Below are 55,161 nucleotides of genomic sequence, written 5' to 3'. Positions count from 1 at the left end.
AATGGGTGAAGCATCAACTGGAACTTCGCCAAGAAACAGACGTAGCCGATGCTGCGCGTGCGCTGGGAATACGCCCCTCCGAGCTCGGTCGGTGGCTGTCCGCGAAACGCCCTCCCACGCAGGACACGATCAGAACTGCTTGCCGCGTCTTCGACGTCCACGTACAGGAAATTCTTGTCGCGGCGGGCTACATGACACCCGACGAGTCGGGTCTGGACGACAAGCCGATTTCACTGTCGTCACTCAGCACCCGAGATCTCCTCGATGAACTGGCGAGACGCTCCGCGTCGCATAGCCTCGCAAGTCAGTAGGTCAGCTGCGGATCCGGCTGATCCAGTCGTTCCTTGAGCCAGACTCTCAATTCCGGTCCGTACTCGGTGCGACTGAGCGCATGGTCGAGAGAGGCCCGCAAAAATCCGCCCGGGTTTCCCAGATCGTGACGCGTTCCGTGATGGACGACGACGTGAACCGGATGCCCCTCTGCAATCAGCAGCGCTATCGCATCCGTCAGTTGCAGCTCGCCACCCTGCCCTGGCGAGATTCGTCTGAGCGCGTCGAACACGGCGCGATCGAGAAGGTAGCGTCCGGCCGCAGCGAGAGTGGATGGAGCATCCGCTGGTGCGGGCTTCTCGACCATGCCGACGACGGCAAGCACATCGGGATCACCGCCCTCCACAGGCGCTTGGACGTCGAATACTCCGTAAGCACCAACACGATCCGGCGCGACGTCGAACGCGCACAACACGGAACCGCCTCGCTCGGCACGTACCTTCGCCATCGCGTCGAGAACACCGCAGGGGTGGACCAGATCGTCCGGAAGCAGCACCGCGAACGAGTCCTCGTCCGCATCCAGCACCGATTCGACAAGACCCACAGCGTGTCCCAATCCCAGCGGAGACTCCTGCACAACCGGCTCCACCGAGATCAGGCCTGGAGCCCGGCGCACACGCTCGAGTAGATGATGCTTCCCGCTGGCGGCGAGCTTGCCCTCGAGCACCAGATCCTCGACGAAATGCCCGACGACCGATGCCTTGCCCGGCGCAGTGACGATCACCAGACGTTCCGCGCCTGCTTGCGCCGCTTCGCTTGCGACCAGCTCGATCCCGGGTGTATCGACCACGGGGAGCAACTCTTTCGGAACCGTCTTGGTGGCCGGGAGGAAGCGAGTCCCCATCCCGGCAGCCGGCACCACAGCAGTCTTGAAAGCCCGTTCAGCGCACCCAGTCATCGTTCACCTCTCCGCTCACGCGATGTTTCACACAATTACCGTTACGCGCATGCAGCGATCGTCCCCTCATTTCGACGACCGAAGCTCACACCGCATGTACAGCCTGCGCACAAGGTTTACCGGGCGACCGATGCCGTCGCAAGTTGACCCGAACTCGGAATTCGTTGCGCGCGAGAGCTACACAGCACCCCCCGATGTCACTTCCACGAAGGGCACACGGCACTCCGCGCACTACCCGTTACCGCAGCGAACGGTTGAGATCCTTTTTCGACGTTGACCACGGCGGGACGTAGCAACTGGCCAAAGAGACAGGTACGACACAACTTCCGAACTCAGCACCTCAACCGGACCGTCCCCAGCCGACCCGGACGTAGGTCCTGGAGGCGTCGCATCGATGGTCCCGAGCGACTCCACAAGCCTTCAAGTTCGGTTATCCGCAGGTGAATGCCACTGAATACCATTGGATGCAAACGAAATACGGTCATCACGTCACAACACCAGGTTCAGGTTGTTATCAGATCGTGACCATACTCCCACTGGGCGGAACTCCTAGTGGACTACCAGCAGTGTCCTAACTTGCCAGTGAAGCGATCACGTCGAAGAGTGGATCGTCGGGCCCGATGTCCATTGTGCACTCGTTCGGCCGCGGATCCGGTACGAAGGCCCACAGGAGAGCTCCGGCCGTACCGGCTGCCTTCTGCCCCGTCAGCTTCGTCTCGATGTTCGTGGCTCGGGTCGCCAGTGATTCACAACTGCCCGCCAATTCGCCTGTCTCAGCGACCAACAACGGCTTCGAGACGTTCGTGGCCTGTTCGATGCGACGCGCCAGTCCGTTCCACTGGTCGCCCGGAAGCGGAACCCCGTCTGCTCCGTAGTCGTGATACTGCAGAATGTCGACGAAGTCGGACTCGCTCACGTATTGGTAGTCGTCACCAGCAGTGCCGCACTGACCGCCCCCGACGTATCCGGCCGTGATCAGGGTGTTCGGATCGATCGCCCGAAGTTCGGCGCCTGCCGTGTCGAAGAACTCCCGCAACACCTGCGCGGAATCAGACGGGCACGTTCTTGTCCACCAATTGCAGGCGGCGTCGGTACACAGGCTCGGTTCCGGCTCCCCCACCAATTCCCACGCCGCGACGGAAGGCTCGTTCTTCCAACGGTCGACGGCGGTGTGCATCCAGTCCTGAAAGCTCATGGTGGCTCGACCTGGGATCAGGTTCGCAACCTTCCAGTCGTCGGTGTACCAGTCCCTGGATTTGAACAGCCCGTCATCACACCCGCTGTCCTGTGGTGAGAGCACCGGAATCGTGAACTGGTTGTGTCGCGCCGCAGCGTCGAACACCGCGTCCATCGGTCCAAAATCCATCTCCCCGGACACCTTGTTCACCGCGAGCGCTTGGAAGGCGTTGAAACGCGTGACGGAATTCGGTGGCAGAGAACCGAAGTAGGCATCGAGATCGACCATCGCGCCACAGCCGAAGTTCACCGACCAATCAGTGGCCAGTTGATAAGCATTGAGCCCGGTAGGCCACCACGGCTGTCCGTCGAGTGTCATTCCGCTCGACGACGCTCCGACCCGAACCGTCTTGGGCGAATCGGCAACCACCGGCGTCGTGAACATTCCTGTCACGACCGCGACGGTTGCAAAGCTGACTACAGCGGCAGCGATACGGCGACGCACTGTGCCACGCACACGCGGACGCGCTTCTTCAGAAGACATCTACAACCATCCACGTCATACGGACAATCCTCCCACACGAATTCCCTCATCGACCCGTTTGACGTTCACCGGTCACGCGATACAAACGCCAGGCCGAAGGGTCCATGCCGCCGTCGTTGGGCACCTCGAGCACCAGTGCTCCCACACCGCCGGCACCAGTGTCGTACATCGTCGGATAACGCCGATTGACCGCGTCCGACACACCGCGACCGGTGTTCGGAACCGACAGGATGTACTCGACGTGATGTTCGGCCGGGTTGTTCAGTACGCGCACGAAGTCCGCATCGGAAGGCACGACGAATTGCCGAGGGTTGTTCGACGACGCCACGACGGCATAGCTCTGCACGGTGTCGAGCAGAACCGACCCCTCCGGCAAAGCCAAGTCGTCCAGGTACCTGGCGATGCGACGCTCGGCCGCAAACGTGCGTAGATTCGTCTGCTCCTCCAGGTTCTGGCGGCCCGGAATGATCGCGCTGGCAATGGAATGCTCGAGCACTGCGATCCGCGCACTACCCATCGCGACAAACGTGACCAGCGTCGAACCGACCAGCAAGCACAGGGAGATCACAAGAGGTAGAGACGGTCCCGCCTGCTCGGGGTACGTCGACACCGAGCGCGACGCAGCAGCCCCTGGTCGACGCGTGATGACCGGCGCTCCGCGAGGAGCGATCAGGACGACCAATACGAAACACAGCGGAATGATCGAAATGTAGAAGCGCAGAAGAGGAAACGTCGATCCCATCAGGTAGAGCAACGTCTGCGCTCCGAGGATGGCGCCGAACAGCACAAGAGGCACCACCACTTCGGTGTCGCGCCGCCGAAGTGCGTAGATGACTGCCAGGACCACGAACACCGGGAGCGCCGGCCCGAGTACCGCCATTTCGGTGATCGAGAACGCAAGGCGGGCAACCGGTGAGTCGGTTCCGGCACCAGCCTGTTCCAGGATGGAACTGTTCCCGTACACCGACGAGAACTGTTGGAACGCTTGACCCGTGATGAGCCAACTGGCAAACGACCACAAGGCGAAGGCCAGGAAACCCGGCATCAGCACGACGGCGCCGTCGAGCGCTGCTGCCCAGAGCCGCAAGCCAGGTCCTGCGCCCTCGCCCCGCTCCTCCGCTGTCGGTTGAAAACGAAGCCAACTCACCACGGTCACCAGCACCACCGCGACAAACAGGGGTGCCAATGCGTCGTATCGAGTGAGGTACGCCAGAGCGAACGCGAGGCCCGCACCGATGAGGTCGTGTACGTCGTCGCTGCGCATCCACCGAATCAGTCGACGTGTCGCCCACAGAACGAAGAAGAGGAACGGAGCTTCGCTCATTCCGCTCGCCGCGTACATGACGATCATCGGATTGACAGCGAACAGCACGGTAAGGACGACGGTGACCCATCGCGGACACCCACGGTCGCGGCTGATCCCGCGTATCTGAATCACCGCGCCAGCCATGAAGGCCGCGGACATCACGACCGCAGTGATGTTCCACCGCAGCAGATCCGGCCACCAATGACCCATCAGGCCCATCGGAATCTGGACTGCCGCCGTCAACGGGGTGAACACGAATCCGATCGCCGCGAAGTGCGGATCACGGCTGAGCAGCATCGCCGACACCGCGGCGACACGACTGAGCGAATCGGTGAAGATGAACCCGATACCCGCGTTCATCCATACGCCCAACGCGGTGTAGATCGCGAAGAGCACGACGAACATCCGCCATGGCTTCCGGCCCGGTAGGTCGTGGACCGCGACGGACAGGGCCGGGCGATCGGTGACGGTCACTGTCCGCGACGCCGAGCCACGAGCACACCACCGACGGCAACAGCGATCAGAACCACGGTCCCGAATCCGATCCAGCCGATCGTGACCGCGCTCAGTCCGGTCTCTTCTTCGGCCGAGGTCGCAGTGCCCAACGGGGCGACGTTGACCCCGACGTCGAACGGCTCACCTCCGCGAGGTGCGACCAGTAGATCGCCGGTCAGTTCTGCGAACCGGTCTTTCCCACCTTCCAACCAGTTGAGCAGACCGTCGGCATCGGCCGCATCACCCTCAGACGTCAGCGCCACTACTTCGTTGTGCGAACCCGAAACCACCTGCAAGGCACCGTATTGTCCACCGAATTCCAGACCCTGCAAGCGCAGGAGTCCTTGATCTGCCGTGTCCATGGGTAGAGCCACCGGAGTGGGCAGCGTCCCGTCCGCCGCGATCAACAACGCAGGCAGCGAACTGGTCGCCGCGTCGCCGAACGGGAGCACACGCGGTTGCAGCGGCAGATAGCTCAACCGCTGCATCGCGACAACGAGGCGCTGGGCTCGAACGAGATCTGCAAGATCACCGTGACTCAAACCGACATCGAGTGTGGGCAGCATCGACTGAGGCAATGACTGGAATCCTCCAGGCGTCGGCGGGAATCCGGTAGTGGACGTGATGGTGCTGGCCGGATCGACAGTGAGCGAAGAAGGGCTACTGGTGCCGCACTGGAAGTCGCCGGTCACATCCATCGAGACCTCGAACGTCAAGTCGCGACGCAGGAGTTCGTTCGGAACATCGACGCCGATGTCGAAGCGCCCTGTCTCGTTAACCGTCTGCGAGGCGAGTCGTCTATCCCCGAGTGAGATCGACAGTTCTCCATTACGCGAATTCGGTAGCGGGACATAGGAACCAATCATTCGCACCGAGACATCCTTCATCGGACGCCCCAGTTGCGACTGACTGAACGGGACGTCGACCTCGATGTGATTGAGACCGGAAGTCGTCAGCGTTCCGAGCTTCAGCTCACCGACGGTGATGGCGTCCTGGGAAATCTGGGCAACCGTGTTGTCCGGTGACGCCAGCGCTCTGCTCGCCGCCCAGTAGCCGTCGAAGTTCGCCGCCAAGAGACTGACCTGAGGAACGAGCGTCTTGTCATCCCCTGAAATTCGCAGCACGGGTGAACCATTCGGCGCCGTCGCGAGATCGATGCCGGCGTCCCCACTGTTACCGAGCACTACAGCTCTCTCGAACAGTCCCGGCTCAGCGGAGGGCAGACTCTGGCCGTTCGGCAGCTGCTCCACCACCACGGCACCAGGCTGACTTCCGTACTTGTTGACAATCGCTGCACTCAGTTGCAAAGCCGCACTCTGCTGCGCCCCTGACGAACCATCCGTGACGTAGATGGTTGCCTTCCTCAAAATCGGTGGGAAGAAGGTTGCAACAGTTGTGGGCTGTCGCTCTGCGCCGTCGTAGGCGACAAAGGCATCCCGGAGCGCGAGGGGCTGGTATCTCGTTCGGTCGTAGCAGCGGTCGTCGACGGGAACTAGGTGAGCGATCATCGACACGGTCACACTACGGTCGACCACTTCGAGACCTTGCAAGGGAACCGAAATCGGTAACCCGGCCCCGGCCTGCCCGGCGTCGAAGTCGACGCGGCTCACCAATCTGCCGTCCGAAGTCACTTCGAGCCAGCCCCTACTGAAGTCGGTCGGGGCGGTCAGGATTCCGGTCACGGCTGTTGCGGTGAGTCCGTCCGGCACCGGCACGGTCACCAACACTGGTGCGTCATCGGAAGAGAACACGATGTCCGTTCCTCGGCCGAGTTCGGTGAAGGAGATCGAAGTTGTGGCTGCGGCGACCACCGAAGTATCTGCGTCGTCCTCGAAATCCTGGGCCGAGGCGACACTGCCGAGAGGAAGCAACAAAGTCACCGCGACAGCCACCGGCATTGCCAGCGCGCGCGTCAGCCAGGTTCGAGAGTTGCCCATCAGCGTGTCTCCTCGACATTTCTTGTTTCCGCGCAATCACCAAACACAAATCACGAGTAGCAATCTCGCCAGTTCGCGACGGTCGCAGGTCCGATCGCACCGTTACGGACAAACGAACCATAACGACCAATTTGTGCGTTTGGCTAATTATCCCGACCGGAGAGACTTTTGTTACGGCGCGTCACATGATTAGCAATCGCTGCCGCTGGGAAGCCGAAAGAAACCGTCCGCAAGCCCGTCAACACGCCTGAACGTCCGTCCAGTCTGGGCGCTTCGGGGGGCGGAGATTTCTCAGACAAGGAAGCTGTGACGCTCAATTCGATCATCCCCGCCGGCAAGAGCGCGATCGGAAAGCTGGTCGGCGCACCGTTCCACTTCGCATCATCGCTGCGCATGGCCAGGGTTTTTCACCCGCACGGGATCGAACTGAAGGGAACATTGAAGCCGGCCACCCCATGGTGGCCGGTAACGGAGTCGTCGACGATTACCGTCACCGCTCGAATGTCGAAAGCACTCGGAATTCCGGGAGACCTACCCGACATACTTGGCCTGGCGCTTCGGTTGCACGATGTCGGCGCAGATGAAAACCCGTGGGACATTCTTCTCGCAACATCAGGACTTTCTACCTTCTCGAAAATGTTTCCAGCTCCGGCTTTCTCGTGGAACGGCGCGAGATACAGCACACTGGTCCCTTACTCACGCGCGGGCGGGGCCGCGGCGTGGCTGATCGTGACACCGCGCGGCGTCCACCCGACCGGCACTTCTTTGTCGGCATTGAAAACGGCGGTCGATCATTCCCCTCTGCACTTCTCCGTGTACCTCGCGAGAATTCAACTTCAGTTGATACCGATCGGGCATCTCTGTCTCGACGAGGTCGAGGACCACCCGGATTGCCTCCAGCCGTCCTTCGATCCGGTTCTGAACAGGCCGGCCCACATGCGCATGCTTCCGGAGTGGCTCGCAGAAACGCGCAAGTTCGCGTATCGCGGTAGCCGCAACGGCCGAGGAGACACACAAAAGCGCGGTTGACCGGACATGCCGGTCAACCGCGCCGAAACTCATTCAGCTTGTGAACTTGTCCTTGATATCCGAGACCTTGTCACTGACAGTGTCTCCGGCCTTCTTGACCTTTGCCTCGCCCTGATCGGCAACACCTTCGGCAGCCAGATCGTCATTGCCCGTGGCATTTCCGATCTTTTCCTTGGCTTCGCCGATGAGATCCTCAGCGCGGTGCTTTGCCTTGTCGATGAAGTCAGACATATGTTTCTCCTTCTTGAATTCGGTGTGGATTCGGTCGTGCGTTCGGCCGTGGGATTCGGCCGTGGGATTCAGTCGAACTCGAACTGCGTGGACAAATGTGTCAGCGTTTTCCGGTGACTGCCTTGACCAGGAACAGCAAGATGACGGCGCCGAGGAGGCAAGTGAGGAAGCTGAAGATCCAGCCTGCACCCTCGACATCGACGCCGAAAACTCGAAGCAGGAAACCACCGATCAGGCCGCCGATCACACCGACAACGATGTTGAGGAAGATCCCCTGCTGCGCATCGGTTTTCATGATCTTGCTGCCGATCCAACCCGCTAGTCCACCGATGATGATCCAGGCGATGATTCCGAGTGAGAGCATTGTGACTCCTTGAGGTAAGGGACGGCGCAATGAGAGACTGCCGGTGAAGGGAGAGTTCCGAGCGATCGGCCCGCGCAACTAGACCGTGATCACGGGTTGTGTTTGCACACAACCGGACTCTCCGCCGCACGACGCGGGGGATCGTGCACTCAGTAGCAGCCACATTGTCTGCTTACCTTTCTATCAGGTGTTCACGACAGAACCAAAATGACTGGCGATTCACCACATACGAGAAACGACACTCACCGACGCGCACATGATCAGCGTCACTACGATCGCGATCGCCATCGAAGTGACGGCCGCAAGGAGCACCGTGACACACAGTGCCACAGCAACATCCATGACTCTGTGCACGATCGGGAGGTCTACCAATACCCGGTCACCGGGAGGCTCAAACCTCGATTGATCAGAGAGTTCTCGGCTCATCGCGTTTCGCGCTTTCCACGGCGATATGAGTTCTGGTCGCGACGGATAAATCACCGACCATCGACTCGACTTGATCCCCCGTGTCAGTGACGCGAGAAATCAACTCGGACAACGTTTCCGATCCGGATACGACGCTACGTCTCAATGTCACTCGCAAATCGATCGTGCGAACTCCACGATCGAGCAACGCTTTTCCTCGGACACGCGACACTTCGTCGAAGTCCTCCAGTGATGCGCTCGCCCCTTCCGCCACCGCACCCAGATCCGCGGTGATGGAATTGTGTGAGTTCGACCCAGGGACCGTGATCTCCTTCACCCGACGCAGCGGCACATGCGCGATCAACCACCGCAACGCGAGGAGGACTAGCAATACTCCCCCAGCTCCGACAGCCCATGGCCACCACGAGTGATCGACAAGATCTTCAGCCCACGGGATCTCGATACGCGCCGGGAAATCCTTGATCGCGTCGAGATTCCACAGGATCGCTGCAACTCCCAGCGCTACCGCGAGCATCCCCACCACGCATGTCGCCACGCGATCCATCGCCGTCGCCGTCCGAGTCATGACATCGATCCCGTCTGGATACGAACCTTGATTCGCGGCGATGGTGACAGCGACCCGGCCAAGTCCCCCAGCACCGCACGGATTTCCGATTCAGCGGTCGCGGCTCCATCGGGCGTGACCGAGGCCTTCACTTCCAGCTTGCGCCGGGTCGCGTGTGACGAAGCGGATCGAACCTGGGCCAGTGACTCGACGCGAACAGACGCTATCGCCGCTACATCGGCGGGATCGATCCATGTATTCGCGACTCCGACCAAGGCATTGGCAGTCTTTCGTCGCGGTTTGAGTCCGAGGATGACGAACCACAGGCCGAGAACGACGGCTGCGATCCCCGCCGGCAACATCCAACCCTGGTACGCGAGCCCGTCCACATATGCGGCAGCACTTGGTATCCACTGCGACCCGGTGATCACGCCGGTATCCACCAGCGCGTCGCGGACGCCGACCACGCCGAGCGCGAGTAGCGCCGCGGCGATGAGGAATCCCGTGACGGCCGATCCGGGCGCCGCAAGGGGAACAGGAGCAGCAGCCCTCGAGGCAGTGGGTGGTGCGACCTTGTCGGCGGTCATCGCACTTTCCTTCCCGCGTCACGCTTGGTCGATGCCGGGAGAACGCTCACGATCGCCACGTCCACGCCGTCTACGTCCAGGCCCGATACAGACTGCAACTGGGTTGTCACGTTCTCTCGCACCGCGGTACCGATGACCGACAAGGATCCGGGCCACTCGATCGCGATGTCCACCTTGGCCCGTACCCGCTTGCCGGATACCAGCACTCGCGCCCTCGGCAATTCGCGCCCGGTCAGTTTGTCCATGCCGGCGGCGTGATGGCGCACCCCCGGGGTTCCGCGCGTCGCCTCGAGAACCAACTTCTGCGCGACTCTGTCTCGAATCGTCAGCGTTCCGCGATCGCCCGGCTCACCATGCACAGACGACTCCGGTCGAGCTGTCTCAGCCACGTCCGCGACCCTTCAGCATCACACCGAGATCGAACTCGCCGTCACGCTGACCACCGACGAGGTATCCGATCACACCGAGAACCAGAGCGATGAGGAATCCGGTGAAACCGCCTGCAGCAGCTGCGACTCCGAGAAGTAGTCCTGCCAGTAGGCCGACAGTCGAGGTGGTCATGTGAATCCTCCGTTGTGGATGATGTTCGATGGTGCCTGTCAGATCTCGGTGTAGGTCTTTGCACCCGGAAACCGAGCGCGCACCCGCGTGTACTGGGCCCGAACGGGTTTGGCTATCTGTCGCATCGTGCCGCGCAGCGACGTGCGCACAACCACACCGATCGGGGATGCGAAGTCCCGGTCGACGCGTTCGAGTGCTCGATTGAGCGCGTCGGCAGATCCGCCCACGTCGGGGTGGTAGTTCCTGATCGCCTCTCGGCGTGCGGATCGTCGATCAGGACCTGAACCCCGCGAGTGCTCAGGCATCGCGTCCACGACCGACTACGTCTTCCACTGTCACGTTCACGGGGCCTGTAACGAGTCCTGAAACCGCTTGGCGGATACGTAAAGCCGTGTCTCGAACGGCGGCGTCGGCGAAGATGCACACATGGATGTCTGTCGACGACTCCGTCACCCGCACGCCGACGACGCGGCGACCGGGGAGGTACGTGCCAACCTCGCCGAACATTCCGGCATGAAGCGAGGCGACCCCAGGTACCCCCGTCACAGCCGCCGCGATGGTGTCAGCGATTTCGGAACTCACTGCACCCGTGCAGTCTTGGGCTCGCCGGTTTCGTCGTCGCTGCCCTCGTCGAGGTGGACGTCGTGAACTGTGATGTTCACCTCGGTCACTTCGAGACCCGTCATCCGTTCGAGCGCCGCAATGACGTTGCGGCGAATGCCGGTGGCCAGATCGGCGAGCGATACGCCGTACTCGGCCACGATGTCGATGTCGACCGCTGCCTGCTTTTCGCCGACCTCGACCGATACTCCCTGGGAGTGGTTGACACTCGCGCCGGGGATCCGCTCGCGCAGTGCCCCGACAACCCGGGACGCTCCGCCGCCGACGTCGTACACACCGCTCACCTCTCGCGTGGCGATGCCGGCAATCTTCGAGACAACGGTGTCGGCGATCGACGTCTTTCCTTGAGAGCTCACGAGAGCCGAGTCGTTCGATGATGCAACATCCTTCGTAGATGCTGTCGCAACCTGTGTGCTGACCATTGTCATCTCCTCCTGTTGATCGATCTACCTGTGTAGTCGTCACTCGAAGGCAAAACCGAATGCCCCAGTCAGGTGACGTGCATCACTGACACTTGTTAGTTACTGTCCGTAACATTCAACGCCCCGGCCGGGCGAACAATCTTCGAACGCAGCCGAGTTTTCCGCATTTCCGCGAGAGGAGCGACTGTGGCGTTACCGCACACACAGGGGCTCACCGAAGCACCTGACGGCTTGGACACCGCAACGGTGGACGCTGCGATACTCGGCGACCGAGAAGCATTCGAGTCACTGGTGCACTACTACGGACCTGCACTTCACCGCTATGCGCGTCGAATGCTCGCAGATGAAGGCGACATTCTCGAGGTAGTCCAGGACACCTTCGTGGCCGCGTGGCGCCGACTCGATTCATTTCGTGGCGAATCGTCGATGCGAACATGGCTTTTCGCGATCTGTTCCCGAAAGATCGTGGACAGCTATCGAATCAAGAGAGCGCAACCGATCGACGACAAGCTGCTGGATCCTCTCGTGCCGTCTCCCGAGGCCGGCCCGTTCGACACGACCTCGAACGCCGCGTTCCTGGAGGCACTGGAAGAAGCGTTGGGTGAATTGCCTTATCGCCAGCGTGCGGCCTGGACGCTGCGAGAGGTGGAGATGCTCACGTTCGTTCAAATCGGCAAGATTCTGAGACTCACTCCGGATGCAGTGCGAGGGCATCACCATCGTGCACGGGCTAACCTGAGTGAACGAATGACGAGGTGGCGATGACTGAATCACGAACCGACGCATTGATGGCGCACGCATCCGACGTCCTGCGGAACGCTCCCGAGCCAGGCTGGGATCGAATCAGCGACAAGGTGATCCGGGCGCTACGGTCGACCTCGGCGTCCGGTTGGCCGCTCGACGCACACGCGTCCGAAGGTCCACGTCTAGGCACGGTGTCGGTGAGCGATCACGTACTCCGCACCCATTTGGCCGCCGAGATACGTTCTCGACACCACTGCTCGCCGAGCAGTATCGAGTTCTTCGTCGACGGCCACGAAATACGTTCACTACGTATCGAACTGGCAGCGCCATACGGAGTGGATCTGGCCGAACTGTCGGACCGGGTTCGATTCACCGTCGTCGATGTCGTTCACCTGATCCTCGGCGACATGGACCCACCCGTCTCTGCAGAGAACGTCCACATCGCCGTAGTCGACATCGTGGATGATCTACCTGCCGAGGAGAACACCAAAAACCACTCCGAGCACTAGGTGTTTGTTCGGCAAGTGTTTGGGAACCCGGCACTCATGACCACTCCCCCACCACCGGATCCGGGCCCCGTCCCCGACCCGGGGTCGCCGACACCACCCGCGCCGGCACCACCCGATCCGCTGAATCCCCCGCCCGTGCCACCGACTCCGACGCCACCGAACCCGTATCCCCCGGATCCGATCCCGCAGATCTGAAGTCAGCTGCCCCGAACTTCAGACTTCAGCCGCCGAGTTCGGCGATCATCTCGCTCAACGATTCTGCGGCGATACGTAGTTCACCTTCGTCGGGGTTGTCGGGCGAGGACGGTAGGCGTTCGGCCAACTGTTCGCGAGTGACAAGCGAGATACCCTCGAGACCGAACCCTTCTTCATCGGGGACGTAGATCTCGATCTCGCCCCCAACCGCTACCAATTCCGAATGGGGCCCGCTGCCCAGCAGTGCACGCAGGTGTTCGGTCGTCACGGTCATATGGTTCACGTGAAATCTCCTGCTTCGGTGACAGCTGACTTTGCCGGTATGGCTCGACGTGACGTACTGACTCGACGTGACGTACTACCCCTATTGAGTACCCCTCGCGGGTGAGCAAGAAACGACAAGTACATGAACACCAACCTTCAGAGAGACGCAGCCACCATGAGTGAACGAAATTCCACCGACCGCACTGATCAGACGGACGAGCCGCAGACCACCGGCACCGACCACGGTCCCGGAACCGGGGCCGATGCCGCACACAAGGACGTTCAGACCGATCCGTCGGGCGAGCGTACGTGGGCCGACGAGGGTGGAGCCTCGAGTACCGGCCCGGCAACCGACACCGACTGATCGCGCAAGAGCTCAGTCATCGGGACCAAGGTCCCGTGGGCCGACGCTCACGGGTCCTTGAAATCCTTACGGATCTAACGCTTTTCACCTGGGTTTTCGCGATGCGGTAAGGTAGGCACTCAGCACGGTTGAGTACCCAGCCGTTGAAGACGAGCACGGTTCGTGCGTTGCTTCCCGTGCCGTTTCCCGGTTTCGAACGAAACCGTTTCGAACCAGACCGTTCGAACGAACCGTTTCGAGCAATCCGTCAGGAGTTTCGATGAACGAGTTTTCGAGAACTACAGATGAGCGTACGGACAGTCCCCCCACATTCACCACGACGTGTGCGGAAAACATTCAATCACTCGTGGTCAGCGGCGAGATCGACGTCCGGTCCCGAGCTGATTTCGCTGCCTGCGTCGACGACCTGATCGGTGAGCGTCACCCGTTCGTACTCGACTGCTCGGACGTCCAGTTCATCTCCGTCGGAGGTCTTTCCATCATCGAGACTCTGTCGGCCAAGGCACGAAGGCTCGGCGTTCCTTGGACGCTCGTCGCAGCGCACCCCGTCAGGCGCCCGCTGTCTCTTCTGAAGATGGACGCAGACATCGTGTTCACCGACTCGACAGCCGAGGCGGTCACATACCTGTCCTCGACCACCGTGCTGGACGAGACCCTGGCGGAGCCGATGTCGGCGTGAGTACCGATCTCGAAAAGCTCTCCGAATTCGTCGTCGTCGCAAACCGACTACCCGTCGATCTCGAAACCGACGAGGACGGTGGCAAGAACTGGAAGCGAAGTCCGGGTGGACTCGTCACTGCTCTCGAACCCATCCTGCGACAGCGAGACGGCGCTTGGGTCGGCTGGCCGGGCGTCGCGGACGAGAAGGTAGATCCCATAGTGGTTGACGGCCTTCGTCTGTTTCCCGTCGAGCTGACCTCTCAGGACCTCGCCGAGTACTACGAGGGGTTCTCCAACGACACGCTGTGGCCGCTCTACCACGACGTCCTGGTGGCACCGACGTTCGAACGGTCGTGGTGGCACACGTACGTCGCGGTCAACCAGCGGTTCGCCGAGGAAACCGCCCGTTGCGCCGCGGACGGAGCCACCGTCTGGGTGCAGGACTATCAATTGCAACTCGTGCCGGCAATGCTGCGCGAACTGCGCCCGGACCTGACGATCGGGTTCTTCCTTCACATTCCGTTTCCTCCGGTCGAGCTCTTCATGCAGCTTCCGTGGCGCAAGGAGATCGTCAAGGGAATGCTGGGCGCCGATCTGATCGGCTTCCACTTGCCTGGTGGCGCAAACAATTTCCTGTTTCTGGCCCGAAAACTACTCGGACTCAAGACAACGACCGCGGGCGTCGGTGTTCGAAGTGCGCTCGGGCATGTGGATTTCGACTCTCGCGTCGTCAAGGTGGGGGCATTTCCCATCTCCGTCGATTCGGCCGAGCTGGAGCGCCAGTCGAAGAGCGAATCGGTCCTGCGCCGCGCACGCGAATTGAAAGAAGAGCTCGGAAATCCCGAAAAAATCCTGCTGGGAGTCGACCGCCTGGACTACACCAAGGGCATCGACCTGCGACTGCAAGCCCTCAAGGAACTCCTCGACGAGGGCCGCTTGGATCCGGAGAAGTACACGATGGTGCAGCTCGCCACGCCCAGTCGTGAACGCGTGCAACACTATATCGACCTTCGCAGTGTCATCGAGGAACAGGTGGGCCGCATCAACGGCGACCACAGTCAGATCGGCCGCCCCGTAGTTCACTACCTGTATCAGCCGGTCGACCGCGAAGAACTGATCGCACTGTTCGTCGCTGCCGACGTCATGCTCGTGACGCCGATGCGTGACGGGATGAATCTGGTGGCCAAGGAGTACGTGGCCTGCCGAGGCGACCTCGGAGGCGCTCTCGTTCTCAGCGAGTTCACCGGTGCTGCAATGGAATTACGACAGTCATACCTGGTCAACCCGCACGATTTGGACGGCGTGAAAAATACAATCCTGACCGCAGTTCATCAGGATCCGAAAGAGGGCCGTCGCCGTATGGCTGCGCTGCATCGCCAGGTCATGACGCATGATGTGCATCAGTGGGCCGAGTCGTTCCTGACTGCACTTTCGCCGCCCGAACCGCGCCCGGACAATCAGTTCGTCACGGAGCGCGAGTCTGACTTTGCACGCAACAACTGCCCCCGTGGGCTTGCGTCAAGGGTGAGCGGAGACTCGAGCTAGGATTGGTTTCAGTTCATCGTCAAGCAGCGGCTGCGAACTGATCTCCTCAACATAGCCGTGCAATGCTGCATCGGCCCAGAAAGACAGGCCGACCATGCCCCTCACGGTGAAGTACTCCGAAACCTACAACGACGCTCTCATCGCGCTCGCTGCTGCTACTCATCGGCCGGCCAATGTGGTGAACCTGTTCGGCGAGTACGCCATTCGTGTCGATCTCGAATACAACCGTTATCTTCTGGCGACCAATACCGCGGCCGGACTCTCCGATCGACCCGACAACGGAGAATCGTGGCTGGTGCGGTTCTTCCAATCCGAAAACACCGACACACCGGATCGCCTCCTCGCGGAAGCGTCGCATCAATGGTTGGTCGATGCTTTGGACGCCGCGCTCGAACAGATCGAAGCGGCAGGCAACAAGATCTCCGCCGACGCGGACTTCGGCGACCCTACCCGCACCGAAACTCCATCCTGAACGGCATCGTATGGAGCAACGCTACTAGTCACCCTCGGCGGTCAACTGGCTGATTCGAGCCGCTAAGACTGCATTTTCGGCCTCCAGGGACAGAATCAGACGGATACCGACCAGATTGACTCCGTCGTCGATCAGCGCGGTGATTCGTCCGAGCGTATCCAGGTCGGCCTCGCTGTAACGGCGTGTACCGCCATCCGTGCGGGTTGGTGTGAGCAGGCCCCTTCGCTCGTAAAGGCGCAGCGTCTGAGGTCCTACCCCGGACAGTTCTGACATCACTGAGATCCCGTATACGCCGCGCAGCGCCCGGGTCTGGGATTCCGACGTCACTGGAACCTCCTAGTTCGGTGTCGGCTGTCTCAATCGGCGTCATCCGACCTTAGCATCATCACGCAGTGAATCTGACGCCCAGGACATAGATTCAAGCGTGTCCAGGGCCACTCATGACAAAAATCGTCGAGCCGAGAAGGCATGTAATGGCAGATCAAAGCCGATTTCGGCAAGATCGCACAGGGAGCTTCCCTTAGCCGTCGAATCGAAGTAGCCTTGCCAATTATCTACATCGGCTGATATAGATTTTGTAGCACTTGAAAGCGCCATAACCGGCACTCGAAGGTGTAGAACACCCAGACGTCGGAGTCGGTGGTTCAGCCGACTCCCTCACGGCACACTCTTCACCGGGAGCAAGATGACGACGATCGACATCCCGCCCACACAGGGCGAGAGCACCACCGGCATCGGAATCACTGTTGCAAGCGCGACATTGACAACCGAAGAGGTCAAGCGCCGAATCGCGATGATGTACGGCGACCCGGTGACAGAGGAGCCAGTAGCACTCGCGCACTGAACCTGACCGACACGCGATCCGATTGACGATGGCGCGAGACCGCCCCGTTCGCGGGCGATCCCCATCAAGACGAGAGGAAAACATATGTCCGAGTTCACCGTACCGGGACTGAGCAGCGCAGACGGTTCGTCCGTCGCCGATATTCTGCAGGAACGCCTCAGCGCCTACAACGACCTTCATCTGACGCTCAAGCACGTCCACTGGAACGTCGTCGGACCCAACTTCATTGGCGTGCACGAGATGATCGACCCACAGGTGGAGCTGGTTCGCGGCTACGCCGATGATGTGGCGGAACGTATCGCGGCACTGGGCAACTCCCCCAAGGGCACAGCGGGAGCGATCGAGCGCGATCGGACTTGGGACGACTACTCCGTCGGCCGCGACGACGCTCGCGCCCATCTGGCTGCGCTCGACCTCGTCTACACCGGGGTCATCACCGACAGCCGCACTGCAATCGACAACGTCGGCAAGATCGATCCGATCACAGAAGACATGCTGATCGGCCAAACGGCACAGTTGGAGAAGTTCCAGTGGTTCGTTCGTGCGCACCTCGAGAACTCCGGCGGCAGCCTCGTACACGAAGGCGCGTCCACCGAGCAGGATGCCGCAAACGAGGCGCGTCAGAACTGACGCTCCGTCCGCGATTTCGGCCGATCGGGGGTCGGCCGAAATCGCGATCCCCACAACAGGAAAGGGCAAGAGCATGTCTGCGGACTCGCGCGGCACGTCGGCACAAACGCGTCGCGAGTATCAGATGTTCGTGTTGCAACAGCGTTTGTTGTTCGGATCGATCGTGGCAGGCACCGCCCTTGGAGTTCTCGCGATCAATTACTTCTGAAATATCAGGGGCCGCAGCCGTCGAAGACAGGACAGAAACGACACAATCATGAGTTCGAGCACTCTCCGCTCGATCGTTCGAAGCGATCGATTTGCGGCAAGCACTTCTTCTCTTCTGCTCGTGGACAGCGATTTCCGTATCCAGGGCGCAAACGACGAATACCTTGCCGTGTCCGGCCGCAGCCTCGATCAGTTGCACGGAGTGGAAGTGTTCGAAGCCTTCCCCGACAATCCCGACGACTCGTTTGCCGACGGAATCTTCTCGTTGACAGCGTCATTCGAGCGCACGATGCACTCCAGAACTCGGGACGCACTGCCGACTCAGCGTTACGACGTGCGCGATGAGCGAGGTAGTGGGCTGTTTGTCACGCGCTATTGGAATACGGTCAATTCCGCCGTCACCGATGATGACGGCAGGGTGATCGGAGTGCTTCATCGTGTGTACGAGGTTCAACGACCCCAGGCTCAGCAGTCCAGTTCAGCGTCAGACGTCCTCACCCGCCTTCGCGCGGAAAACGACGAACTGAGAAGAGCTTTGGATTCTCGGCCCGTGATCGAGCAGGCCAAGGGATTGCTGATGGCCGAGCGCGAGTGCTCGGCCGACCAAGCCTTCGACCTTCTGGTCGAGATGTCGCAGGAATGGAACGTCAAGTTGCGCGACATCGCCGGTGGTCTTGTCGCCGCAGCAGAGAGACGTGCCGTCGATCAAAAGAATTCCTGACGACCGGGATTCAAAGGTTGTACGGCTGGGTAATGACCGACCAGAGGTACCCCCGAAATCTTCCCCTCGAGGGAGGAGCCTCGAAGGTCCCGCCGGTTCAGGCCGGCGGGACCGAGCTTTGCCTTAACACCCGACCCGGATCCCCGATCCGAGTCGAGTTCGTCACGCAGCGAAGGGAACGTCCATGTTCATGCGCTCCTACACATCTCCCAGGCCCCTTGCCGACGAGTGGGATTGGCAGCTGTCCGGCACCTGCCGCGACACCGACCCCGCCCTGTTCTACGACGACACGAACGAGCGCGGCTCCAGGCGAGCGAAACGCGAGAGTTCGGCGAAGCTGGTGTGCGCCAGGTGTCCTGTCGTGCAGAGATGCCTCGTGCACGCCATCCAGACCGGGGAACCCCACGGTATCTGGGGCGGCATGACCGCGACCGAACGAGAATCGTTGCGTAAAGGTCGAACTGAACCACTGATCAGTGCCGCTGCGAACTCACCGGAGTAGGTGGCAACCTCAAGGCCTGGCCTCGTGATGCCGTAAACCGTGCGTGCGGCGTCGCTCCTTCATCTCGGCTTCGAAGAGGTGCGGCACTCCGCCGGCCAGCTTGTCACGCACCACCTGTTCGCATTCGCGAAAGAAGGACCAGTAGTTCTCGTCGAACTCCTCGACCAGCTGGAAGGTCCAGCGCCCTTCGACCACGTTCCGGCCCATCAACTCTTTCTCGACCTGATCGGCCAGCTCGTCGTTACCGCTGGTTCGCAGTAGCTCGACGACCTCGTCGAGCATCAGATCTGCATGTCCGATCAGCTGATGGAAGTCGTACAGAGCGCCTCGCGCCCGCTCCACAGTTTCGAGGGCGTTCGACAACACCCCCGCTGCCTTCACCTCGTCGTCCGTGACGCCTTCCGGTCGTGCGTGTACGGGGATCTGCCTGTCCGCCTGAGTGCCCATGAAACGGACGTACCCGAACGGGTCACAAATGAAAGATGGGATTCGGTACGAGCGCACCACAGGTGATGTGTCTCACAATTCATCCTCTAGTTCGGGTAAAGAGGATTACTTCGCCGGGCGAAGGGTAATCGAAGGCCATGAATACTTCCGGGGTAGAGATGGCTGGCACGCATGGCCGGTACCGTTCCTTGCCTCGGTCCGCCGGAATTACGCCACATCTACCTACAGGAAGCCCCTTGATTCCTCTGTCGAGTCCGACCGAAGCCGAACTTACTCACGACTCCATTGCCTCGCTCCGCGTCCGAGCGTCGTACTCCCAACTGCCGACTCTGCGCGGAATCACCCGCACGGTTGCCAACAACACCGGATTGGACGTCGACGGGACAGCCGACCTTGCTCTGGCAATGGACGAAGTCGCGAGCATCCTCATCGGCCATGCGATACCGTCCAGCGACTTGACCTGCCGATTCGAGACCTACGGTCGCACTCTTCGGATCGTCGTGTCGGTGATCGCACACTCCGAAATACCCGACAAGTCCCACAGCTTCGGATGGTTCGTTCTCGAAGCACTGGTCGACTCGGTCCGTTTGGAGCAATCGGAAATCGACGCGGACGGTCACATCACCCTGACGATGACGCTTGAAAAGGGCTTGCTCCAGGAGCGTGCGTGACCGCTGTCCCACCGGACGATACTGTCCCACCGGGCAAGGCTGTACCACCGGACAAGAAGGACCAGTACGAACTAGCTGTCGAATTGTTCGTCTCGATGGCTTCGCTTCCACCGGATGATCCGACCCGAGAAAAGATCACCAACTCGATCATCGAACTGTGCCTACCGCTCGCCACCCACGTTGCACGTCGCTACCAGGGGCGCGGCCAACCTTTCGAGGACTTGGAACAAGTTGCGCGCGTGGGGTTGGTACAGGCTGTGCAGCGATTCGACGTAGACAAAGGATCGGATTTCCTGTCGTTCGCAGTCCCCACCGTAATGGGTGAGGTACGCAAGCATTTTCGCGATCACGGCTGGTCCGTACGCGTACCTCGCAGCCTTCAGGAACGACATCTTGCCCTCAACCGGGCGCTCACGTCGTTGTCGCAGACGCTCGGCCGTGCACCGACGGTAGCGGAACTTGCGACGGAGCTCGACATCGAGCCGGACGAGGTCGAACAGGGGTTGACCGCCGGAAATTCGTATCGAACCACACCGCTCGACACCGCGTCAGCCGGCGACGGGAGCGGACTGACTCTGATCGATACTTTGGGACAGTACGACGAAGCGATCAGTCGGATCGACAATCACGAAACCCTGCGACCCGCGCTCCTTGCACTACCGGAGCGCGAGCGCACGATCGTGGTTCTCAGATTCTTCGGTCATCTCACCCAGTCCCAGATTGCCGAAAAGATCGGCATCTCTCAGATGCATGTATCCAGAATCCTCACTCAGACACTGAAGCAGCTGCGCACCGAGATGGGTGAAATCTTCTGAAGTAGGTCCCCAGGATCAGATGTATTCCTGCGCAAGACGTTCCATCTCGTCTCGGTCAATGAGCCCGGGCTGGCCGATGTCGAGAGCCTCGAGATACTTGTTGGCGAGACGGTAATCGTGCCCCCACCGGCCGTGCTCGCCGTCCTGCTCGGTGCGCTGAACACTGGAACCGGGCGGAACCTCGTCCTGCAGACCGTTGGTCTCCGCGCCGATCAGTGTGTCGAGCTTGGTCGAGATGGCCGTGAGTGCATCGCGGTCGTTCATCTGAAATCCCTTCGTCAGGTGGCGCTGATCCCCAACCATACCGAAGTGTCGAGCCAAAAACATTGCACCGCTTAATGTTCGACTACAAGCCTGGACCGATCCAAGCCCTCGAGCTACACTGAGCGATACCGAGGTTGAGAATACAGCCGGGGCTGAAGCCGCTGGCGCTCGGTTCGCATCAGGACTCTGGATTCAGGTCACAACTTCCTGCGTACATCCATTGGGCTCAATGCTTTCCACACCTGGACTCTTCCACTTTCCGTGCCGCCAGGTCGGTCGTCAGCCTTTCGACGAAAAGCACACAGACCGGATCTGCCATGAATCTGAATGAACTCGACCACACAGCGATCGATTTCGTCGATCCCTCAACACAATTGGGTCCGATCGTGGACACACAAGGCTTCGCAGCCTGGCGGATAACGCCCTCGACAGTCCTGATCCAGGTCGACGTCGACCTCGATAAACTGTCCGCCCCAGAACTGAGAGAACTTCTCAACTCGTACGCTGCGGAGTGGTCCCGCGTCATTCTCGACCTGTCCAACTCACTGTTCGTCGGTGCGGTCTGCCTCGAACTGTTCGCCGAACTGAACTCCCGTTCACGAGCGCACGACTTCCAGTGGTCCGTCATCGGGTCACACCCGCTTCGACGCTTGCTTCGGGCCGCACGGGCGGAAGAGGAATTTCCGGTCACCAACTCTGTCGAGGGAGCAATGCGCGCGCTCGCCGAAGCAGAAAAGTCACTCGAAGCCTCCTGACGCCAAGCCTGCACCGGCGTCGAGCGCCGCGCGCTCGCAGCGACTAAGGTTCGTCGGGCTGTCCGACGAGCTGAGAGAGACCGAGAATGACAATCGCCAAGCGCCTCGATGCCTTGCAACAGAAGCATCCGGCCCTGGGGTTCCCGATAGCGGTCCTCTACAAGTTCCTCGACGATCAAGGTGTTTATCTCGCCGCGCTGATCGCGTACTACGGCTTCGTCTCACTCTTCCCTCTTCTTCTGTTGCTCTCGACCATTCTCGGCTTCGTGCTCTCTGGCAACCCCGAGCTTCAGCAACAAATCTTGGACTCCGCTCTGCATCAGTTTCCGGTGATCGGTGACGATCTGGGCAATGCGCAACAGATCGGCGGCGGTGTCACAGGGCTGGTGATCGGAATCGTCGGTGGTCTCTACGGTGGCCTCGGTGTCGCTCTGGCTTGCCAGAATGCGATGAACACGGTGTGGTCGGTGCCCCGAAACATGCGACCGGATCCCATCCGCGGGCGTCTTCAAGGGTTACTGCTCCTGGGCACCATCGGTCTCGCGATCTTGGGGACCACCGCTGTCTCCAACATCGGCGGTGCGCTTCATCTGGGCGGTTCGTTCAGCTTCCTGTTGACCCTTGCGGTAGTCGTCTTGAATGCAGGCATCTTCATCGTCGCTTTCCGGCTCACCTGCGCCCGCCCGCTCTCGGTAGCCGATGTGGCGCCTGGAGCGATCGCCGCTGCTGTTCTCTGGCAAGCACTTCAGTCCTTCGGTGCCCTCTACGTGACCTCCGTGGTGCGGGGTGCCTCCACCACCAATGGCGTCTTTGCCATCGTTCTGGGTTTGTTGGCCTTCTTGTTCCTCGCTGCCGCCTCGATCGTCATGTGCGCGGAAATCAACGTCGTGCGAGTCGACAAACTCCATCCGCGGGCGTTGTTGGCTCCGTTCACCGACAACACCGAACTCATCGAAGGCGATCGGCGTACCTTCGCCGATCAAGCAAAAGCCCAACGCGCGGTTCCCCACGAGAACATCCATGTGACGTTCGACGGGCACACCAAACCCGACGATTCGGACTGATCTCGACCCCGATCGAGTTGGGTATTTGGTCCCCTCCTGGGTATCGGGGTGGCATTCTGCGCCGCGAATCCAGATTTAACACAGGTGTTGTCATTTCGCGCTACATCGAAGCGACGAATACATCACAGCAGGTAAACGCGCATAGTTGAACAATCACCTGCTTCCGACGTGGTCCCGGAACGGGACAAACCCGTCAAATACTGCAACTCGCCATGCATGTAATTGGAGACAGAAAAAGAAGAGCATGGCAGGATCAGGTGTGAGACCGGACTCTCGATGGGAGGGCTCGGCTCGATGGATCCAGGAGAATTTGGTTATGGCTCAGGGCAGTGTCAAGTGGTTCAACGGTGAAAAGGGCTTCGGATTCATCGAGCAGGAAGGTGGCGGACCGGATGTGTTCGTTCACTACTCGGAGATCCAGGGCAGCGGCTACAAGTCCCTCGACGAGGGCCAGAAGGTCGAGTTCGAGATCGGACAGGGCCAGAAGGGCCCCCAGGCTCAGAACGTTCGCGCCATCTGAGTTCGATCCCAGTCTGACTTCAGACTGAAAAGGCTGGACGCTGCACCGCACGGTGCCGGCATCCAGCCTTTTCTTGGTTTCAGGGCCGTCTTGGTTTACGGGTCCGGCTCGTTCCGAGTTGGCCCCGGTTACGTCGCTCGCGCCCGCTTCTTCTTGTGGGAGCTGTCGCAGAACGGCGCGATGCCGGTCCGCCCGCATCGACACAAAGCAACCGTAGAGCGCTTGTTCTCTATCGGAGTGCCGTCGTCACGGAGCAACTCGAAGTCACCACGCACCAGCAGCGGGCCGTCCGAGCAGGCGGTTATGGTGGTGTTGTTACCGGCAACACTCGGTGTTTCGGCAGATGACGATTCGGGAAACGCGGTCATATGTCCTCTTCACTTCTCGATTCGGCCACTGGCGTGCCCACTTCAATGCCTGTTCCACAGGCTCGCGGCCCATTGAGCGCCACTCTCGTTTCCATTCTGCGCTCCTCGGCCGATCCGAGGGAGCTTACGGCTGCCGCTGACACGTACGAGGTTGCACGGTCCATCGACCCCACCTACGACATTCTTCGAGACGACGACGCTCAGTTGACTCTGACGCTCCTCTACGAGCTTTATTTGCAGGGAATCGAGAACGTCTCGGACGCGTGGGAGTGGAATCTGGACCTGCTCGCGGCGAGGTCGCGTCTCGAGACGCATTTCGAGGCCGCCATCGTGGAACTCGTGGGAAAAGTTCCGTCGTCCGGTGACGTCGTAGCCGATTTGTGGGCGATGACGGCTCCCAGTGCAGGCCCCGGTCTGGCGTCCTTTATGGCGAAGGACGCCACAATCGATCAGTTCGCGGAGGTGCTGATTCACCGTTCGCTCAATCAGCTGCGTGAAGCGGATGTGCACACCCTTGGAATTTCGCGCCTCTCCGGTGCCGTCAAAGCAGCCCTCGTCGAAGTGCAGAGCGACGAGTACGGAGGGGGCAGCGCAGAGCGAATGCATTCGCGTCTTTTTGCCGACACCATGCGGGCTGTAGGCCTTTCGGACCGCTACGGCCACTACATCGATGCTGTTCCCGCGGTAACCTTGGCGTCGTTGAATGCTCTCTCGCTCTTCGGCTTTCATCGCCGACATCTCGGAGCGCTGGCCGGGCACCTGTGCGCCGTCGAGACCACGTCGGCGCTGCCGAGCAAACGGTACAGTGCCGGCTTGCGCCGACTCGGATTCGGTTCGGACGCGACACTGTTCTACGACGAGCACGTGGAAGCGGATTCCGTTCACGAACAGATCGCCGTTCGGGAACTTGCCGGCGGTCTTGCTTCTTCGCAGCCGCACCGCACTGATGACATCTTGTTCGGCGCTGCAACGTGCCTCGCGTTCGACGACCTTCTCGGCGATCACCTCACATCAAGTTGGGAGAAGGGCGAGACTTCGTTGCGCGAATGATCACGAGTTGTTCGATTTCCTGACCGGTGGTGATCAACCCTCGTGCCTCGAGCATGGTGCGCCTCTCGCGCATCACGGGCCCGAAGGGAATGTACTTCCGGGCCGAGATCTCCACGGCCATACCGTGTTCCTCGAGTATCGCCTCGGTCTTGTCGACCCCACACAGTACCGACTGCAGAAGAAGTAGTGTGCCGCCGGGGACGAGTACTTCGTGAACGGTGGCCGCGATCCTGTCGATGAGGGCGCGTCCGTCCTTGCCTGCGTCCCAAGCCCGTTCGATTCCAGCGGTAGGTAGATCGTCTGCCAGTGCAGGGACGTACGGCGGGTTGGAGATCACCAGATCGAAGAGTTCGCCGTGTACCGCCTCGGTGAGGTCGCCGCGACGGGAATCGATCAAGGTTCCGTTGAGGATTCCGTTGAGACGAGCATTGGCGCACGCTCGGCGAGATATGTCGACCGCGACGACGTGGCCTGCACCAGCCGCCGATGCCGCGACGGCGAGGGCGCCGGTCCCCGTGCACAGATCCAGGACCCGGCTGCGAGCGGTGAGGTGCTCGAACAGCAGCGCATCCGCCAGTAACGACGTGTCGTGTTGCGGTCGATACACACCAGGTAGACGCAGGATCATCATCGGCTCCTCTTTTTCAGGCGACATCGCACATCGCTGCGTGCGGCTACCCAGGAACCTCGGATTTCATGCGAACATCGCAGCATCGACTGCCCGGAACGGTTACATCGTCGCAGTTTGCGGAGTAGACCTGAGTCATGACAGGCAATGCGGACGCTCCTCAGGTAGCCGCGGCGTTTGCTTCCGCAGCAGATTCGCTCGACACACTCGCCGAAGCGATTGCCGGACTCCGGTCCAATCTGAACACGGACGAGCATCTCGACTCCATGCTCCAACGTCTGGCCGAGACCGCGGTCAAAGCACTGCCTGACGCCGATGCTGTCAGCGTGACTGTGTTGTCCACCGATGGCCCACGAACTGCTGCGTCCACCGCGGACTACCTTTCCGAGATAGATGACGCCCAGCACTCCGCTGATCGTGGTCCGTGCGTTGACGCCGCGCGCACGGTGTCCTCGGTTCGGGCAAAGGTGGGTGATCACGTCGACGAATGGCCGGAATTCACCGACGAAGCCCGCAAACAAGGCGTCCGGTCCTACTTGTCCGTGCCGATCACCATGGGCGAAGGGAACACCGAACTGCTCGGCGCTTTCAACGTCTACGGATTCGCCTCGACAGAGTTCAAGGCCTTCGACGAAGAGTTGATGAAATTGTTCACCGCCGGTGCGGGCGCGGCGATCGCAGATTCACGACGCTGGCGTCAAGCACACGAGCACATCGAACAGTTGCACTGCGCCATGGAATCTCGGGCCGAGATCGAACAAGCCAAAGGTGTCCTGATCGCCGTCCACGGCATCGACGCCGAGGAAGCATTCAGCCGTCTTGTGCAGCAATCGCAGAACACCAACGTGAAATTGCACGAGGTTGCCCGGATGCTCATCGATTCGGTGCGCCACCGCCGATTCTGAAGATTCTTCGGCGCAAAACCCCGTTTTGCACCTTAAAGCAAGTCGCAAAACCCCGTCTTGTACCCCGAAGTCACAGTTCTCAAACGCATCCAGAGATGTTTCACCGAAACAGTTTTCGACCTGCGTGACTGCTGGCGGTCGAGCGGCGGCCCTCGTCCGAAATGTGGTTATCTGTTGAGAACCGGGACGAAAGAAGACCCGACCGTACCAGGGTGAGGAAAGGATCGTCACTGTGCCAATCGACCAGGTTCTTGTCGTAGTTCCCGCCCACAACGAAGCCGAAGACCTCCCCAGTTGCCTTCGCGCACTCGCAACAGCGGCGTCGGCTTGCGTTGTCCCCGTCCGACTGGTTGCCGTCCTCGACAACTGTTCGGACGGAACCGCCGGTGTAATCCCCGACGGGGTCGAAGTACTCCGCGTCGAGCACCAGAACGTCGGACGTTCGCGAGCGACGGGCTTTTCCGAGTTCGGCCGAGAGTTGGGAGCTTCGGCGTGGTTCACCACCACCGATGCAGATTCGGTGGTCGGCCCCACCTGGATTGCGCGCCAATTGGAGTATGCGCGTACTGCGGACGTCGTCGCGGGAACCGTACGCATCGCGGATTGGGAAGGCCATCCACACTCCGTTCGCGAACGATACGAACGTATGTACCACGCACATCCATATGGTCGACACGGTCACGTCCACGGGGCCAACCTCGGTGTCCGCGCGGATATGTACTGGAGCGTCGGAGGATTCTCCGATCTCGAAGAAGACGAGGACGTCGATCTCGTCCGGCGGTTGAGCGAGGCTGGTGCCTGTATCGCGTGGGCAGAAGACATTGCGGTCACCACGTCTGCGCGTCTCGACGGCCGAACTCCGGGCGGCTTTGCCGGTCATATCCGTAACCTGGGTTGTACGACCGCCGATAACGAAGAAGCGGAGCTGGCACGATGAAACGACTACACACACTCCTGGACGCAGGTGGACTGTACTTGCCGCTTCCCGGCGGCGGCGCGACAGCCGCGCGGTGGACCTCCCTGGCAGAGCTCACGCGCGAGAATGTGGTTCTCGGGCGGATGGCTGAGGCTCACACCGATGCCGTCGCGATACTCACCGAACTCGACGGGCCGGATCCCGAACCCGGGCAGCTGTGGGGAGTGTGGGCGGCCGAGCCACCCGAACCGGTCGTGAATGCGTCTGAGCACGTAGGGATCTGGACGCTCACCGGCCGCAAATTGTGGTGTTCCGGCGCCAACACCTGCACGCATGCACTGATCACCGCCTTGGTCGACGGAGTACCCTCACTCTTCGCAGTTGAGCTCGGACTACCTGGGGTGCATCCCGTTCCCGATTCGTGGAAGGCCGTCGGTATGGCCGAAAGCGACTCCAGCGCGGTCGACTTCGACATGGTTCCGGCGATACCGGTCGGGACGGCAGGCGACTACCTGAGCAGGCCGGGGTTCTGGCACGGCGCGATAGGCGTGGCTGCATGTTGGTACGGCGGTGCCTGCGGCGTTGCAGATCCGTTGTACGACAAGGCTGCAAGCAGCGACGATCCCTACCTACTCGCCCACCTCGGCGCGGTCGATGCAGCGCTGGCCGCAGCGCGCAACGCGCTCGCAGTCGCGGCGGCGGAGATCGACGCCGATCCTTTCGATGAAAATGCCGAGGCCATGCAGCGGGCACTCCGTGTGCGGGCAATTGTCGAGCGCGCCGCCACCGAGACCCTGGATCGGGTGGGACGCGCTCTCGGCGCCGCACCGCTCTGCATGGACGCCGAGCATGCCGCGCGGGTAGCCGACCTCACCGTCTACTTGCGGCAGAGCCACGCCGAGAAGGATCTCGCCGAACTGGGCCGGATTGCGGCCAAGGGGAAACGGCCGTGGTGAACTCGAAACTGTTCGCGCAGAAGCCTGTCGACGATGGCGGCACTCCCGAATCGACATGGCAGGAGTGGGGACGCAGCTTTCCGGAACTGGATCTCACCGGGTGCTCGCGATTGATCGTCGTCGCTCCCCATCCCGACGACGAAATACTCGGACTGGGTGGAACTGCTCTTCTCGCAACGCTTTCCGGCATCGACGTTCACGTGGTGTCTGTCACCGACGGTGGAGCCTCACATCCCGATTCACCAACAGTGACTCAGCCTGAGATGGAACATCTCAGGCGGTCCGAGTCGGATCGAGCAGCGCGTGTACTCGGAATTCCCGCACCGGTTCGATTGAGCCTTCCAGACGGGAAGATCAGGGAGAACCGACAGGAGTTGACCGACCGTCTCAGCTCGATTCTCGGTGATTCCTCGACGGGTACCTGGTGCGCCTCGACATGGCGCGGGGACGGCCACCCCGACCATGAAGCCACCGGGGAGGCAGCGGCGAAGGCCTGCGCGGACACTGGATCACGATTGATCGAGTACCCCATCTGGGCGTGGCATTGGGCTGAGCCGGATCATGCAGCAGTCCCGTGGGAAAGGGCCAGAAGAGTGGCCTTGCCCTCCGACGTTCAGGCTGCAAAATCCGCTGCTGCCAATGAGTTCACTTCACAGATCGCCCCGCTTTCCGACCATCCCGCGGATGCCCCCATCCTCCCCCGACATGCGATGGAACGACTACTGCGACCGTACGAAACGGTGTTCGTATGACCGATCGTGAGCTTCCCGCGGACTACTTCGCCAAGATGTATGCGGCGCAATCCGATCCGTGGGACTTCGAATCCCGGTGGTACGAGCAGCGAAAGTACGCGCTCAGCGCCGCGATGCTCCCCAAACCTCGATACCGTCGCGCATTCGAACCGGGATGCTCGATCGGGGTTCTCACCGAGAAGTTGGCAGAGCGCTGCGACAGCGTTCTCGCCACCGACATCGTCCCGGCCGCACTCGAGAGCGCCCGTGCGCGGCTTACCGGACGTGATGCCGAATTTCGTCTGTGGGCGTTGGGTGACGACTGGCCCGACGAGACTTTCGACCTCGTCGTCATCAGCGAGGTCGGCTACTACCTGACCTTCGAAAAGCTGATCGAGGCAATGCTGCACGTCGTCGAGCATCTCGAGCCTGGTGGAACGCTGCTGTGCGCCCATTGGCGTCACGTCGTACCGGAGTATCCGCAGAACGGTGACGCCGTTCATTCGGCTGTGCGCCAGACACCGGGGTTGGCGCAGTTCGCGTCGTACCAGGACGAGGACGTGCTGATCGATGTCTTCGTGAAGGGTCCGCCGTCACCACCATCGGTAGCGCGTTCCGAAGGTCTGATCTAGAAGACCTGTGCGCGGTTGAGGAGTGTGGGGACTCCTCAACCGCGCACAGGGGTCAGTCTCGCTTCTCCAACGCGAGGTCCGTATCCGATTGCAGTTCACCGACTTCGGTCTTGAGGATCCGCATCGACCTGCCAAGGCCGCGGGCCGCGTCGGGCAGCTTCTTCGAACCGAACAGCACCACGAGCACTACTGCGACGATTGCCCAGTGGGTCGGGCTGAGCGCGCCCATCAGGCGGGTTCCTTGCCATCGGGGTACACCGCGTCGACCTCTACCTCGACGAGCCAACCGGCAACGGGCAGTCCGGCAACCTCGAGGGCGAAGCGGGTGGGCCGAGCGCTGTTGCGCTCGATCGGAGCGATCGGCTCGGCAGTGCCCATCGGCACCAGCTCCGTATCACCGGTGTCGAGATTGGTATTGGCGAAGAACTGGCGGTACGCGCGATTCCATCCTGTGTAGTCGGCCTTGTCCGACCCCGGCGCGTTGTCCAGGAAGACGCGCATCGTCACGACGTCTTCGAGACTCAATCCCTGGGCTTCGAGGTTGTCGCGGATCTTCTTGAGTACGTTGATGCCCTGCGCCTCGGTGACGGTGACCCCGGCAGGCAGAACTCCGCCGGAGAACTGGCCGTCGATGTACGACTCCGGCGAACCTTCCGGCGCCGCCTTGTTTCCTGCCGACGGGCCGATGCCGCTGGTCTTGTAGATCGCGGTGTCGCCGCCGATCGCGACACCCTGAGCGATCATCGGGTTTGCCTGCCCCGCTTCGAGAATCGATTTGGAGACGAACGAACTCGACGTGGTTTCGGCGTCCGCCTCATCAGACGAGCAGGCCGTGGCGAAGCCCAGTAGCGCGGTGGCGGCGAATGCCGCTGCAAGGACCTTGGTGCTGCGAGATTTCATGATGTGACCTCCAGAGAAAGTGATGGAAAACGAAGCACGTCAGGCAGTTTGCGCAACACGCTGATGCAGATGGGTGACGACGTCCTGCGCGGACGTGAAGGCCCCGTGCTGCCAGGCGATGGCGTTGGAGAGGTGATCGCCGGCGAAGTAGATCCGGTCGACGGGTTCGAGCAGCTTGGTGTACTCGGGAGTTGCCATGCCGCCGTGGGAATCTCCCGCGCCGGCCCATGATGCCCAGGCGGATTCCGAATACTTGGTGCGACGCCAGCTTCCGGAGAAGGACGACGAGATGTCGCGAGTGTATTTGTCGCCGTGGATTTCTGCGCCTTCGGCGATGGCCTTTGCCAGCCGCTGACGGTGGGTGAGCGATTCGAAAGCCTGTTGACGCTTACCCGAGCTGTAGTACGCGACCACGACGCCGCGGTCGGAGTTGTAGTGGTCGTAGGGGAACATGATCTGGGAGATGTCGCGGTCGGTGTTCGACGCGCCGCCGTAGATGCGGTCCTCCGTCTCCCACCACCGACGCGAGTATTCGATACCGAGCTTGCCCGACGACGACGGCTTGGCTGCATCCAACGCGAGCAGGATGTCGGAGGGCAGGTTGTTGTTCAGCCGCTTGATCAGGTGCGGTGGGATCGTGCAGATTGCGTAGTCGGCGGTGATCGACTTGGTGTTGCCGTCGACGACGTAGTCGACGGTGACGCCTTCCGGCACGTTCTTCATGCCGCTGACCTCGGCACCGAACTCGATGTTGTCCATCCCGATCGCGTCCTGGAACTTGTAGTAGATCCGGTCCATGCCGCCGACGGGGGTCATCATCGTCATGGCCTGGTCGTAACCGAACTCGAAGGAGAATGCACGTCCGATGCCGCCCTGGATGACATCGCTCATCCCGAATGGTTCGATCTCGGTTCCGAAGTTGAGGCCGGCGCCCGGCTCCGCGGAGTGCCCTCGACGCGAGGATCCGACATAGCGGCCGTCGCTGGAGAGATCGCCGAAGTCGGTGAGGAAGGACGAGAGTGCTTCTTTGTCTTCCTTGCTCAAGACCTGGTCGAGCGCGCCCTGATTGGTGGCCTTCTGCAGCAGCTCGGACATGTATCCGTAGGTGTCGGCTTTGGCTGCTCGGTAGGTGATCGACTGATTCGCCAGCGGCTTGTTGCCGGTGTAGTTGACGAAGGTGTTCGCATTCTGGTTTCCGAACATCTGCAGTTCGACGCCCAGTTCGCGGCAGTAGTCGATGGTGTTGTGATTTTGCGGAATACGCGTCGCACCGAGGTTGTAGAAGTGCCCCTCGGAGAACGTACAGGTCTGTGTCTCACCGTTCAGGTCGGTTTCTTCGGTGCCGTTGCGGATCGACCACACCCGACCACCCGGCCGGTTGCGCGCTTCGAGGACAGTGACCTTGTATCCGGCCTTCTGCAGTTCGTAGGCGGAGCACAGACCGGACGGTCCACCGCCGAGGATCACGACGGAGTGATTTCCCTTGACCTTTCCGATCAGGTCACCCGCGGCAGGTGCCTGAAATCGCCTCGGCGTCGATGCCACCGCCGGCGCCAGGCCGATAGACGACATAGCACCGAGTGCCAGGCCGGCGCCGCCGGTGATTCCCAGACTGCGCATGAAAGATCTACGTGTGTATGGCATTCGAGCTCCCCAGTGTGCTCCCGGTGACCCGGGTGGTTGGTGTTGAACACAGACTTCAGGAGCGTTGGGTCCGGAACTTGACGCGCAGGAAACAGTCAGTGGGGACCGAGTGAGAAACCTGCGAGCATCAGCATCGGGCTCTCTCACCCGAGTGCGATCAGCGGAAGCATGTCCGCAATATCCGCGTTACAGAACCGGACTAGCGTGACGCGACATGTCCGCTCTCACCGAAGCTATCGCGCGGTCCTTCACCACGCGCGAGAAGCAGCCCCCGGCGCGATCACCGCTGCGCGCGTTGGGCCGTCGGCAACTCTCGGGCGCCGAAGTGCTGGCCCAGTCGGTGGCAACCACCGCCCCTGCTGTGTCGATGGTCGTTCTGCCCGTCACCATGCTGACACACGGCCGATTGTTGAGCGGGATGATCACCATCATCGCGGCCACCGTGCTGGTGACGCTCATCGCTTTCTGCGTTTCGCAGTTCACGCGCCGAATGGCAGCATCGGGCGGGCTGCACAGCTTCGTCTTTCGTGGCCTGGGCACCCGGGCAGCATTGACCACCGGCATCGCCATGCTGGTCAAGTACGTCGGCAGCGCGGTGATGACGCTCTATCACGGAGGACAGGCCGCAATCGCATTGCTCGGCTTCGCGGGTGTGCACGTGGACAAGACTTTTCACGTCATCGCGCTCTACCTTGGGATAGCCCTGCTGATTCTCGGTGCCCTCGTTCGAAGTGTCAGATTTGCTGCTCTCGCGATCCTCGTCGTCGAAAGCTGTTCACTTCTGTTCATCGTCGGGCTCATGATTGTGGGCGGTTCCGGAAGTCAACAAGCACAGATCGTTCCGCCTACCTCCGGCCACGGGCTGTTACTCACCGCCCTGGCTGCCGTGTTCGCTCTCGCCGGATTCGAGAGCGCGGCCTTCTTCGGCCCCGAAGCTCGTCGTCCGCTGGTAACCGTCACCCGCACAGTCCTTCTCACCCCGATCATCTGTGGATCGCTCTTCATCTTTGCGGGCTGGGCCGCTTGGTCGGGACGTAGCGACACCCTCGTCAACGCCTATCTCCACGGAACAGCGACGGGTGTGAGTCCAGGTGTCGTCATCGCGCTCAACGTCGGTCTGGGGTGCTCGTGGCTGGCGTCGTCGATGGCGTCGTCCAATGCTGCGTCGCGACTGGTCTACTCGTTCGGCGTCGAACGCCTACTCCCCCGCCGGTTCGCCTCGGTTCACAGCGCATTTCGCACGCCCTACTTCGCGCTGACCGTCGTCGTCTGCACAGTTCTGGTGGGCGGCGGAGCCTTTGCCATCCTTGGACGTGGAGAGATTTTCGACGACGTTCGACTGACGGTTCGCGGTGCCGTCATCGTTGCCTATGCACTGGTGGCGATCGCATCGGTTGTCTTCCTGACGCGTATCGGAGAGCACACTCCCGGCGTTCTCGCAGCCGCGTCATGTGGAAGTGGTGCCGGTGCGATAGTTCTCGGTTACCTCGTTTACGCCAACACGATCGACCATGCGTACGTTGCACCGATCGCTGTGCTCGTGATCCTGACCTCGGGCACGCTCTGGCAGTTCTACCTGCGACGCCGAAGCCCCAAGAGCCTGCTGCACGTCGGCGCGTTCGACAGTCCCGAAACCGAGGACGTACTACCAGGAGCTGGGGTGTTCGCCACCGACGCAGCCGGAAACATCGTGCTGGTGGGCGAGCCGACTGCCGGCGCCCGCTGATGGTGGGCCGACCACGCGACCTCGGTGGGCACGAACCCCGAGCGGTTCAGCGCGCCCTTGCCCTCCTCGAGTCGGCGGCCAGGCTCGGATCGGGAGCCACCGCCAAAGACATTGCAGCCCTGGCCGACATCCCACCTGCCACTGCGTATCGGTTGCTCAACATCCTTGTCGCCGACGGTTACCTGGTTCGGATCGCCGACCTCTCCGGCTTCGCGCTGGGCCGACGCACCCGTGAATTGGCCGGGGCTGCCGCCGAACCCACCCCCGTCGACAATTCGGTGCTCCTCGAAGAACTCCGCGAACAGCTACGGTTCGGCGTCTACCTCGCGTCGTTTGCAGAGAACAGAATTCGACTGGTCGATCGCGATCCAGACCACGAGCTCAGCGGCGAACGCACACTGGTCACGGCCCTTCACGCGTCGGCTATCGGGAAGCTTCTCCTCGCCAGCCGACCCGAATTGGCCGAGACCCCATTGCGAAAGGTCACCGCACACACCATCACCGACGGCGACGCATTGGAACTCGAACTCTCGCGGATCCGGCGCGGTGAGCCCGCCCGAGAGGTAGACGAGATTCGTGTCGGACGCTCCGCCGTCGCCGTCCCGATCCACGACGCGGAAAGGTGTGTCGTCGGTGCCTTGGCTGCGATAGGTCCGACCGGCAGACTTTCCGTCGACGACGCAGACCTGGTCGTGCTGTTGCGGGAGTACGCGGAACGCATCGTTGCACCGACGATGTCGAAGGCAAGCTGAAAATCAGAGGCCGAACACACGTTTGGCAAAGCCGAGATGCTCGTCGGCCCAGCCGATGACGCCGAGCGTGGAATCGAGATTCTGCGGCGGAGTGCGCACCAAGGTGTCGCGTCGGACGAGTCGGTCGAAATCGACCTGAGCGCGGCCGAACTGGACCCCGGCCGTGACCATGATGTTCGCCAGTTCTTGCGCCATCACCCCGTACGCGACTGTCGTGGGATGAACGCCGTCGAGCGAGAAGAGGCCGCCCGATGCGCGGCCGCCGCGACCGTCGGCGGAGAGGAACAGCGAGTCCGGCACGGGTTGCAAGTCGGTCAGTGCTTTGGGGAGGGGGTACGGCGTCCACCATGACGGCCGCGCATTGACGTCGGTGACGTAGCGCCGTGAGGCCACGCGCTCGAGCAACCCGGCAATATCGCAGAGGTACCAGTCCTTCCCCACCCGACGGGCATTCGCGACGGCTTGCTCGATACCGTCGTTGTACACGTCGATTGCGGTATCGACGGCCCACGCCTGCGCGCCGGTGATGTGTTGATCGCGCTGTGGGTCGAAGTCTGTGTCGCGCACCCACGGTCGCGCGTAGTACGGGAAATAGCGGGATCCGATTTCGATCTTGCCGCCGAGCCCGTGGGCGATCGGTGCGATGGTCACGTGTGGGACGGTGCAGAGGATGACGTGCTGGGCGTTGATCTTGCGGATCGCGGCCAGCACCTCGGCGTACTCCGACGCGAAGTGCTCGGGCTGCCACACCGTGTATTCGCGCTTGCCGTCCGGGTCACGGAAGTTGTTGCCGCTCCACTCGACTCGGAGTTCGGTGACGGTGCGGAGCGCATTGTTGGCCCCGAGAAAGACGATCAGAGTTTCGATGCCTTCCTTGCCCAGTTCCGCTGCCGCGTCGAACGCCGTCATGCGCTTCTCTGCCTCGGAGCCTCGCGGCAGAACTCTCAGTGCGGCGCGTTCGCCGTTGTTCTCGACGATCTGGCTGATCAGGTCGTCGTGCGGTTCGTGCAGGGCTGCCTCACACCCATGTGCGGTCTTGGTCAGAGCGTCACGAAGATCCCACCCGTAGACCGAAAGGCTGTGATTGATCGCCGAGAACGTCGGCGCTTCGCTGCCCGGCCCACGCTCCCAGTAGTCCTCCACCTGGTCCATGAACTCGCGTGCAGCAAAGAGTGCGAGCGGAACCTCCCAGAGGTCGAGCCGTGGGCCGAAGCGCTCTTCGAGGGTGCGGAGCAGCAGTTCGATGTTGAGTGGGAGCCCGCCCGGACCGCCGTATCGGGGAAAGCGGAACCGATCGAGCCAGCCCAACTGGTGAGCAATGATCGACGGATACGACAGCTCGGTATTGAAGACCGCCCCGCTCTGAAATCCCTGCGACAGCGAGTCGCCGATGACCACCAACCGGTGTGGAGCATCTCCCGCAGGCGGAACTACCGGAATCCCGACTGTGGGATCGAACTGCGGAATCCTGGGTCCTCCGGCGGCTGCGGCCACGACGTCGTCGGGAGTATCGGATGGAAGTTCCACGCCCACTCACCTCCGGAAAGTCCAGCTGGTCAGCTGATCAGTGGTGGCTTACGCCGATCGGCATTGTCCTGATCCGATTGCTTCTCTATCGACCTGACAACCTCGTCGGCCCACTGTTGATTTCGGCCGTCGAATTCTGCGCGGTCCCGGCGCGCGATACCGCGTCCGACCAGGATGGCAATCGGAATGGAACACACGACCCATACGAGTAGTACGCCTCCGACAATCCACCACATACTCAGTAATTGTGCCCGATTCGCCGACCGTTGTGCTCCAGGTCGAAACTTCTGCCCGAATCGTGGCGTTCAATTGAGGTGAGCTCGCAGGTCAGTAACGATCGGCGTCGACGGTTTCGCGGACCTTACGGACCTGATTCCAACCACGAGCGGCGATGCCGAAGGCAACAAGCGACATCAGATCCGAGACCGTCAGACCGTGTTCTCGATTCAACGACCACAAGACCTGACCTTCCAGCGGGCCGTTGAAGAAGAGCCACGCCACTCCTGCGCAGACGGTCGCAACAACACTGGCCTTCGACGGCTTCATCAAGCACACGGTGCTGGTCACGAACAACAAGTTCATGAACACCAGACCGTAGAAAATTCCGATCATGCGACTCCCCCCGAAGTTGGTTCGTTCAGCTGCGGTTGAAGTTCAGGTACGCCTTCGACGGAGTCGGGCCGCGCTGACCCTGGTACTTGGATCCGGCCTCGGAGCTTCCGTAGGGGAACTCTGCAGCGCTCGACAGCTTGAGCAGGCAGAGCTGCCCGATCTTCATTCCCGGCCACAGCGTGATCGGCAGGTTTGCGACGTTGGACAGCTCCAGTGTGATGTGGCCACTGAAACCCGGGTCGATGAAGCCGGCAGTGGAGTGCGTCAAAAGGCCCAGGCGCCCGAGGCTCGACTTACCTTCGAGGCGGCCGGCCAGGTCGTTCGGCAGTGAGCACACTTCGAGAGTCGAACCGAGAACGAACTCGCCGGGATGAAGCACAAACGGCTCGCCCTCTGCTGGTTCGACCAGGCTGGTCAGCTCGTCCTGGCGCAGTGCCGGGTCGATGTGCGTGTACCGCGTGTTGTTGAACACCCGAAACAGACCATCCAGGCGCACGTCGACGCTCGACGGTTGCACCATGGAATCGTCGAAAGGGTCGATACCCAGACGTCCAACGGAGATTTCGGCACGGATGTCACGATCGGAGAGCAGCACAGGTAGAGGTTACCGGTTCTGCGGGCAGTGCCGACCCATCGATGGGTGCGATCACACCGTGGTTACCGAACACGATGCGCGGGTTCTGGACTCCCACGGCAGAGCCCAGCCCCACCTGTCGCGAGTTCTCCATCCCGACAGGCTTTCCCGCGCATAACTTTTAGACGAAGATCCACCAATTGTGCCGACTTCGACACGCGCCTTCTCTTCAACGACGGCCAGTGATACGTCTGCTCGAATGCTCGTCTGATAATGTTCGGAAAGCACGTTGATCGGCGGTGAAAACACGTCCGGTCGGCTGCGACGCCGATGTAGTTCAATGGTAGAACATCAGCTTCCCAAGCTGAATACGCGGGTTCGATTCCCGTCATCGGCTCCACCGATTCTCCGCAGTTCAGAGCCCTTTTGGGGCAGGCGAACTTCGCTTGTTTGGGCCCCAAATCCTGTGACAGCTACACGGCAGGTACACAACCTCCTCCATTCAGTGATCAGTCAACATGCATCCAACGCAAATCGGGGTGCTAGCCTCAATCTTTCATGAGAGGCCCCTGGTCGACCCGTGTGCAGTCGGGATGCTGCCAGATTCCACTTCTCCGGAGTCGTGTTCTTTCCGCTCGTGCCAACAAGATTCACCGTGATTTAGGTCGGTGCCGGCAACGCCTCCAGCCTTGCCAACGCTGCCGTGATCAGTCCGGACCACGGCGCCCGCTCCGATAGGCGCAGGCGCGTTTTCCGAGCATGGCGGGCGAGACGCCCGGCAATCGAAAACAGTCGCAAGCGGAGTCGTTTCGGTTCCCACCGCCGTGCATCACTGCTGGCCAACGCCAATATCTGCATACATGCTGTCAACTCGGAAGCGAGCGTGACGATCGCCAACCAGATCGCATTCTGCGCGAAACCGTGCAACGGCAAGTTCGTCGAACCCGTGTCCTTGGCTGTGCGGATTCGGTCTTCCCAGCGAGCCCGACGACGGTGCCGCAGCTCCAAGGTTTGCAGGCTCCCGACGACTGTATTGGTCACGAACGCGGTCAACCGCAGACCGTTACGGTCGGTCAGCAGTTGAGCGCCGGGATGGGGTCGTTCTTTACGCACGATGAGCCGCATTCCTGCAGGCCAGCCCGGCAAGTGGACGAGCCCGATCAGTTCTGCGACCCGGCTCCGTCTCGGATGCCGCTACCCGAATCGAGTGCCGGTATCCACAGATCTTCGGGAATGTCATCAACCGCCTCTGCCATCGCGTCGGTCAAGGTGAACCCGACCGAATACGACAATCGCCGGGCGGTCAAATATTCGAGGAAGGCATGGGTGCCGCCTGCACCGTCGGTGCGGATCAGCACTTTCTTCCCGACGCCGCCGCTGGTTCGGAACGGCAACTGCGCCAATGCTTGTCGGGTCACTTGAATGTGGTCGGCAGCGGTATTGGAACCGGCGTTGCCTGGCCGCAGCAGGAAACTCAAGGGTTCACCTGTGCCGTGTTCACCGTGGTCGACGAACGCCAAAAGAGGATGGAGACCGTAGCCCCGCTTGAAATTCGGCGCAGTTTTCTCTTTCTCCGAATGGGAGGTCACGAGGGTGGCATCGAGGTCGATGATCAGTGGTTGCTGCGGGTCGATGTGGTGGTCGGGTGCCTGGTCTCCGGCGTGGGACCACGCTGTTTTTCGGGCTGCAGTTCGGGCGGAGTTGATCGCGGACTGTGCGGCCGGTTCGTCGGCGGCGAGGATGCTGATCAGGCGAGATACGGTCGCGTCGGATGCAACCGGCCCGAACAGGGCCGGTTGTTCACGCAGGGGCGCGATGTCTGCGAGGCAGTCACCACCGACGGCGAGGGAGAGTGCGAGGTCGAGAATGATTTTGCCCGGATCGTGGTGAGCGGTGGGTTTACGCCACGGCGACAAAGCTTCGGACAAAGCTGTGGTCAGGCCGGTTCTTTCGGCGGTGCTGATCAGAATAATCGCTCCGGATTGCGACACGAGTGCGCGGTCGGTGGTGTCGACGGAGAGTTTCGGATAGCAGGAAGTAGACCTACTCACCAGATAGGTGCCTTTCGAACGTGAATAATTTGACCCTAGACAAGTCTTATTATTGCAGTTCAGGGCACCTTTCTTTGTGTCTGGCACTGGGTTTCGTGACGACTATCGTGAAAGCACGAGGTTAGCCCTCAAGTCAGTCACTCCACTGGCGGCACCACACGTACGAATCAAGTGCGCGCCCAACGCGCACCTGACAAACACGCAACTATCAGGTTAAACAGGTCGAAATAGACCTCCCTGCAAAGTCAACGCGCCAGCACGCCGCAAAATGTCGGACCTCAATCCAGCGACAAGCACCAGGTCGCGACACCCTGACCCCGACCAGCAACAACACGGTCCTGATCTGCAAAAACACTGTGTAAATCGGTCACAAGTGGCGACCTGAAACTCGCCACCAGGCAAGCGCCAGAACTCCCGCGACACCAAGCATGGTCAATTTCTGTCGCTCCCGCGCAATCACTCTGCCGGACAGTCGAGATTGAGCCCGATCGTCATGACGATCGGGCTCAACCTGCTGTTCGATTATGAGCTACTGCCGGCACCACCACCAGTAATCATGTCCAGGCTCTGGAACCCAGCGCCCTCCATTGAGGCCACATACAGCCCCATCACACCGGCAGTCAGCAGCCCATTCAGGAGCTGGACCATTCCATGGTAGTAATCCGAAGACATGGTCTCACCTCACGAGAGTGAATCTAGGAACGTCGTCAGCAAAGCGCCGAATCCGACGTAGTTGGGAGGCCCTCCAATAAAAGAGCCGAAAATTACCTCAGAGAGGTCCAATGACATTTCTTGCAGTGACATCAGCAGTTTCTCTTTCCGGCCATATCAGGGCCTTCCAAGTGATAAGGTAATCGGCCCCTCGATCAAGAGGGCATATAGCGTGGGCAGCATCTGGGTGACTGTTTGCCCCAGTGAGCCGAACATGCTTGCACTTAGCTCCATTACTCCCCCTCAGCTAGGTTCGGACGATGAGACGTTCATCGACATTGCATTGAGCCCATCCAAGGATCCCCCGAGGATAGGCGCGATTCCCCTCACGAAGGAGCCTAAAGCTCCCAGAAAGTCATAGGACATTGGTTTTTCTCTCCTAAAGTACGAAGTTATAGTTCCAGGCCGACTTGGGAGGGATACCGAGACCCCAGTAGGCGTGCGACAGGAAGCTCGAAACGCCAATTCCGGTGATCGACTGGGTGGATGCCCCGTCTGTCGCTACCAGATTGACAGTCGCCCCGCCCTGAACCTGATCGGCCATCGTGCCGGTACCCTGGAGACACCATCCTCCCGCAGCGTCCGTAGTGGTTGAGGCTGTCCACGGCGCCCCCGGCGGCGGCACTAGAGTGCCGGTCACGGTCGCGCCATGGATTCCCATTCCGGCGGCATTTTTGACTACACCGCATACCTGGTTGGCGGCGGTTGGCGTTTGACCTACGGCAGGAAGATGCGTTGCCGAGGCCATGCCGGTGCCAGCAAAAACCATTGCTCCCGCCGTGGCGGCAAGCAGAGCCGATTTGGCGGAATTCTTCATGGACAGATTCATGAGCATTTCCTTCGGTTGAGTTGATAGACCCCGATCATTCAAACCACAGGCGAAAGAGCTGGAGTCTGTGCGCCTCCACCCGATCCGATCAACATCATCACTAGCATGAGTTCCCTGCACCCTTCACGGGCATTTAAATCCGTTGGGCATCGGAATGTAGGCAGGAGAAATCGCCATGTGTGGCGAATTTCCCTGTTCTACTATTCTTTCCCTGCTTAGCCATCGATGAGTTGATGACCATCGGTTACTGCGGGTTCCCCGCCACGAGATCTTCTCTAAGCGAATTGTTCACATCTAGTGATGTGCATCATCTTACACGGAACGTGTTCTAACTGGAGACGGTTTCGACATATATTTAAATTACCTCCACTTCATGGCCGGGGCATATTTTTTGTTAGCTAATATTCAGAGTGCCTCCTTCTATGACCAGCATCGATGTTTAACAGGTGACGCAAAGGATTCATGACCCGACGAGTATTCGTCACCGGATAACGATGATCCAGGTCACGATCGGGGGTCGATGTGGATGAACACTATGCGTTGGCTCACAGTTTTGCAACAGGTTTCAGTAATTCAATCGAATTCCACTAAACAGTGTGCCACTCCGCCCATTTCAAATAGCACATTGGGCTCACGTTTTGGTCGACTTTCACAAAGAACCCACTTTAGTTGGATTCATCCACTACTTTAGTTGGATTCAGAGCTGTCCGCCCGAACAGAAGATGGACGCCGCCCCACTCAACCCAGTCGCAAAAATTTCCAAGCGAACCCTATAAAATTACATAGCATTAGTCACTCATCGGCTTTCGAACAATTTTCGTTGCAGCTATTTCATCGCTACACATTTCGTTGAACCCACTTCCATACTCAACCGCCAGAGCAAGAGGTCCATACTTCAACCTCCCAGCAAATTGGAATTAACGCAATACTGATCACTCCATCCTAAATGTGCAGCTAAAGTCCATTTTTAAGGTTAGCCACTGTCCAGCGAGCGCGAAATATGGTTCATACCTAGCCAAAGCAAGGAACCGCAATCATCGAGGAAACCTACTTGGAGGTTGTAGTTTTAACTAAAATCTAGCTATAGATTAGCAATGGACAAATTTTCAATTCCCCACTAACATAAAATGCGTTCTATTACTGTGATCCGGGAACCTCGAAGGTTGCATCTCAACAAGGCCTGAATCCTCCCTGATCCCTCAAGTTGGAAAGGGTTCGATTTCCGTCCGAACTCAACGACCAGGAGTAGCCCGAAGATGACGGCACAAGACGAAAAGTTCCGACTGTCCCGACGAGGTTTCATGGCCGCTGGAGCCGGCGCCGTGGCAGCGACCGCATTCGCCGGCTGGACGCCGGCCTATGCCGTCCCCGCCGGCTCCGCGGGTGGTCCCGTCTCCACCCTCACGCCGCCGCCTGCCTTCCCCGAAGGCATCGCGCTGTACCAGCAGGCGTATCAGAACTGGTCCAAAGAGATCATGCTCGACGCGATCTGGACCTGTTCGCCCAAGACGCCCGAAGACGTAGTCCGCCTCGCGAACTGGGGTCATGCCAACGGCTACACCATTCGTCCCCGCGGTGCCATGCACGGCTGGACGCCGCTGACCATCGTCAACGGTGCGCCGGTCGACAAGGTCATCCTCGCCGACACCACGGTCCACCTCACCGGAGTCTCCGTCAACGCCGGTGGCAGCCCGGCCACCGTCACCGCAGGACCCGGCGCGACCCTCGACGCCATCACCACCGCACTGCAGGCACAGGGCCTCGGGTTCGCGAACCTGCCGGCGCCGGGTGTGTTGACCATCGCCGGCTGCCTCGCCGTCGACGCTCACGGTGCAGCGCTCCCCGCCGAAGGCGAAGCACACGTTCCCGGACAGACTTTCGGCTCCCTCTCCAACCTCGTCACCTCCCTGACTGCAGTGGTCTGGAACGGCAGTGAGTACGCGCTCGAGACGTACGCGCGTAGCGATGCAGCGATCAAGCCGCTGCTGACTCACCTCGGACGCACCTTCCTCACCTCCGTGACCTTGCAGGCCGCTCCCAACTACCGCATGCGCTGCGTCAGCCACACCGACATCGGTTGGCAGGAACTCTTCGGTGCCCGCGGAGCGTCCGGACGCACCTTCGAGAAGTTCGTCCGCGAAAACGGTCGCGCAGAAGCAATCTGGTACCCCTTCACCGAACGCCCGTGGATGAAGGTGTGGTCACTTGCCCCCACCAAGCCGCCGTTCTCGCGTGAGGTGACCGGGCCCTACAACTACATCTTCTCCGACAACCTCCCGGAGCCGGTCACCGACATGATCGGGCAGATCAACGCCGGAAACCCGGGCATCGCACCGGCATTCGGGCAGATCATGTACGCCACCACCGTTGCCGGACTCGCCGCGACCTTCTCCAACGACCTGTGGGGATGGTCCAAGGACGTCCAGTTCTACATCCGGGCCACCACCCTTCGTCTGACCGAGGGCGGCGGAGCCGTCATCACCTCCCGCGCCAACATCGGCCAGGTCATCCACGACTTCACCCAGTGGTTCAACGGCCGCATGGAGTACTACCGCTCTATCGGACAGTTCCCCCTCAACGGCCCCGTCGAAATCCGTTGCTGCGGCCTCGATCAACCCTCGGACGTCGAGGTCGACTCGGCAGGCGCCCCCACCATCTCGGCCATGCGCCCGCGCCCCGACCATCCGGAATGGGACACCGCCATCTGGCTCAACGTCCTCGGCGTCCCCGGAACCCCCGGCATGTTCGCGTTCTACCGCGAAATGGAACAGTGGATGCGTAATCACTACAACAACAACGACGCCACCTTCCGCCCCGAGTGGTCCAAAGGCTGGGCGTTCGGCCCCGACAAGCCGTACACCGACGCCCCGATCATCACCCAGGGCCTCCCCCAGACCTACCGCGACGGCGTCCCATCGAGCGACAACTGGGACACCGCCAACGCCGCATTCAACGCGTTGGATCCGCACAAGGTCTTCAGCAACACCTTCCTGGACCAGTTGCTGCCTTGAGGTTCAAGTACTGAGCGCACACTCTGACAATTCGACGGTCGTCGCCACTCCCCTACTTTCGGGAGTGCGGCGCCCGTCTGCGTATGCGCTTTGGGCGTCGGTCGCTGACCTTATCTACCTCACACCCCAGCGCTGAACAGCCGAAGCGAAAGGCGAGCAAGAAGTTCAGGACCCCACCCTCCGTCACATGGTGCCGAGTCACGTAAGTCACGGCGGCGCAGTCGCCGTTGTCGAGACGTCAGTGAACGACGTGAAGGATGGTCTAATCACGAGGGGCGGTCAACGCACACAGAGACGGCTTCTATCTACGCTGCTCGTAGCACGCTGTACCAAGCCCCGTCGTGCGCCGAAAACCGCAGTGGGGTCGAGCCTTTTGTCCCAGAACTCGCCAGCAGCGATCGTCTGCTCGGCCGTCGGCGTGCCTGATACCAGGCCGAATATTCCCATCGGTCGACACGAGAAACCATCTCGGGATGCCTTCCGGCGCAGCCTCGCCGGCACGAACCTGATCACCCCGCACCGTTCAGAAGGTGGGCACCGCAGATAGTGGTGCCCGTCGATTACGTATCGCCGCCCGCGCACCCCTCGGTGCTGCCTGCCGCATCATCGACGTCGAAGAAGAGAAACTCGCCGAGACCCGGCGCGCCAATACCGATCTACGACAGGCGCATACGCGGCGACTCGCCAACTGACCTACCCTCTCCGACTCGCTGCGAGCCAAGGCCAGGACCGGGCCTGAGGGTGAACGGCCGCGTCCATCCGTGGGTCGAGCTACGACAACGCGCTCGCCGAACGATCAACGGGCTCTACAAGACCGAGTTCATCAAACCTCACGGGCCGTGACGAACGGTCGAACAGGCGATTCTGTCAAGCACTTACGCTCTGGCACCGAACCGCTGACCAGCTCAGTCGATCATTTTCAGTACTGGGAGGACGAAGTATGCGCCAGTCCTGGTGGCTGTCGACACTGCGGGCCGGCACCCCATAGATGCTCGATCGCTCTGGGCTCGCCAGAAACGGTCGACGAGCTGAAAATAGGCACAACGGACACCTTTCAGTATGCGCTATCCAGGCACACGCATGCCTACCTGTACCCAAAGTATTGTCACAAGGTTTCAATGAATCGCACCGGCGAGTCCGGAGATTTACTGATTTGAGAACTCCGCAATTCGCGTAGTTCTGTGTTCACAGTAGTAGAACGCCTCGAGTTCGACCGGCGGCACATCGCCGCAGTGCTCGTAGAGACGTCGGTGGTTGAACCAGTCCACCCACTCCAACGTGGCGATTTCCACATGTTCGACCGTTCGCCACGGCCCGCGCGGTTTGATCAACTCGGTCTTATAGAGACCATTGATCGTTCGGCGAGAGCATTGTCGTAGCTCGACCCGGTCGCCCCGATCGAGGCATCGATTCCGACCTCAATGAGACTGTCGGTGAACACAATTGACGTGTTTTGCGACCCGCGATCGCCAAAGATGAATGAGCCCGGACAGGTCGGTAATCCCTTCTCGGCGGCGGGTCCAGATTGCGTGCTCGATCGCATCGAGCACCAGCGGTGTCGGCATCGTCGTCGCGGTTCGCCACCCGAGGATTCGGCGTGAATACGCATCGATCACGAATGCGACGTACACCCAGCCCGACCACGTCGAAACGTAGGTAAAGTCGGCTACCCACAACATATTTGGCGCAACCGGGTTGAACTTTCGCTGCACCAGATCCTCCGCGCGACGACCTTGTGGATCGGCGATGGTGGTGCGTTTGGGCTTGCCTCGACGGGCGCCTTCGAGCCCGAGAACACCCATCAACCGTTCGACCGTGCACCGGGCCACGTCGATGCTCTCTCGACGCATTTCCAGCCACACCTTGCGGGCGCCGTAGACCGAATAATTCTGGGCATGCACACGGCTGACCTCGATCTTCAGCTCTTCGTCGCGCACGGCCCGCCGCGAAGCGGAACGGTTGCGGGCCTCGCAGTAGGTGGACGGCGCAATTGAACAGCCGTGCTCGCTGAGCGCCCTGCACATCGGCTCGACGCCGTACTCACTCTTGTTTCGGTTGATGTAGTCGATGATCACTTGTTGTTGCGGCCCTGCTCCGCTGCGAAGAAAATCATGATATGTGGGTGATCTGACGCATCCAGTGTCAGGCTGATCATGTCGGTTGTCGGCTCGATCGAGGAGGCCCCACAATGAATGCTTTCGTCCCAGCGCTGGTCCGGCCGCCTGGCGAAATTCCACGACTCGGCGAACCACTTCTCGATGAATACCTACGCTTCGTCGCTGCGAGAGCACGAACCAACACCCTCCTGGCACAGACGTTCGACCTGAAAGTCTTCTTCACCATCATCGGCAAGGAACCGACGCAGGTGAGCACCAGCGATGTACTGGCTTTCATTCAAGCGCAACGACTTCCACGCAAAGAGAATGTGGTCCGCCTCAGCGACGGCGAATCGGGACTGGCCATCTCGACCATCAAACGTCGACTGGCGTCGATCTCCGGCCTGTTCTCCTACCTCCATGAGCGTGGGCTGGTCGAGAAGAATCCCGTGCCGCGAGGCCTCTCGACCCGGTCAGGACGCTCTCACGTTCGCGGGACCCCACTGATCAGAGCGCCGCGGCGCCTCCCACGGGTACTGAGCCCCGACGAGGTCAACGCACTATTGGCCGCGCTACGCTGCGAACGAGACCGGGCGATGGTCCTGTTGATGCTGTTCGGCGGACTACGCCGATGCGAGGTGCTGGGCTTACGGATGCCCGATGTCCGACCCGGTGAGCGACGAGTGTTCGTCGCCGCCGGCAAAGGCGGCCACCAACGCATCGTCCCGGTCGCACCGACCTTCTTCGAAAGCCTCGGCCGCTATCTCGACGCCGAACGCCCGATCGACAGTGCCACCGATCATGTCTTCGTGGTCCTCAAACGTCCCAGACGCGGCAACCCGCTTTCCGCGGCCGGTCTCGATGAAATTCTCTCCGGCGCCCGAGTTCGAGGCGGGTTACCTCATGCGACATGTCACGAACTTCGACACACCTGCTTCACCCGACTCCGCGAATCGGGGATGGCGTTGGAGGCGATTCAAGCTCAAGCCGGGCACGCATCCATCGAGTCCACACGCATCTATCTGCATCTGGCCAACGATTGGCTGATCGGCGAGTATTCCAAGGCGATGGACATTCTCGACGGCATCGCCGGTGACATCCCTGGAGATGCGAAATGAGCGTTCCGACAGACTCTTTGAGAAAACCTGAGTCAACCGCGGCCCGCACATACGTTCACGCGGTCACCAATGCACATGCCCACCGAACCCGACTCCGGGCTGTCCTGCGGTTCGAGGACAGGTTCGGTGATCTCGGCGCATGGAACGCGCTACCGGTGTCGGCGCGCATGGCAGCTCCCGACATCGTGCGCGCGTTCGTTGCCTTCGCGGCCGTCTTCGAGTCGGTGGCCGTCGATGCGATCTATGTTGTGCAATCATCATCGAAATGGGGCGCCCATCTGGCCGAACGTGAACCCGTAGCTGCTTCCACATTCCGCACGCAGGCAACAAGTTTGGGATTCTGCGAGCGCGAGGCAGGGAAGATGTGGTCCAAACTCGCGCAGATCTGTGTCATCGCCGGCGCCACGACCGAGGCGCTCACCTCGGCGGAGTATGTCGCGGCCCGGGCCCAGTTTCATTCCGCCGTAGTCGCCAAGGTCGGGCGTGCACCGAAATCGTTGAACGCGCCACTCTTTGGGCTCGATGCGCTCATGTTCCATCGCGGCCAAGGACCCCGGCCACATCCGCGCAAACGCTGGGCAGCACGATCGGTGCCCGAGATCGGTTGGGACCGCGCCGAGGAGTGCGCGCCCGTCATGGTCGCTACGATGCGCCGTTACCTCGACCAGATCGGCATCAGCCTGCGGGTCTCGTCGGTGGACTGCATCGAGGCCACACTGCGCCAGTTCGCCGGCCATCTGGCCACCACCAGCGACGTAGTCTGCGTCGCCGACATCGACCGCACCCACATCGAGGCCTACAAGACCTGGTTGGCGGCACGGCCGGGGTATCGCAAGAACACGAACCTGTCCAAGACCACCATCGGCATGCGCATGGGGCACCTGAGCGCGTTCTATCAACGCATCATCGAATGGGACTATCCTGATATCCCTGCCCGAGCGCCGGTCTACTCCTCGGACCGGCCGATCAAGGACAAGCCGCTACCGCGATTCCTCGACGACGGCGCCGCCGCCAAGTTCTTGACCGCAGCCCGCAACCTGCCCGACGAGTTCGGTCGCCTCGCCATCGAAATGCTCTCACGTACCGGCATGCGCAAAGGCGAACTCCTCGACCTGACAATCGATTCGGTCGTCCAGATCGGTTCCGCCTACTGGCTCCGCATCCCCGTCGGCAAGCTCCACAACGACCGGTACGTCCCCTTGCATCCCCAACTCAAAACAATGATCGACACCTGGCTCGAGCACCGACCGGACTGGCAGGACAGTCCGCTGCTCTTCACCGACCGCGGTCGTCCGATCCCGGGCACCCGAATCGACAAGGCAGTCCAATCCGCTGCTGCCGCAGCGGGAATCGGCCACGTCCACCCTCATCAGCTGCGGCACACACTCGCGACGCAGGCCATCAACCGGGGTATGAGCCTCGAGGCGATCGCCGCATTGCTCGGGCACAAGACAATGGAGATGACGATGGTCTATGCCCGAATCGCGGACCGGACCGTTGCCGACCAATACTTCTCCGTCACAGAGAAAGTCGAAGCCCTCTACAGTAAACACGAACCCGCCGTCCTGCCTGCCGAGGACGAGCCCGCCGCGATGCGCAAACTCCGCGCCGAAGCCCACCGGCGGATGCTCGGTAACGGCTACTGCGCACGCCCAGTCGAACTCGACTGCCACTTCGAGTCGATCTGCGAGTCATGCACGTTCTTCGTCACCACCATCGAGTTTCTCCCCACCCTCACCCGTCAGCGAGACGACGCCGCAGACAAGGGCCAGATCGGGCGGCAGAAGGTCTTCGACGGACTTATCCAGCGACTCGACGACACGGGCACTTGACATCGATCACCCACATAAACCGATGCCGACTTCAGAATCTCGTTGGCACGCTTGAGTTCCCGATTCTCAGCGCGAAGCTTGCGCATCTCCGCAGCCATTTCGCTCGTCACACCAGGCCGCTCGCCGGCATCAGTTTGCGCTCTCCGAATCCAGTTGAGCAATGTTTGCGCTGTTCCGATACCGAGTTTGTCGGCCACGGATTCGACCGCGGCCCATTCCAACGGATATTCGTGCTGGACCTCGGCGACCATCCGCACCGCACGCTCACGCAACTCGGGCGGGTACCTCTTGTTCGTTGCTGACGACATGACTCCATCTTTCCCAAAGAATGAAGTACCGGAAACTCCGGTCCGATTCACTGCTCGGGCTCCGCGCGCTTATCAGTTGAAGTTTTTAGAACCGATCTGCCGTAGCGCACCCGGACGCCGGGAACCACAACTCACGCAAGAATGCAGGTCTTCTCACAATCACAACTGTGAAAATACCCAAGTCCGTCAAAAATCACCTTCGAAAAGCATCAAGTACGTATTCTTCCTCAGTATCGGACAGCCCTAACCGTAAGTCCCAATGCACGACCATCGGCCTGCACATTAAAAACCCTCACCGACCTACATCTTGTGCCTGCTCGGATCATCCGTGGTTCGACTCATACACTCCGGATCCGAAAGAGCCGGATAAAGCTCGAAGAAATACCCCAGTTTGGAGGACTGTCACATTAGCGTCGCGCTACCTCCCGAAGATCTTAAAAACCGGCAGGTTGGCCCCAATTCGATAGAAGGCCGTAGGCGCCCAGAGTCGAAACCTTATTCCTCGCAAGCACTGCAGCGTCTTCCTTGGTTATGACGTTCGGAGCTACGGCTTCTCACGCAACTCCCAAACCGGGCAACTTTGGCGGAGGCGATTCTGGTGGACCTTGGTTGGTGGACTACAACTCCTCGAATGGCCTCGGATATATCAGGACAGTCACCTCATTCGGTCCAGGCTCGCCCGCTTACATTGCAGGTCCCAATTTCGATAGCAGGACCTCTGCCCTGTATGCAGTAGCGAATGCTGCCGGGCCCTAGACGGAGAGAGGAGGTGAATTTGAAATGAATAACGTCCTCTTTGCTATCGTCAACGTGATCGTGGCGATGGCGAACGGTTCCACGATCCCCTTCTCAGTAGAAGGCGCAGGGCCACTAACCGCACCCGACTTGTAGAAAAGATCGGCCGACCGCATGTGGATGACAGTTTCAGCTCTGCCTGAAACTTGCATATCAGCAGATGCGTGGATCGTGCGGTGGTCACAAACACAATCTCCCCTAACTGTCCAGGAAGGGGAGATTGTGTTTGACAGGTCCCAAATAGTCGGTGGAGGCCGCCCCGAATAGGATCAGCAACCAAATGTCACAGCGACGCCGGTTTGATCACGCGAGTATGCACCGTGAGCAGAATTCACACAGAGGTCGATTTAATGTGCATCTGCTCAAACAGCATTCTCAGCTCCAGGTGATCGAATACGTCTGCTGGCGCGAGTGCCCTTGCCACGTTGAGGCAGCTACCGATCTCGGACGCGAGCGGGAGCTGTCTCCGATGTTGACCACGATGGACCTGTACCTAGTTGGCACCGATAAATTTAGTCGTCGACCAGGTAGCCGGTGGAAACGCTTCGGTCTTCGGCCTGATTACGGGCGGCCGCACTATTTGGTGAGGATCGGTCGGTCGCCTCTTGAAATGTAATTGGCGAATCGTTCAATTCCTGCTTGTGAGAAGCTCCCTCGGCCTGCGCGTTTCAGTGCGGCTTCGACGAATGGGAGCGGTTTCCTGCGGTATGTGCGGTAGATGCTGTCGAGTACTGGTTGCAGTGCCCGGCGTGCGAGGTCTGCTGTTTCCGGGTCTGAACCCCCGAACTTCACTGTCACATTCGGCATAGATACCCCTGTTGGTCGAGTGTCCGATTCCCTGGTCGGAAGCGTACGTATCGGGATTGCGAATCAGTACAGAAACACCAAAACGGGGCGCTAAGTCCCTACTTGCGGTGGATGCGATTCCGTCTTTGGGTTGACGAAAGGGGCCCGGCCGCGGCGTGCGGTCCGGCTTCTGTTCTACGACTCCGGGTTACGCCCCGAAGCCGAGGCTGCGGTTTCGCCTGCTTCACGTTGGGTGGCGAACTGCCGATGCTGACGGGTGTTTGCGTCAACGCATAGCAAACTCCCCAAGCTACAACGCCCATGCAGAATGACCCCCGCGACATAGTTGCCGTCATCGAAGAGGTGGCCGAATTCATTGAGGCGATAACTACCGGCCACCCGAAGGTGCCCCGTCCCGTGGTCGACCACCTAGATCGGCGGTTCCACGGTTCCGCAGAAGCTCAATGCCTGTGCGCAGCGCCCCGGGGATCTGGAAGTCGTAGCTGGTCTGCATCCAAGCTGTTCCATCAGCCTCTGCGATGAATATCCCGATGGGTAGCGCTCGGAGACCCAAGGCATCGGTGCCAGATTCCGCGATCTCATTGCCAACATGCCCCACGACGTTCTATGGTTCATTACATGAGTAATGAACCAGTGAACACCGGGCGTCGATCATCGTGATCGACGACGGACGACCACTGTTCCAGCAGATCGCCGAGCAGATCGAAGGCTCGATCATCGACGGCTCACTGCCGGAAGACGGGCAGGTGCCCTCAACCAACGAACTGGCGGCGTTCCACCGAATCAATCCGGCGACGGCAGCCAAGGGCCTCAATCAACTCGTAGGCGAGGGGCTCCTCTACAAGAAACGGGGAATCGGAATGTTCGTCACCGTCGGCGCCCGCGACGCACTCAGGTTCAGACGACGAGAAGCGTTCGCGCGCCAATACATCGAGCCGTTGGTCATGGAGGCCGACCGCCTTCAGATTTCCCTCGACGAACTCAAATCCATGCTGGACGACAGGAAGGCGGACCGATGAACTCAAGCACGACAACGACCAAGTCGCACGTCAGGCGTTTCGACGAAACTGAACTCGTCGCCTCGATGCGAGCAGTGAACAGAAGCTACGGGGACGTCGATGCGCTCTCGGACGTCTCGTTCGAGATCGGCCAGAACAAAATCTACGGCCTGCTCGGACGTAACGGCGCAGGCAAGACCACGATCATGCAGATACTGACCGGACAGGACCTGCACACCAGCGGCGATGTCGAGGTATTCGGCGCTGCCCCTTTCGAAAATGCCGACGTCTTGGCGAACGTGTGCTTCGTCAAGGAAAGCCAGACGTACCCCGAGGACCTCAAGGTCAAGCATGTACTCGTCGCCGCCGGCCATCTGCTCCCGAATTGGGACCACGCGTTCGCCGAGACACTGCTCGACGATTTCCAACTTCCACTGTGCCGCAAGGTGAAGAAGCTCTCGCGCGGCATGCGGTCAGCGTTGGGAGTGATCATCGGACTTGCCTCCCGTGCACCGCTCACGCTCTTCGACGAGCCGTATCTCGGCCTCGATGCCGTTGCACGCCAACTCTTCTACGATCGTCTGCTTGCCGATTATGCCGAACATCCTCGCACTGTAGTGCTTTCGACTCACCTTATCGACGAGGTAGCCAATCTGCTCGAGCACGTGATCGTCGTAGACAGCGGCCGGATTGTCGTCGACGAGGACGCAGACGCACTGCGAGGTCGCGCCGTAGTGGTATCCGGCCCCCTTGATGCGGTGGATGCTGTTGCCGCGTCCGGCAGGGTCCTGCGCCGGGAGACACTAGGCTCCCACAGCCGAATCATGTTGCAGGCCGATGTGACCGAGACCGAGCGAATCCGACTGCGGGAGGCGGGAGTCCAAGTGGAACCGGCATCTTTGCAGGAACTTGTCATCGCGACTTCGACGCAGCGCAAGGAGATCACCGCATGAGCATCGCAACGACAGCGCCCCGGACGGTCCCGAAGGCGCCCACCCGGTCCAGGATCGGTTCCGTCCTCCAACTGCACACGGTCGCGTGGCCGTTGCTGATCGCCTGGCCGGTGGGCATCCTTTTGATCTCTTTCCTCATCAGCTTCACCATCTACGCGATCGTCGGAAACGAGCAGGGTGAGGGATTCACCGGCAGTGTGTTCTCCGTTTACGGTTTCGTGCTGGCGTTCTACCTCCAGTCGATGACCCAGACGTTCCCGTTCGCACTCGGACTCAGCGTGACTCGCCGCGAGTTCTTCACTGCCACCACGATAATGGCGTTGGCACAGTCCGCAATCTTCGCAATCGCCCTACAACTGCTGTCAGTGGTGGAGTCCGCCACCAACGGCTGGGGCGTGCACATGCGCATGTTCGGCATCGCACGCTATTTCACCGACAGCGCAGCCGTTCAGTTGCTCGCGCTGTTCGCGACGCTGCTGCTGACCAGTTCGATCGCAATGCTGACAGGTGCGATCTACCAGCGATGGAGGACCACCGGTCTGCTCGCCTCTCTCACCGGTCTCTTCGGTGTGCTCGGCCTGTCAGCGATCGTAATCACCTGGGCCAGCTGGTGGCCGGCGATCGGTTCGTGGTTTGCCGATACTTCCCGAGTGGTGCCGATGGCACTACTTCCATTGGCCCTGGCCATCGCCTGCATAGCCGGAGCCTGGGTCACTTTACGTCGAGCAACGCCCTGACCGAGTAATCATGTGCGACGCCAGATGTCGCACCGTGTCCGAGTGCCCCTCGGATCGACACCGTCCAGGCAGTTCGGCCCCTTCCTCAGCCCAGGGAGGGGCCGAACTTCACAACAGGGATATCGCGTCCCCGGGGTCCCCTCTACTGCCGAGCCACTCGCTCGACAAAACTCGAAGCACGCAGCACCAGTTCATCTTTCCGGTCCTGGCGCGCAGCGGCGGCATCGTAGCCGGCATACGGGAGCGGGGGGTCGTTACGAACATTGGCCGAGCACTGGAAGTCTCGGCAGATCAGTGTTCCGACTGTGCTGCCACGTCGACCAGCGGGCCCGGCCAACTTGGCGCCGTAGAAGACGACCTCGTTGGGAAGGCGCGTGTCACGGCACCAGGAACACTGGGCACGCGACCGCGGAGTGGCTTGCGCTTGAACGAGCAAGACTCCGATGATCTCCCCGTCGAGTGTCGGGACGATCGCGTAGGCGCGTCGGCCCATTTTGGGATCTCGCCAGCCCAGATAGTCGAGAGCGTCGAAGTCGATGGTGTCGAAGCCATCCGGCAACGTGAGATCAGTCTTCTCCTTACGGCTCGCGTTGACGAGGCTGGAACGGGTAGATGTATCGGTCAAAATGATCATGGGTGTATGCCAATCGTGGATCGGTGAAGGTGGGTACAGCTCATGGCCCGACCAGCACCTAGTGCTGTCGGGTCCGAAATGCGCTATCTGCTGCCGGCGAAGACGACGCCGACAACCCCCTCACGCCCATGGGGCATCACGATGTCCACACCCCGATGGTAGCCACAGGTCCTCGACACGGGCCACTCGATTTATCGACGCACTTCATGCGTGAAATGGCGCGGTGAATCAGTCACGCCAGACCGCCGTGAACTCGTACCAAGGTCCGCCGAGGTGCTTTGCGGAGAAATCGTCGAACCCCGTTGGTGCGCCGCTGGGCGAGTACACCCATCCACTCGTGGTGGTGAACATGCTGTCGTTGTCGATGAAGTAGACCTCATCGGGACGTACGACATGGGCACTGCTGATCTCGAACTGGCCGATCTCGAGCTCTTCCACAGTCGATCCAGGCTGCTCCAGGAGAGCAATCGCGACGGTCTCGAACTCTCCGCTCTTGTCGAGGAAAGTTGCCGGCGGCATCAACAACACCGCAGCGACCGCGGCGATAACGGCAACCGGAGAGGGCAGGATCCACCACGACCACCGTCGGTCCTGGCCGAGAACGTAGAGCGTACGAACCGCCCACACCAGACCAACAACGATCAAGGTGAGCAGAGCCGCAGCGCTGACGAGGAGAGGATCGAACCACCTGAAGTC

At 60.7% G+C, this 55,161-nt stretch carries 63 protein-coding genes, 1 tRNA gene and 3 pseudogenes (2 of these 67 cut by a window edge); 34 read left to right on the top strand and 33 right to left on the bottom strand.

The window, feature by feature from the left end; genetic code table 11:
- Positions 1-311 carry the 3' portion of a helix-turn-helix transcriptional regulator gene (locus tag RA302_RS06520; RefSeq protein WP_223258030.1) on the top strand. The gene continues 16 nt to the left of window position 1, outside the view, so only the last 311 of its 327 coding nucleotides appear in the window; the start codon falls outside the window, past its left edge; the stop codon is at positions 309-311.
- Here the strand turns inward: RA302_RS06520 and RA302_RS06515 are convergent.
- The 4 genes from RA302_RS06515 to RA302_RS06500 all read right to left on the bottom strand — a co-directional run bounded on the left by RA302_RS06515 (position 305) and on the right by RA302_RS06500 (position 6,686).
- Complete coding sequence (locus RA302_RS06515) at positions 305-1,228, bottom strand: UTP--glucose-1-phosphate uridylyltransferase (protein ID WP_019747444.1); 924 nt, start codon at positions 1,226-1,228, stop codon at positions 305-307. The two genes, RA302_RS06520 and RA302_RS06515, sit on opposite strands and share 7 nt — an antisense overlap.
- A gap of 571 nt (positions 1,229-1,799) precedes the next feature.
- Complete coding sequence (locus RA302_RS06510; RefSeq protein WP_051636456.1) at positions 1,800-2,948, bottom strand: beta-mannosidase; 1,149 nt, start codon at positions 2,946-2,948, stop codon at positions 1,800-1,802.
- 46 nt (positions 2,949-2,994) lie between these two features.
- Positions 2,995-4,728, bottom strand: a complete 1,734-nt coding sequence (locus RA302_RS06505) for a glycosyltransferase family 39 protein (RefSeq protein WP_019747446.1) — start codon at positions 4,726-4,728, stop codon at positions 2,995-2,997.
- On the bottom strand, positions 4,725-6,686 hold the full coding sequence (locus RA302_RS06500; RefSeq protein WP_338479819.1) for a hypothetical protein: 1,962 nt from the start codon (positions 6,684-6,686) through the stop codon (positions 4,725-4,727). Before RA302_RS06500 ends, RA302_RS06505 begins: the two co-directional genes overlap by 4 nt.
- A gap of 306 nt (positions 6,687-6,992) precedes the next feature.
- Here RA302_RS06500 and RA302_RS06495 point away from each other — a divergent pair, with 306 nt between their 5' ends.
- Positions 6,993-7,715 carry a hypothetical protein gene (locus RA302_RS06495; protein ID WP_084325756.1) on the top strand — a complete coding sequence of 241 codons (723 nt, stop codon included), beginning with the start codon at positions 6,993-6,995 and terminating at the stop codon, positions 7,713-7,715.
- Positions 7,716-7,748: 33 nt separating this feature from the next.
- Here RA302_RS06495 and RA302_RS06490 read toward each other — a convergent pair whose 3' ends face one another.
- The 10 genes from RA302_RS06490 to RA302_RS06445 form a co-directional block, all read right to left on the bottom strand.
- Entirely contained in the window at positions 7,749-7,946 is a 198-nt protein-coding gene (locus tag RA302_RS06490) for a CsbD family protein (protein ID WP_019747449.1), read from the bottom strand.
- A gap of 100 nt (positions 7,947-8,046) precedes the next feature.
- On the bottom strand, positions 8,047-8,310 hold the full coding sequence (locus RA302_RS06485) for a GlsB/YeaQ/YmgE family stress response membrane protein (protein ID WP_047890188.1): 264 nt from the start codon (positions 8,308-8,310) through the stop codon (positions 8,047-8,049).
- A 219-nt stretch (positions 8,311-8,529) separates the two neighbouring features.
- The gene (locus RA302_RS06480; RefSeq protein ID WP_264614010.1) at positions 8,530-8,652 is read right to left on the bottom strand and encodes a hypothetical protein; all 123 of its coding nucleotides are present in this window, start codon (positions 8,650-8,652) and stop codon (positions 8,530-8,532) included.
- A gap of 64 nt (positions 8,653-8,716) precedes the next feature.
- Entirely contained in the window at positions 8,717-9,301 is a 585-nt protein-coding gene (locus tag RA302_RS06475; protein WP_153211337.1) for a hypothetical protein, read from the bottom strand.
- On the bottom strand, positions 9,298-9,867 hold the full coding sequence (locus RA302_RS06470; RefSeq protein ID WP_020968731.1) for a DUF6286 domain-containing protein: 570 nt from the start codon (positions 9,865-9,867) through the stop codon (positions 9,298-9,300). Before RA302_RS06470 ends, RA302_RS06475 begins: the two co-directional genes overlap by 4 nt.
- The gene (locus RA302_RS06465) at positions 9,864-10,256 is read right to left on the bottom strand and encodes an Asp23/Gls24 family envelope stress response protein (RefSeq protein ID WP_338479809.1); all 393 of its coding nucleotides are present in this window, start codon (positions 10,254-10,256) and stop codon (positions 9,864-9,866) included. Before RA302_RS06465 ends, RA302_RS06470 begins: the two co-directional genes overlap by 4 nt.
- Positions 10,249-10,428 carry a hypothetical protein gene (locus RA302_RS06460; protein WP_003943629.1) on the bottom strand — a complete coding sequence of 60 codons (180 nt, stop codon included), beginning with the start codon at positions 10,426-10,428 and terminating at the stop codon, positions 10,249-10,251. The genes RA302_RS06465 and RA302_RS06460 overlap by 8 nt, the downstream gene beginning before the upstream one ends.
- Before the next feature lie 38 nt (positions 10,429-10,466).
- On the bottom strand, positions 10,467-10,655 hold the full coding sequence (locus tag RA302_RS06455; protein WP_223258031.1) for a hypothetical protein: 189 nt from the start codon (positions 10,653-10,655) through the stop codon (positions 10,467-10,469).
- A 70-nt stretch (positions 10,656-10,725) separates the two neighbouring features.
- On the bottom strand, positions 10,726-11,010 hold the full coding sequence (locus RA302_RS06450; protein ID WP_021343181.1) for a hypothetical protein: 285 nt from the start codon (positions 11,008-11,010) through the stop codon (positions 10,726-10,728).
- The gene (locus RA302_RS06445; RefSeq protein ID WP_003943699.1) at positions 11,007-11,471 is read right to left on the bottom strand and encodes an Asp23/Gls24 family envelope stress response protein; all 465 of its coding nucleotides are present in this window, start codon (positions 11,469-11,471) and stop codon (positions 11,007-11,009) included. Before RA302_RS06445 ends, RA302_RS06450 begins: the two co-directional genes overlap by 4 nt.
- A 186-nt stretch (positions 11,472-11,657) precedes the next feature.
- On the opposite strand from RA302_RS06445, the gene RA302_RS06440 reads away from it, so the two are divergent.
- Positions 11,658-12,236, top strand: a complete 579-nt coding sequence (locus RA302_RS06440; protein WP_020968728.1) for an RNA polymerase sigma factor — start codon at positions 11,658-11,660, stop codon at positions 12,234-12,236.
- The gene (locus RA302_RS06435; RefSeq protein ID WP_338479806.1) at positions 12,233-12,724 is read left to right on the top strand and encodes a hypothetical protein; all 492 of its coding nucleotides are present in this window, start codon (positions 12,233-12,235) and stop codon (positions 12,722-12,724) included. Before RA302_RS06440 ends, RA302_RS06435 begins: the two co-directional genes overlap by 4 nt.
- Positions 12,725-12,944: 220 nt before the next feature.
- Here the strand turns inward: RA302_RS06435 and RA302_RS06430 are convergent, their stop codons facing one another.
- On the bottom strand, positions 12,945-13,193 hold the full coding sequence (locus RA302_RS06430; protein WP_007726566.1) for a hypothetical protein: 249 nt from the start codon (positions 13,191-13,193) through the stop codon (positions 12,945-12,947).
- 165 nt (positions 13,194-13,358) lie between these two features.
- Here RA302_RS06430 and RA302_RS06425 point away from each other — a divergent pair, with 165 nt between their 5' ends.
- From RA302_RS06425 to RA302_RS06410, 4 genes are all read left to right on the top strand, one after another.
- Positions 13,359-13,547 (top strand): PI-type proteinase, encoded by a 189-nt coding sequence (locus RA302_RS06425; RefSeq protein ID WP_228117918.1) that lies wholly within the window; start codon positions 13,359-13,361, stop codon positions 13,545-13,547.
- 259 nt (positions 13,548-13,806) lie between these two features.
- Positions 13,807-14,226 (top strand): STAS domain-containing protein, encoded by a 420-nt coding sequence (locus RA302_RS06420; RefSeq protein WP_019747460.1) that lies wholly within the window; start codon positions 13,807-13,809, stop codon positions 14,224-14,226.
- Positions 14,223-15,752, top strand: a complete 1,530-nt coding sequence (locus tag RA302_RS06415; protein ID WP_338479804.1) for a trehalose-6-phosphate synthase — start codon at positions 14,223-14,225, stop codon at positions 15,750-15,752. Before RA302_RS06420 ends, RA302_RS06415 begins: the two co-directional genes overlap by 4 nt.
- Positions 15,753-15,846: 94 nt before the next feature.
- Positions 15,847-16,224, top strand: a complete 378-nt coding sequence (locus RA302_RS06410; protein ID WP_019747463.1) for a hypothetical protein — start codon at positions 15,847-15,849, stop codon at positions 16,222-16,224.
- A 24-nt stretch (positions 16,225-16,248) separates the two neighbouring features.
- Here RA302_RS06410 and RA302_RS06405 read toward each other — a convergent pair whose 3' ends face one another.
- Positions 16,249-16,551, bottom strand: coding sequence for a MerR family transcriptional regulator (locus RA302_RS06405; RefSeq protein ID WP_003943719.1), 303 nt, complete (start codon positions 16,549-16,551; stop codon positions 16,249-16,251).
- 358 nt (positions 16,552-16,909) lie between these two features.
- Here RA302_RS06405 and RA302_RS06400 point away from each other — a divergent pair, with 358 nt between their 5' ends.
- The 5 genes from RA302_RS06400 (at position 16,910) to RA302_RS06380 (ending at position 19,128) form a co-directional block, all read left to right on the top strand.
- Positions 16,910-17,068 carry a hypothetical protein gene (locus tag RA302_RS06400; RefSeq protein ID WP_003943664.1) on the top strand — a complete coding sequence of 53 codons (159 nt, stop codon included), beginning with the start codon at positions 16,910-16,912 and terminating at the stop codon, positions 17,066-17,068.
- 84 nt (positions 17,069-17,152) lie between these two features.
- Positions 17,153-17,698 carry a DNA starvation/stationary phase protection protein gene (locus tag RA302_RS06395; protein ID WP_019747464.1) on the top strand — a complete coding sequence of 182 codons (546 nt, stop codon included), beginning with the start codon at positions 17,153-17,155 and terminating at the stop codon, positions 17,696-17,698.
- A 73-nt stretch (positions 17,699-17,771) separates the two neighbouring features.
- On the top strand, positions 17,772-17,906 hold the full coding sequence (locus RA302_RS06390; protein WP_020968725.1) for a hypothetical protein: 135 nt from the start codon (positions 17,772-17,774) through the stop codon (positions 17,904-17,906).
- Positions 17,907-17,954: 48 nt separating this feature from the next.
- A complete protein-coding gene (locus RA302_RS06385) occupies positions 17,955-18,626 on the top strand; it encodes an ANTAR domain-containing protein (RefSeq protein ID WP_020906546.1) in 672 nt (223 codons plus the stop codon).
- A gap of 184 nt (positions 18,627-18,810) precedes the next feature.
- Positions 18,811-19,128 (top strand): WhiB family transcriptional regulator, encoded by a 318-nt coding sequence (locus RA302_RS06380; protein ID WP_020906545.1) that lies wholly within the window; start codon positions 18,811-18,813, stop codon positions 19,126-19,128.
- Positions 19,129-19,137: 9 nt separating this feature from the next.
- Here the strand turns inward: RA302_RS06380 and RA302_RS06375 are convergent, their stop codons facing one another.
- Complete coding sequence (locus tag RA302_RS06375) at positions 19,138-19,575, bottom strand: hypothetical protein (protein WP_029254688.1); 438 nt, start codon at positions 19,573-19,575, stop codon at positions 19,138-19,140.
- Positions 19,576-19,811: 236 nt separating this feature from the next.
- Between RA302_RS06375 and RA302_RS06370 the strand changes: the two genes are divergently transcribed.
- Together RA302_RS06370 and RA302_RS06365 are read left to right on the top strand one after the other, a co-directional pair.
- Positions 19,812-20,246: an anti-sigma factor gene (locus RA302_RS06370; protein WP_019747468.1), complete on the top strand. Its 435-nt coding sequence runs from the start codon at positions 19,812-19,814 to the stop codon at positions 20,244-20,246.
- Between the two features lie 95 nt (positions 20,247-20,341).
- The gene (locus RA302_RS06365; RefSeq protein WP_223258034.1) at positions 20,342-21,061 is read left to right on the top strand and encodes a SigB/SigF/SigG family RNA polymerase sigma factor; all 720 of its coding nucleotides are present in this window, start codon (positions 20,342-20,344) and stop codon (positions 21,059-21,061) included.
- Between the two features lie 15 nt (positions 21,062-21,076).
- On the opposite strand, the gene RA302_RS06360 is transcribed toward RA302_RS06365, so the two are convergent.
- The gene (locus tag RA302_RS06360; protein ID WP_020968722.1) at positions 21,077-21,325 is read right to left on the bottom strand and encodes a hypothetical protein; all 249 of its coding nucleotides are present in this window, start codon (positions 21,323-21,325) and stop codon (positions 21,077-21,079) included.
- A 317-nt stretch (positions 21,326-21,642) separates the two neighbouring features.
- On the opposite strand from RA302_RS06360, the gene RA302_RS06355 reads away from it, so the two are divergent.
- The 3 genes from RA302_RS06355 (at position 21,643) to RA302_RS06345 (ending at position 23,664) form a co-directional block, all read left to right on the top strand.
- The gene (locus tag RA302_RS06355) at positions 21,643-22,080 is read left to right on the top strand and encodes an STAS domain-containing protein (protein ID WP_019747471.1); all 438 of its coding nucleotides are present in this window, start codon (positions 21,643-21,645) and stop codon (positions 22,078-22,080) included.
- A gap of 86 nt (positions 22,081-22,166) precedes the next feature.
- Positions 22,167-23,144 (top strand): YhjD/YihY/BrkB family envelope integrity protein, encoded by a 978-nt coding sequence (locus tag RA302_RS06350; protein ID WP_003943713.1) that lies wholly within the window; start codon positions 22,167-22,169, stop codon positions 23,142-23,144.
- A 316-nt stretch (positions 23,145-23,460) separates the two neighbouring features.
- Positions 23,461-23,664 carry a cold-shock protein gene (locus RA302_RS06345; protein WP_003943666.1) on the top strand — a complete coding sequence of 68 codons (204 nt, stop codon included), beginning with the start codon at positions 23,461-23,463 and terminating at the stop codon, positions 23,662-23,664.
- A 128-nt stretch (positions 23,665-23,792) separates the two neighbouring features.
- On the opposite strand, the gene RA302_RS06340 is transcribed toward RA302_RS06345, so the two are convergent.
- On the bottom strand, positions 23,793-24,032 hold the full coding sequence (locus RA302_RS06340; RefSeq protein WP_019747472.1) for a CDGSH iron-sulfur domain-containing protein: 240 nt from the start codon (positions 24,030-24,032) through the stop codon (positions 23,793-23,795).
- Between RA302_RS06340 and RA302_RS06335 the strand changes: the two genes are divergently transcribed.
- Positions 24,033-25,082, top strand: coding sequence for an iron-containing redox enzyme family protein (locus tag RA302_RS06335; protein ID WP_338479788.1), 1,050 nt, complete (start codon positions 24,033-24,035; stop codon positions 25,080-25,082). It begins immediately after the preceding gene.
- Here the strand turns inward: RA302_RS06335 and RA302_RS06330 are convergent.
- On the bottom strand, positions 25,039-25,737 hold the full coding sequence (locus RA302_RS06330; protein ID WP_283567108.1) for a HemK2/MTQ2 family protein methyltransferase: 699 nt from the start codon (positions 25,735-25,737) through the stop codon (positions 25,039-25,041). The genes RA302_RS06335 and RA302_RS06330 overlap by 44 nt on opposite strands.
- 110 nt (positions 25,738-25,847) lie before the next feature.
- On the opposite strand from RA302_RS06330, the gene RA302_RS06325 reads away from it, so the two are divergent.
- The 5 genes from RA302_RS06325 (at position 25,848) to RA302_RS06305 (ending at position 29,850) form a co-directional block, all read left to right on the top strand.
- A complete protein-coding gene (locus tag RA302_RS06325; RefSeq protein ID WP_070385394.1) occupies positions 25,848-26,615 on the top strand; it encodes a GAF and ANTAR domain-containing protein in 768 nt (255 codons plus the stop codon).
- Between the two features lie 232 nt (positions 26,616-26,847).
- Positions 26,848-27,552 (top strand): glycosyltransferase, encoded by a 705-nt coding sequence (locus RA302_RS06320; RefSeq protein WP_019747476.1) that lies wholly within the window; start codon positions 26,848-26,850, stop codon positions 27,550-27,552.
- Entirely contained in the window at positions 27,549-28,487 is a 939-nt protein-coding gene (locus tag RA302_RS06315) for an acyl-CoA dehydrogenase (protein ID WP_019747477.1), read from the top strand. The genes RA302_RS06320 and RA302_RS06315 overlap by 4 nt, the downstream gene beginning before the upstream one ends.
- Entirely contained in the window at positions 28,481-29,239 is a 759-nt protein-coding gene (locus tag RA302_RS06310; RefSeq protein ID WP_030535919.1) for a PIG-L family deacetylase, read from the top strand. The genes RA302_RS06315 and RA302_RS06310 overlap by 7 nt, the downstream gene beginning before the upstream one ends.
- The gene (locus RA302_RS06305) at positions 29,236-29,850 is read left to right on the top strand and encodes an SAM-dependent methyltransferase (protein WP_019747479.1); all 615 of its coding nucleotides are present in this window, start codon (positions 29,236-29,238) and stop codon (positions 29,848-29,850) included. Before RA302_RS06310 ends, RA302_RS06305 begins: the two co-directional genes overlap by 4 nt.
- Before the next feature lie 52 nt (positions 29,851-29,902).
- On the opposite strand, the gene tatA is transcribed toward RA302_RS06305, so the two are convergent.
- Genes tatA through RA302_RS06290 form a run of 3 tightly spaced genes read right to left on the bottom strand, consistent with a single transcriptional unit; the run spans position 29,903 to position 32,370 of the window.
- Entirely contained in the window at positions 29,903-30,079 is a 177-nt protein-coding gene (gene tatA / locus RA302_RS06300) for a Sec-independent protein translocase subunit TatA (protein ID WP_020906537.1), read from the bottom strand.
- Entirely contained in the window at positions 30,079-30,750 is a 672-nt protein-coding gene (locus RA302_RS06295; protein ID WP_020968713.1) for a Rid family hydrolase, read from the bottom strand. Before RA302_RS06295 ends, tatA begins: the two co-directional genes overlap by 1 nt.
- 39 nt (positions 30,751-30,789) lie before the next feature.
- Positions 30,790-32,370, bottom strand: coding sequence for an FAD-dependent oxidoreductase (locus RA302_RS06290; RefSeq protein WP_264614627.1), 1,581 nt, complete (start codon positions 32,368-32,370; stop codon positions 30,790-30,792).
- A gap of 238 nt (positions 32,371-32,608) precedes the next feature.
- Here RA302_RS06290 and RA302_RS06285 point away from each other — a divergent pair, with 238 nt between their 5' ends.
- Both RA302_RS06285 and RA302_RS06280 read left to right on the top strand, forming a co-directional pair.
- Positions 32,609-34,120 carry an APC family permease gene (locus RA302_RS06285; RefSeq protein WP_020968712.1) on the top strand — a complete coding sequence of 504 codons (1,512 nt, stop codon included), beginning with the start codon at positions 32,609-32,611 and terminating at the stop codon, positions 34,118-34,120.
- Positions 34,120-34,872: an IclR family transcriptional regulator C-terminal domain-containing protein gene (locus RA302_RS06280; protein WP_153211330.1), complete on the top strand. Its 753-nt coding sequence runs from the start codon at positions 34,120-34,122 to the stop codon at positions 34,870-34,872. The genes RA302_RS06285 and RA302_RS06280 overlap by 1 nt, the downstream gene beginning before the upstream one ends.
- A gap of 3 nt (positions 34,873-34,875) precedes the next feature.
- On the opposite strand, the gene RA302_RS06275 is transcribed toward RA302_RS06280, so the two are convergent.
- From RA302_RS06275 to dcd, 4 genes are all read right to left on the bottom strand, one after another.
- A complete protein-coding gene (locus RA302_RS06275) occupies positions 34,876-36,399 on the bottom strand; it encodes a hypothetical protein (RefSeq protein ID WP_338479772.1) in 1,524 nt (507 codons plus the stop codon).
- A gap of 29 nt (positions 36,400-36,428) precedes the next feature.
- Positions 36,429-36,635: a hypothetical protein gene (locus RA302_RS06270; RefSeq protein ID WP_019747486.1), complete on the bottom strand. Its 207-nt coding sequence runs from the start codon at positions 36,633-36,635 to the stop codon at positions 36,429-36,431.
- A 91-nt stretch (positions 36,636-36,726) separates the two neighbouring features.
- Entirely contained in the window at positions 36,727-37,011 is a 285-nt protein-coding gene (locus RA302_RS06265) for a hypothetical protein (RefSeq protein ID WP_019747487.1), read from the bottom strand.
- A gap of 25 nt (positions 37,012-37,036) precedes the next feature.
- Positions 37,037-37,606, bottom strand: a complete 570-nt coding sequence (gene dcd, locus RA302_RS06260) for a dCTP deaminase (protein WP_019747488.1) — start codon at positions 37,604-37,606, stop codon at positions 37,037-37,039.
- 305 nt (positions 37,607-37,911) lie between these two features.
- Here dcd and RA302_RS06255 point away from each other — a divergent pair.
- Positions 37,912-37,985: transfer RNA gene (locus tag RA302_RS06255), tRNA-Gly, on the top strand.
- Between the two features lie 260 nt (positions 37,986-38,245).
- On the opposite strand, the pseudogene RA302_RS06250 reads toward RA302_RS06255, so the two are convergent.
- A pseudogene (locus RA302_RS06250) lies at positions 38,246-39,636 on the bottom strand (IS1380 family transposase).
- Positions 39,637-40,726: 1,090 nt separating this feature from the next.
- Positions 40,727-41,176 carry a hypothetical protein gene (locus tag RA302_RS06245; protein ID WP_338479767.1) on the bottom strand — a complete coding sequence of 150 codons (450 nt, stop codon included), beginning with the start codon at positions 41,174-41,176 and terminating at the stop codon, positions 40,727-40,729.
- Between the two features lie 1,256 nt (positions 41,177-42,432).
- On the opposite strand from RA302_RS06245, the gene RA302_RS06240 reads away from it, so the two are divergent.
- Both RA302_RS06240 and RA302_RS06235 read left to right on the top strand, forming a co-directional pair.
- The gene (locus RA302_RS06240) at positions 42,433-44,187 is read left to right on the top strand and encodes a cholesterol oxidase substrate-binding domain-containing protein (RefSeq protein WP_338479765.1); all 1,755 of its coding nucleotides are present in this window, start codon (positions 42,433-42,435) and stop codon (positions 44,185-44,187) included.
- Between the two features lie 530 nt (positions 44,188-44,717).
- Entirely contained in the window at positions 44,718-44,879 is a 162-nt protein-coding gene (locus RA302_RS06235; RefSeq protein ID WP_338479763.1) for a hypothetical protein, read from the top strand.
- A 453-nt stretch (positions 44,880-45,332) separates the two neighbouring features.
- Here RA302_RS06235 and RA302_RS06230 read toward each other — a convergent pair.
- A pseudogene (locus RA302_RS06230) lies at positions 45,333-46,262 on the bottom strand (IS3 family transposase).
- Positions 46,263-46,375: 113 nt separating this feature from the next.
- Between RA302_RS06230 and RA302_RS06225 the strand changes: the two are divergent.
- Positions 46,376-47,401: a tyrosine-type recombinase/integrase gene (locus tag RA302_RS06225; protein WP_338479762.1), complete on the top strand. Its 1,026-nt coding sequence runs from the start codon at positions 46,376-46,378 to the stop codon at positions 47,399-47,401.
- Positions 47,398-49,233, top strand: a complete 1,836-nt coding sequence (locus tag RA302_RS06220) for a tyrosine-type recombinase/integrase (RefSeq protein WP_338479761.1) — start codon at positions 47,398-47,400, stop codon at positions 49,231-49,233. Before RA302_RS06225 ends, RA302_RS06220 begins: the two co-directional genes overlap by 4 nt.
- A 14-nt stretch (positions 49,234-49,247) precedes the next feature.
- On the opposite strand, the pseudogene RA302_RS06215 reads toward RA302_RS06220, so the two are convergent.
- Positions 49,248-49,541, bottom strand: a pseudogene (locus tag RA302_RS06215) (transposase); the annotation flags it as partial.
- Positions 49,542-51,799: 2,258 nt separating this feature from the next.
- Here RA302_RS06215 and RA302_RS06210 point away from each other — a divergent pair.
- From RA302_RS06210 to RA302_RS06200, 3 genes are read left to right on the top strand one after another with little or no spacing between them, the layout of a single operon-like run.
- Positions 51,800-52,162, top strand: coding sequence for a GntR family transcriptional regulator (locus RA302_RS06210; protein WP_019747490.1), 363 nt, complete (start codon positions 51,800-51,802; stop codon positions 52,160-52,162).
- Positions 52,159-53,094: an ABC transporter ATP-binding protein gene (locus tag RA302_RS06205; protein ID WP_020968709.1), complete on the top strand. Its 936-nt coding sequence runs from the start codon at positions 52,159-52,161 to the stop codon at positions 53,092-53,094. The genes RA302_RS06210 and RA302_RS06205 overlap by 4 nt, the downstream gene beginning before the upstream one ends.
- Positions 53,091-53,831: a hypothetical protein gene (locus tag RA302_RS06200; RefSeq protein ID WP_020968708.1), complete on the top strand. Its 741-nt coding sequence runs from the start codon at positions 53,091-53,093 to the stop codon at positions 53,829-53,831. The genes RA302_RS06205 and RA302_RS06200 overlap by 4 nt, the downstream gene beginning before the upstream one ends.
- A 142-nt stretch (positions 53,832-53,973) precedes the next feature.
- Here RA302_RS06200 and RA302_RS06195 read toward each other — a convergent pair whose 3' ends face one another.
- Positions 53,974-54,465, bottom strand: coding sequence for an FBP domain-containing protein (locus RA302_RS06195; protein ID WP_019747493.1), 492 nt, complete (start codon positions 54,463-54,465; stop codon positions 53,974-53,976).
- A gap of 228 nt (positions 54,466-54,693) precedes the next feature.
- Positions 54,694-55,161, bottom strand: partial view of a hypothetical protein gene (locus tag RA302_RS06190; RefSeq protein WP_031331749.1) — the 3' portion only. Its footprint extends 150 nt past the window's final position; 468 of the gene's 618 nt are visible here — the last part of the coding sequence; its start codon lies beyond the right edge, outside the window; its stop codon occupies positions 54,694-54,696.

Origin of the sequence: Rhodococcus sp. DN22, assembly GCF_036669995.1 — a bacterium.
In the GTDB taxonomy this organism is placed as follows: domain Bacteria; phylum Actinomycetota; class Actinomycetes; order Mycobacteriales; family Mycobacteriaceae; genus Rhodococcus_F; species Rhodococcus_F erythropolis.
This window is presented reverse-complemented; position numbering and strand designations above follow the sequence as displayed.

Coding starts and splice junctions, on each gene's coding strand:
- RA302_RS06515 (WP_019747444.1), bottom strand. CDS start 1,228: ATGACTGGGTGCGCTGAACGGGCTTTCAAGACTGCTGTGGTGCCGGCT.
- RA302_RS06510 (WP_051636456.1), bottom strand. CDS start 2,948: ATGTCTTCTGAAGAAGCGCGTCCGCGTGTGCGTGGCACAGTGCGTCGC.
- RA302_RS06500 (WP_338479819.1), bottom strand. CDS start 6,686: ATGGGCAACTCTCGAACCTGGCTGACGCGCGCGCTGGCAATGCCGGTG.
- RA302_RS06490 (WP_019747449.1), bottom strand. CDS start 7,946: ATGTCTGACTTCATCGACAAGGCAAAGCACCGCGCTGAGGATCTCATC.
- RA302_RS06485 (WP_047890188.1), bottom strand. CDS start 8,310: ATGCTCTCACTCGGAATCATCGCCTGGATCATCATCGGTGGACTAGCG.
- RA302_RS06480 (WP_264614010.1), bottom strand. CDS start 8,652: ATGGATGTTGCTGTGGCACTGTGTGTCACGGTGCTCCTTGCGGCCGTC.
- RA302_RS06475 (WP_153211337.1), bottom strand. CDS start 9,301: ATGACTCGGACGGCGACGGCGATGGATCGCGTGGCGACATGCGTGGTG.
- RA302_RS06470 (WP_020968731.1), bottom strand. CDS start 9,867: ATGACCGCCGACAAGGTCGCACCACCCACTGCCTCGAGGGCTGCTGCT.
- RA302_RS06460 (WP_003943629.1), bottom strand. CDS start 10,428: ATGACCACCTCGACTGTCGGCCTACTGGCAGGACTACTTCTCGGAGTC.
- RA302_RS06445 (WP_003943699.1), bottom strand. CDS start 11,471: ATGGTCAGCACACAGGTTGCGACAGCATCTACGAAGGATGTTGCATCA.
- RA302_RS06435 (WP_338479806.1), top strand. CDS start 12,233: ATGACTGAATCACGAACCGACGCATTGATGGCGCACGCATCCGACGTC.
- RA302_RS06430 (WP_007726566.1), bottom strand. CDS start 13,193: ATGACCGTGACGACCGAACACCTGCGTGCACTGCTGGGCAGCGGGCCC.
- RA302_RS06425 (WP_228117918.1), top strand. CDS start 13,359: ATGAGTGAACGAAATTCCACCGACCGCACTGATCAGACGGACGAGCCG.
- RA302_RS06420 (WP_019747460.1), top strand. CDS start 13,807: ATGAACGAGTTTTCGAGAACTACAGATGAGCGTACGGACAGTCCCCCC.
- RA302_RS06410 (WP_019747463.1), top strand. CDS start 15,847: ATGCCCCTCACGGTGAAGTACTCCGAAACCTACAACGACGCTCTCATC.
- RA302_RS06400 (WP_003943664.1), top strand. CDS start 16,910: ATGACGACGATCGACATCCCGCCCACACAGGGCGAGAGCACCACCGGC.
- RA302_RS06395 (WP_019747464.1), top strand. CDS start 17,153: ATGTCCGAGTTCACCGTACCGGGACTGAGCAGCGCAGACGGTTCGTCC.
- RA302_RS06390 (WP_020968725.1), top strand. CDS start 17,772: ATGTCTGCGGACTCGCGCGGCACGTCGGCACAAACGCGTCGCGAGTAT.
- RA302_RS06385 (WP_020906546.1), top strand. CDS start 17,955: ATGAGTTCGAGCACTCTCCGCTCGATCGTTCGAAGCGATCGATTTGCG.
- RA302_RS06380 (WP_020906545.1), top strand. CDS start 18,811: ATGTTCATGCGCTCCTACACATCTCCCAGGCCCCTTGCCGACGAGTGG.
- RA302_RS06375 (WP_029254688.1), bottom strand. CDS start 19,575: ATGGGCACTCAGGCGGACAGGCAGATCCCCGTACACGCACGACCGGAA.
- RA302_RS06365 (WP_223258034.1), top strand. CDS start 20,342: ATGGCTTCGCTTCCACCGGATGATCCGACCCGAGAAAAGATCACCAAC.
- RA302_RS06360 (WP_020968722.1), bottom strand. CDS start 21,325: ATGAACGACCGCGATGCACTCACGGCCATCTCGACCAAGCTCGACACA.
- RA302_RS06355 (WP_019747471.1), top strand. CDS start 21,643: ATGAATCTGAATGAACTCGACCACACAGCGATCGATTTCGTCGATCCC.
- RA302_RS06350 (WP_003943713.1), top strand. CDS start 22,167: ATGACAATCGCCAAGCGCCTCGATGCCTTGCAACAGAAGCATCCGGCC.
- RA302_RS06345 (WP_003943666.1), top strand. CDS start 23,461: ATGGCTCAGGGCAGTGTCAAGTGGTTCAACGGTGAAAAGGGCTTCGGA.
- RA302_RS06340 (WP_019747472.1), bottom strand. CDS start 24,032: ATGACCGCGTTTCCCGAATCGTCATCTGCCGAAACACCGAGTGTTGCC.
- RA302_RS06335 (WP_338479788.1), top strand. CDS start 24,033: ATGTCCTCTTCACTTCTCGATTCGGCCACTGGCGTGCCCACTTCAATG.
- RA302_RS06330 (WP_283567108.1), bottom strand. CDS start 25,737: ATGTCGCCTGAAAAAGAGGAGCCGATGATGATCCTGCGTCTACCTGGT.
- RA302_RS06325 (WP_070385394.1), top strand. CDS start 25,848: ATGACAGGCAATGCGGACGCTCCTCAGGTAGCCGCGGCGTTTGCTTCC.
- RA302_RS06315 (WP_019747477.1), top strand. CDS start 27,549: ATGAAACGACTACACACACTCCTGGACGCAGGTGGACTGTACTTGCCG.
- RA302_RS06305 (WP_019747479.1), top strand. CDS start 29,236: ATGACCGATCGTGAGCTTCCCGCGGACTACTTCGCCAAGATGTATGCG.
- tatA (WP_020906537.1), bottom strand. CDS start 30,079: ATGGGCGCGCTCAGCCCGACCCACTGGGCAATCGTCGCAGTAGTGCTC.
- RA302_RS06295 (WP_020968713.1), bottom strand. CDS start 30,750: ATGAAATCTCGCAGCACCAAGGTCCTTGCAGCGGCATTCGCCGCCACC.
- RA302_RS06290 (WP_264614627.1), bottom strand. CDS start 32,370: ATGCGCAGTCTGGGAATCACCGGCGGCGCCGGCCTGGCACTCGGTGCT.
- RA302_RS06285 (WP_020968712.1), top strand. CDS start 32,609: ATGTCCGCTCTCACCGAAGCTATCGCGCGGTCCTTCACCACGCGCGAG.
- RA302_RS06280 (WP_153211330.1), top strand. CDS start 34,120: ATGGTGGGCCGACCACGCGACCTCGGTGGGCACGAACCCCGAGCGGTT.
- RA302_RS06270 (WP_019747486.1), bottom strand. CDS start 36,635: ATGTGGTGGATTGTCGGAGGCGTACTACTCGTATGGGTCGTGTGTTCC.
- RA302_RS06265 (WP_019747487.1), bottom strand. CDS start 37,011: ATGATCGGAATTTTCTACGGTCTGGTGTTCATGAACTTGTTGTTCGTG.
- RA302_RS06245 (WP_338479767.1), bottom strand. CDS start 41,176: ATGAATCTGTCCATGAAGAATTCCGCCAAATCGGCTCTGCTTGCCGCC.
- RA302_RS06240 (WP_338479765.1), top strand. CDS start 42,433: ATGACGGCACAAGACGAAAAGTTCCGACTGTCCCGACGAGGTTTCATG.
- RA302_RS06225 (WP_338479762.1), top strand. CDS start 46,376: ATGAATGCTTTCGTCCCAGCGCTGGTCCGGCCGCCTGGCGAAATTCCA.
- RA302_RS06220 (WP_338479761.1), top strand. CDS start 47,398: ATGAGCGTTCCGACAGACTCTTTGAGAAAACCTGAGTCAACCGCGGCC.
- RA302_RS06205 (WP_020968709.1), top strand. CDS start 52,159: ATGAACTCAAGCACGACAACGACCAAGTCGCACGTCAGGCGTTTCGAC.
- RA302_RS06200 (WP_020968708.1), top strand. CDS start 53,091: ATGAGCATCGCAACGACAGCGCCCCGGACGGTCCCGAAGGCGCCCACC.
- RA302_RS06195 (WP_019747493.1), bottom strand. CDS start 54,465: ATGATCATTTTGACCGATACATCTACCCGTTCCAGCCTCGTCAACGCG.